The following is a 57,671-nucleotide window of genomic DNA, read 5'->3' as shown; positions in this document are numbered from 1 at the left end:
CCCTTCAGCCACGATGCTAACGCAGCGGCCATTGCAGTTGTGTGACAGCCCTACAATGGGCGCATGAATGACCTGCCCGTCGTGCGCCTGAAGAACGCGTGGAAATCCACGCATCCGTGGATCTTTCAGCGGCTGGTCGACAAGCCCGCCGTGCGACCCAAGCCCGGCGCACTCGTCGACGTGGTCGGCGTGGACGGCGAATGGATCGGCCGCGGCTTCTACAACGGCCATTCGCGCATCGCGGTGCGCATCCTCGAAACCGATCCGGACGTGGTCGTCGACGAGGCCTGGTTCCGCCGCAAGATCGCCGCAGCCGTCGAGCTGCGCCGCGACTTCCTCAAGCTCGAGGCGGTGGGCGATGCCTGGCGCGTGGTGCACAGCGAGGGCGATGGGCTGTCGGGGCTGGTGGTCGACCGCTACGCCGACCTGATCGTCGTCGAGTTCTTCTCGGCCGGCATGTTCCGCCATCGCGAGTGGATCTATGCGGCGCTCTCCGAGCAGTTCCCCGGCTGCCGCTTCTTCTCGTTTGCCGACGAGCACGTGCAGAAGCAGGAGAGCTTCGACTACCGCGTGCAGTCCGCCGTGCCGCCGGCGATCATCACCGAGTACGGCATCCGCTTCCGCGCCGACCCGAGCGGCGCGCACAAGACGGGCTTCTTCGCCGACCAGCGCGAGAACCGCCAGTGGCTGAGCGAGCGCGTCGAGGGCAAGACCGTGCTCGACCTGTGCTGCAACACCGGCGGCTTCGGCGTGTACGCGGCGGTGCGCGGTGCGTCCGAGGTCACCGGCATCGACATCGACAACGACGTGCTCGACATCGCCCGCGGCAATGCCAAGCTCAACAATGCACGCATCAGGTTCGTGCAGGCCGACATCTTCCCGTGGCTGCGCGACGCGGGAAACCGTGGCGAGCAGTTTGATGTGGTGATCCTCGACCCCGCGAAGATGACGCGCGACCGCGAGCAGGTGATTCCCGCGCTCAAGAAGTACCTGGACATGAACAAGCTCGCGCTGGGCGTGACCAAGCCCGGCGGCCTGCTCGCCACGTTCTCGTGCACCGGGCTGGTGAGCGAGGAGCAGTTCCTCGACATGCTGCGCCGCGCGGCGTTCTACGCGAACCGCACGGTGCAGGTGCTGCGCGTGTCCGGTGCGGGCGCCGACCATCCGGTGCTCGCCAGCGTGCCCGAATCGCGCTACCTCAAGGCGGTGTTCTGCCGCGTGCTCGACTGAGGCGCGCGCTCAGCGCGGGATGAAGGCGGCGCCCAGCGCGACGACGAGCGCGAGCGACGCCACCGCCAGGGCGAGCCGGGCCATGCGCCGCGCCTGTCGTGCGGCCGCGTCGGGCGCCGGCGCGCCCATCGGAGGCGGCTCCGCGACCGCGACGTCCGAGCCTTCGCGCAGCAGCGCGAGCACGCGCGAGACCGTCGCCGCATCAAAGCGGTAGGGATCGAACGACGCGAGCCCGCGCTCGTGCAGCAGGGCCTTCATCGGCGCGTCCAGCGGCACGTACTTCATGGTCCAGGCGGCGAAGCCGGTGCGCGCGATGGGCTCGCGCGACAGCACCTTGAGGTCGGTGTGGCGTGGGTCGGCGAGCAGCGCGGCGTACAGGCGGTCGACGTCGGCCGCAGGGCCTTCCAGGCACTGGAAGAAGCAGCCGTCGCCGAAGTAGAGCGCGCCCACCAGCCGGCGGCGTGCATTGTTGATGCGCGACTGCACGAGGATGCGCGCCACGTTCGGTTCGATGCCCTGCTCGGCCGGCAGCGGCGGGAACGTCGAGCGGCTGACATAGACGATGCGGATCAGGTCGGACACGGGCTTCCTCGGAGGCGGTCGCGGGCGCAGGCGACGCCGGCCGCCGCCGCGTCGCCTCGCGCAGTACGGGGCTACGGCCGCTTCGGATGCGGACCGCCCTCACGTCCACCTCCACGTACGCCCCTCTCGGCGGGCGCGTTCCGGGCGACGAGGCCACGGCGGCTCTCAATCGCGCTCGCGACGCTCGTACCAGAGCGCGAGGTGCTCGCGCGAGCGCAGCACGCCGCGCCCGCGCAGCGCCACCCGGAGCATCAGGGCGACGTGCTCGCGCACGCTGAACGTGTCCAGCTTGCGCGACGACGTGCACACCGGCTCGCGCAGCAGCACGAAGCGCCCGGCCTTGGCGAGCGCACGGCTCATGGCGACGTCCTCGCCGGCATACCAGCGCTCGTCGAAGCCGCCGGTCGCCGCGAAGGCGGCGCGCGTGCAGAAGATGAAGCAACCCGGCGCGATGCGCAGCATGCGCACGAGGGTCGTGCCCAGCGCGAGCGCGGTGCGCTGATCCCATCGCAGTGTGCCGTCGAAATGCAGGCGTGCGCCGCCGCCGGCCGCACCGCCGTCCAGCGCTCCCAAGGCCGCGGCGAGGGTCGCCGCCGGCACCTGCGTATCCGCATCGACGAACACCAGCACATCGCCTAAGGCGGCAAGCGCACCCGCATTGCGCGTCGCCGCGATCTGCCGGTGCTCCACGCGCACGACCCGCGCACCCGCCGCGGCGGCGACCTCGCCGGTGCCGTCGGTCGACGCATCGTCGACCACCACGATCTCGTACGGCCGCTTCGTGGCGTGCGCAGCCGCGTGCAGCGCCGCGAGCGTCGCCGGCAACCGGCGTGCCTCGTCATGCGCGGGAATCACGAAGGAGAGCATCCGGGCATGCTGGCAGAATGCGGGCACCGCGCGCGTCGATGCCTGCGTCGCAGACCCGCGTGAACCGCGGTCTCAGCCCGTGAGACCCGAACCCATCTACTGTGGCGCCGCAGACCGCGCCGGCCGCAGGAGGCTGCCGTCATGACTCCACTCGCTCTCGCCGTCGTCGCCTTCGCCGGGCTCGCCCTCGCCTTCGTCGGCTTCGCGCTGTACCGGCTGCAGGCCCGCGGCAGCGACGCCGATCCGCGCCTCGCGCCGCTCCAGGCCGAGCGCGATCGGCTCGCCGGCGAGCTCGCGCAGGCACTCGAGCGGGCGCGCGCCGATGCAGAGGAGCTCGGCGGCCTGCGCGCGACCGCCGCCGCGCACCTGCGGGCGCAGGACGAGCATGCACGCCTGCAGGCGCAGCTCGAGGCGCTGCGCGCGACGCTCGAGGACGAGCGCGTCGCACGCGCCTCGGTCGCGGCGGAGCTGGAGGACCGTTCCGTGCAGCTCGAGGCCGTGCGCTCCCGCGTGGTGCAGCTCGACGCCGAACTCGCCACGTTGCGCGCCGAGCACGCGCAGGCGACGGCGCACCTGGAGCATTCGCGCCGGCAGAACGACGAGATGCGCGCCTTCGTCGAGCAGGCGCAGGTCAAGCTCTCCGATGCCTTCGCCGCGATGGCCGGCAAGGTGTTCGCCGAGCGCGGCGAGCAGTTCGAGAAGAACGTGCGCCATGCCACCGTGCAGTCCAAGGCCGACATCGAGACGCTGCTGAAACCATTCGCCGAGCAGCTCAACCAGTTCCGCCAGCGCGTGGACACCGTCTACGGCGAGGAAGCGCGCGAGCGCGCCACGCTGGTCGGCGCGGTCAACGAGCTGCGCACGCTCAACCAGGACATGGCCGCGCAGGCCGCCGCGCTGACGCGCGCGCTGAAGGGCAATGCCAAGGTGCGCGGTGACTGGGGCGAACTGATGCTCGAGAACGTGCTGCGCGGCTCGGGCCTGGAGGAAGGCCAGCACTACGACCGGCAGAAGTCGGGCAGCGACGACGAGGGCCGCGTGCTGCGTCCCGACGTGGTGGTGCGCCTGCCCGGCGAGCGTTGCGTGGTGGTCGACAGCAAGGTCAACCTGGTCGCGTGGGAGGAGGCGATGAACGCCGAAACGCCCGACGCGCAGACCGACGCGATGCGCCGCCACGCCGTGGGGCTGCGCCAGCACGTGCGCGACCTCGCCGATCGCAACTACCCGAAGATGATGGGCGAGACCGCGCTCGAGGTGACGATCGCCTTCGTGCCGATCGAGGGCGCACTGAGCGCCGCGCTCGGCTTCGATGCCTCGCTGCAGTCGGAGGCCTTCGAGAAGGGCGTCGTCTTCGCCTCACCGAACACGCTGATGGCGGTGCTGCGCGTGGTCGAGCGCCTGTGGACGCGCGACCGCATCCAGAAGCAGGCGCGCGAGATCGGCGAGGCCGGCGGCCTCCTGCTCGATGCGCTCACCGGCTTCCTCGCCGAGTTCGACCGCGTGGGCAACCGCCTCGACGATGCGCACAAGGCGTATTCGGACGCACGCAACCGCCTGTCCGAGTCGCGTCAGGCGGTCATTCCGCGGGCGCGACGGCTGGTCGCGCTCGGCGCGCGCGGGAAGCGCAAGCTCGCCGAGGACCTGGTGCCCGACGTCGAGGAGTTTCCCGCGCTGCTCGGCAGCGAGGCGACGCCGCTGCTCACCGAGAACTGAGCGGGCGCCGTCGGCGACGCCGGTCCACTTCGTCGATCCGGACGCCGCGCCGGCTCGCAGAGCCGCGGCGCCGGCGTGCCCGCAGCGCGGGTCGCGTTGCGATGGTCGATCGACAGCAGCCGGGCGCACGTCGCCCGACGCACCGCGGCGAGGATCCCGCGACGTTCGGCAGCCGTGCAGAAGCGGCGCTCGCGTCCGCACCCTGGCTGGCGCGAAGCGGACCCTATCGAAGCGTCATCACCGGTCGACCGGTGCGGGAAAGTCGGCGGTCTCGAACCCGCCCGGAGGGAACGGCACGCCGGGCGTGCGGCGGCCGGGCGACTCAGCCGCCGCCGACCGGCATCGCGTCGACCGGCACCATGCCCGGGTCCTCGCGCAGGTAGTCGGGCAGCGCGCCGTCGTCGGTCTCGCCGTCGATCTGGTAGGCGCGTCGCTGGCTCCAGGCATCGCGCACGAGCACGTAGTCGTCCTCGACGCCTTCGCGCAGCGCGTCGGTCGACATCAGCTGCATGCGCAGGTCGACCAGCTGCAGGCCCTGCAGCGGCACACGCAGCGCATCGGCCTCGAGTTGGCGCAGCGGCGAGAGCGGCGCGTCGCCGGCCATGCCCACCACGTCACGCACGGTGCGCGGGCCGAACAGCGGCAGCTCGACGTAGCGCGAGCGCTTCCAGCCCCAGACGCCGAGCGTCTGGCCGAAGTCCTCGCTGCGGTTCTGCAGCTTCGCATCGGTCGCCGGGTCGAAGATGCCGGCGATGCCGACGGTGCTGTTCATCACGAAGCGGCCGAGCGAATGGGCCGCCTGCTTCGGCTTGCCCTGCAGCAGCGCATTGATCGCCGAGAGCGGCTGGCCGAGGTTGTTGAAGAAGTTGCTGACGCCCGTGCGTACGGGGCGCGGCACCGCTTTCACGTAGGCCCGCGCGAGCGGGGTCGCGACGCGGCGGTCGACCGCATTGTTGAAGCGGTGCATCTGCCGGTTGTAGCGCTCCCACGGGTCGTAGACGGTGGCCGGCGTGGCGCCGGCGGCGGCCTCGCCGTAGAGCGCCTGGAAGTCGTCTTCGGCGGCGGTCGCCTCGCCGGCGTCGTCCGCTGCGGGCAGGGCGCTTTCCGCCTGCGCCGTCTCGGGCGTGGTCGCCGCCTCGCCTGGGATGGACGACGGGAGGGCATCGGCGGAGGGCTCGGCCGTGGTGTCGTCCGGCGGCGTGCCGACCGGGGCCGCCTCGGTCGTGGTGCCCTCGGCGGCTGCGGGCGCGTACGGGACCTCACCCGCTGCGGTCGCAGGTGCCGCGGGCTCGTCCACGGGCGCAGGTGCTGCGGCACTCGCGGCCTGCGCCGTTGACGCGGGCTCGGTCGCAGGTGGCACGGCCGCCTGCGCGCCGGCCGTGCCGGCGGCAAGGAGGAGCGCGAGCGCGAGGGCCGGCCGCGCCTGCACGGGCAGGGCGGCCGCGACGGGGGCGGCGGAACGGATCATGGCGCTAGTGTAGCCGGCGTGATGAGCGCCGACCCGCTCAGGTCCTGAAACCGAGCGATCCGTCCAGCCGGTAGGCGGCGGTCAGCTCGGCGAGTCCCGACGGGGCCCCGTCGATGCGCAGCCCGCCGGCGGCGAGCTCGGCGAGCAGCGCGAGGCCCGCGCTGTCCACGGAGTCCACGGCGTGCAGGTCGATCGCCCGCACGCCGCCGAGCTGCGGCTGCAGTTGCCGCCACAGGCCCGACACGGCCGCCCGGTCCAGGCGGCCTTCGATGCGCAGCACGTCGCCGTCGGCGCGTGCCTGCGCGGGGCCGATCATCGGGCGTCGGCCTTGAGCTTGCCGGCCTTGAGGTCGGCCGCGACCTGCGCGATCGAGGCGCGCTTGAGGGGCGCGTCGAACTGGCTGCGGAAGGTCTGCACGAAGCTCACGCCCTCGACCATCACGTCGAAGACCTTCCACTGGCCGCCCACGTTGCGCATCAGGTAGTCGACCGGGATCGGCTCGCCGCCCGCGCGCAGCATCTCGGTCGACACCTTCACCGCCTTGCCGCCGGCGAGCGGGGTCTCGGACTTCACGCGCACCGAGAGCTTGGTGTTGAAGTCGAGCAGCGAGGAGCCGTAGCGCTGCATCAGGTTCTCGCTGAGCGCATCGGCGAACTTCGCGACATCCGCCTCGGACGCGCCGCGGCCGTGCGTGCCGAGCACCAGGCGCGCCGCGTAGTTGCGGTCGAACATCTGGTTGAACTCGGTGGACACGAAGGCCTTCAGCGCGCCGCGGTTCCTGGCGAACTCCGCGCGACGCGCGTCCAGCGTGCCGAGGATGCGCGTGCTGTTCTCGAAGACCAGGCGGCCGGGCTGGCCGAGCTGCTTCGCCGACGCGGCGGGCGGTGCCTTCGCGACGGCGGCGACGGCGGGCACGACGGCCGCGAGGGCGGCGGACAGGACGACGGTCAGGGTGGTGCGCTTCATGGGTCTCACTCCGTGGGTGCGGCGGCTTCGCCTTCGCTGGCGGGCGCGTCCTCGTCGGACTTGCCCGCGCCGCTGAACATGTATTTGCCGACGAGCTGGAGCAGGTCCACCGCCGGCTGCGTCAGGTAGATCTCGTCGCCGGGCTTCAGCGGCTCCGGGTCGCCGCCCGGGGTCAGGCCGATGAAGCTCTCCCCGAGCAGGCCGGCGGTGAAGATGCCGGCGGCCGTGTCGGACGGCAGGTCGCGGTAATTCCCCTCGATCTCGATCTGGACGAGCGCATCCAGTTTCTTCGGGTCGAGCTGAATGTCGGCCACCCGGCCGATCGCGACGCCGCCGATCTTGACCGGCGCGTTCGGGCGGAGGCCGCCGATGTTGGAGAAGCGTGCCTTCACGACATAGCCGTCGCCGCCCTGGCCCCAGCGGCCGTTGGTGGAGGCGATCGCGAGCACCAGCAGCGTGGCAAGCGCGAGCAGGAGGAAGGCGCCGACGGCGAATTCGATTCGGGGACTACGCATCGGAAGGGTTCCCGTGGACAGACGTGGCGCAAGGCGCGCCGGATTCGAGCGGAGTGGCGGCGCAGCTGCATGCCATGGCGCGGGACGCCGACGCATGCGGCTCGCGGCGGTGGCGCGACGTGCGCATCAGGCGAAGAACAGCGCCGACAGCACGAAGTTGAACATCAGCACCAGCAGCGAGGCATTGACGACCGCGCGCGTGGTGGCGATCGACGTGCCTTCGATGGTGGGCTCGGCGAAGTAGCCGACGAACGAGGCGACGAGCGCCGCGATCGCGCCGAAGACCGCCGACTTGTAGAGGGCGACGAGGAAGTCGTCCTGGAAGTCGACGACGTCGCGCATCACCTGCCAGAACGGGCCGGCTTCGAGCCCGATGACGTGCACCGCCTCGAAGTAGCTCGCGAGGATGCCGGCGCTGCAGAAGAAGCCCGTCAGCAGCGGCACGCACAGCACCGCCGCCCAGAAGCGCGGCGCCACCGCCTTGCCCACCGGGTCGATGCCCATCAGGCTGAGCGCGGTGATCTGGTCGGTCGCGCGCATGAGCCCGAGCTCGGCGGCGATCGAGCTGCCCGCGCGGCCGATGAACAGGAGGCCCGTCAGCACCGGCGCGAGCTCGCGGTACATGCCCAGGCCGAGCAGCGCACTGACCTGGTTCGCCGCGCCGTAGGTGACCAGCGCCTTGTAGCCGAGCAGCGTGAGCGAGAGCCCCACGAACGCGCCGCCGACCAGGATGATCGGCAGCGAGCGCGCGCCGATCTTGTAGATCTCGCGCACGAGCTCACGGCCGAAGTCCGCGGTCGGCCGGCTCGCGCGCAGCACCGCGAACAGGAACAGCCCGGCGGCGCCGAGGGTGCGGGTGGTCGCGACGAAGGGCATCAGGCGGTCGCTCCGGCGTCGGCCGCGCGCGGCGCGGCGTCGAAAGGAATCGGGCCGTCGGGGGCGCCGCGCAGGAACTGCTGCACGGTCGGGTCCGTGGAGGCGTCGAGCTCGGCCGGGGTGCCCGCGAAGATGATCCGGCCGTCGGCGATCACCACCGCGCGGTCGGCGACGGGCATGGTCTCGTGCACGTGGTGCGTCACCACGATCGAGGTCAGGCCGAGCGTGTCGTTGAGGCGCCGCACGAGCGACATCACCACGCCCGAGGCGATCGGATCGAGGCCGGTCAGCGGCTCGTCGTAGATCATCAGCGGCGGATCGAGCGCGAGCGCACGGGCGAGCGCGACGCGACGCGCCATGCCGCCGGAGAGCTCGCGCGGCATCGCATCAGCCGCGGCGCGCAGGCCGACCGCATGCAGCTTCATCTCCACCAGCCGGCGGATCAGCACCGGCGGCAGGTCGGTATGCGTGCGCAGCGGCAGGCCCACGTTCTCGGCCACAGAGAGGTCGGTGAGCAGGCCATTGCCCTGCAGCAGCACGCCGATGCGGCGGCGCAGCTCGAGCAGCGCGCGGCCGCCGGTCGGCATTGGCGCGCCGAGCACCTCGACGCTGCCCGCGGCGGGTGCGAGTTCGCCGGTGAGCGCGGCGAGCAGCGTCGACTTGCCGCTGCCGGACGGACCGAGCACGGCGACGACCTCGCCCGGTTCGACCACGAGGTCGACGTCGCGCAGGATCGTGCGGCCGCCGCGCGCGAGGCGCAGGCCGCGCAGGGCGACGATGGGCATGGATGAGGACATGGGCGGAGTCGGCGCGCAGACGCGGGCGGCCGCGGAGAATGCCGGCGCGTCGCTGAACAGGGCGGGAGCCGTATTGTCGCAGGGCCATGGGCCCGCGCGCACGTGACGGAAGGCCCGGTGTGCGCCGTCGGTCGGGCCGACGGGCGATCGGTGCCCGTGGCGAACCGCGGGCGCAACGGTCGTGATGCGCCTGCAAGACCGAAGGAGCGGTGTCGTGTCATGCGGAAGAAGACGCCCCGGGCAGGCCTTCCGCAGGCGCGGGACGGTCGGCCCGGCTTAGGCATATGCGAGCGCACCCGGGCTTTGCCGCCGTCGTCGCCACGCTGAATCCACCTTCGAACATGACCGCGACGATCGCTTCGCGGCCGCAAGGCGAATCGCAAGCGCCCTTGCGACGACGCGCAGGACCGCGTCGCAGGAGGACTTCGCGCCATGCGTCGCACGCACCTGTGATCCCGTGATCTCACCGGCTGCGATCGGCTGCGGCATGATGGCGCGATGCCCGCGGCCGCGGATTTCCGCCTCTACCACTCCAACTCGCTGGAGATCCTCGCCGGCCTGATGGCGGAGGAGCTCCGCAAGCCCGTGGACGGCGACGACCTGCTCGCGCCCGACGTGGTGCTGATCCCGCAGCCCTCGATGCGCCGCTGGCTGCAGGCCACGCTCGCGAAGGCGCACGGTATCGCCGCCAACATCGTCTTCCTGACGCCGGGCGAATTCGTCGCGCATGCGCTCGACAGCAATGTCGAGGGCCGCGCCGACGACCTCGACTTCGAGGCGATGCGCTGGCGTCTGTACGGCCTGCTCGCCGACGGGGCCGTACTGCGCGATCCGGCGCTGCGCCCGCTGCGCGCGTATCTGGCCGCCGGGACCGACGAATTCGACGCGCTCAAGGCCTGGTCGCTCGCCGGCGAGCTCGCCGGCACGTACGAGCGCTACGGCGCGTGGCGACGCGACTGGCTGCTCGACTGGGACCGCGGCGGCGCGCCGCGCGATCCGCAGGCCGCGCTGTGGCGGCGCGTCGCGACCGGGCGCCCGCACCGCGCACGACGCATCCAGGCCTACCTCGAACGCTTCGGCGCCGAGGCGCCCGGGTCGCCCGGGTCGCCGCGCGGTCTGCCGCCGCGGCTGTTCGTGTTCGCCACAATGGGCGTCTCGCCCGACGTGCTGCGCGTGATCGCGAGCCAGGCGCGCGTGGGCACGCTGCACTTCTACCTGCCCTCGCCGACGCAGGCCTACTGGGGCGACGTGCGCACGCTGCCCGCGCGCCTCGCGCTCGGCGATGCGGCCGCCTTCGGCGACCTCGCCGACGTCGAGGATGCGCCGCTGCTGCAGGCCTGGGGCGCGGCCGGGCGCGACTTCATGGCGGTGCTCGGCGGCTACGAGACCGTGCACCCCTCGTTCGACCTGCCCGTCTACGACGATCCCGAGGCACGCGACTTCGACGCGTCCACCGAGACGCTGCTGCAGCGGATCAAGCGCGACCTCCTGCATCGCCGCCCGCCGCCCTCGTCGCCATGGCGCGAGGACCTCGACCGCAGCGACCCGAGCCTGCAGGTGCATGCCGCGCCGACGCGCCTGCGCGAGGTGCAGGTGCTGCACGACCAGCTGCGTGCGCTGCTCGAGGATCCGCGTTTCGATCCGCCGCTCGAGCCGCGCGACATCGCCGTGCTCTCGCCCGACATCGATCCGTACGTGCCCTACATCGAGGCGGTGTTCGGCGGGTTGCGCGGGCGCGGTGACTTCATCCCCTACACGATCGCCGACACCAGCCCGCTCGCCAGCGAGCCGCTCGCGGAGGTGTTCTCGCGACTGCTGGCGCTGCCCGTCTCGCGACTCGGCCTCAACGAGGTGCTCGACCTGCTCGCCACGCCGGCGATCGCCGAGCACGCGGGCCTCGAGCCCGGCGCGCTCGAGCGCCTGCGCGACTGGCTCGAGGCGGCCGGCGCGTGCTGGGGGCTCGACGGCGCGCACCGCACCCGCCACGGCGCCCCCGACGACGGCCTCTACACCTGGCAGTTCGCACTTGACCGCCTCGTCCTCGGCCATGCGAGCGGCGCCGATGCCCTCGTCGGCGACGTCGCCGCCTCGCCGGACCTGGAAGGCAGCGACCTCGCCGCGCTCGACACGCTCGTCGGCCTGCTCAACGTACTGCGCCGCTACGAGCGCGTGCTCTCCCATGCGCTCACCCCGGAGCAGTGGCGCGAGCGCCTGCTCGCGCTGCTCGCCGCGGTGTTGCCCGAGCGCCCACGCGAGGTGCGCGACGAGCGCGCGCTCGACCGCCTGCGCGACCTGATCGAGGCGTTCGCCGACGCCGCGCGGCGCGCCGGCGTGCATGCGCCGGTGGAGCCGGAGGTGGTGCGCGCGCATTTCGACGCGTTGCTCGCGCAGCCTGATACGCGTGCACCGCTGATGACCGGCGGCGTGAGCTTCGGGCGCATGGTGCCGATGCGCCTGCTGCCCTTCCGCGCGATCTGCGTGCTGGGCCTGGGCGACGGCGAGTTCCCGCGCAGTGATCCCGCCGGCGGCATCGACCAGCTCGTGCGCGAGGTCGACGGCCCCGCTCGCCGGCGCGGCGACCGCTCCACGCGCGACGACGACCGCTTCCTGTTCCTGCAGCTGTTCGCATCGGCCGGCGACGTCTTCTACCTGAGCTGGCTCGGCCAGGACCCGCGCGACGGCTCGTTGCGCGAGCCCTCGCTGCTGGTGGCCGAACTGCTCGACGTCGCCGCGGCCTATCACGCGCAGCCGGCGCAGGTGCGCCCGCGCTTCGTGGTGCGCCATCCGCTGCAGCCGTTCGCGCCCGAGGCCTACGGCTGCGACGGCGAGGGGCTGGAGCCGCGCCGCTTCAGTTACCGCGGTGAATGGCAGGCGGCCGCGCGCGTGGCGCCCGCGCGCCGCCGCGAGGCGCCGCAATGGGCCGGCGTGCCGCTGCCGGCACCGGAGCCGCCGGTGCGCGAGGTCGGCCTCGGCGAGCTCAATGCCTTCCTGCGCAGCCCGCCCGAGGCCTTCCTGCGCCAGCGCCTGCAGCTGCGCCTGCCGGACGTCGGCGCACCCGCGCTCGACGTCGAGCCGCTCGTGCTCGCCGCGCGCCAGGCCGAGCGCCTGCGCCAGGCGGTCTTCGAGGCGCAGGTCGCCGGGCGCACGCAGCAGCTGCACCGCCTGCTGCGCGCGCGCGGCCTACTGCCCGCCGGCGCGCTCGGCCTGCGCTGGCTCGACGCGGTGGTCGAGGAAGTGCGCCCCTATTCGGAGCTGTTCGCCGGCTGGCGCGGCGACGCCGACGGCGACGAGCTGCCGGTCGAGCTCGTGATCGGCGATGCGTTGCTGCACGGGCGCATCGCCGGGGTGCATCCGCAGGGCCTCGCGCGGCTGCGCTTCGGCGAGCTCAACGGCCCGGCGCAGATCGCGCATGGCCTCGACTGGCTCGCCGCCAACGCCGCCGGCCACCCGCGCCCCCTCCTGCAGTTCGCGGTGCACGACGGCCGCGTCGACGTGCTCGAGCGGGCACCGATCGCAGCGGCGCAGGCGCGGTCGGCGCTCGCCGCGCTGCTCGCGCTGCGCGAGGCCGGCGTGCGCGAGCCGCTGCCGTTCGGCGCCTACGCGGGCTGGGCCTGGTGGCACGACCAGGACGATGCGGGCTGGAAGGCGGCGCGCGAGCGCTGGGCCGGCACGCGGCGCTGGGCGGAGGGGCGCACGCCGGCGATGCGCCTGACGCTGCGCGGGCGCGATCCGTTCGCCGGCGACGACGCGGCCGAGCGATTCCGCGCCACCGCGCGCCGCATCTTCGACGCCGTGGTGCACGCGCGTGCGGAGATCGACACGTGAGCATCGTCGACCTGCCGCCGCCCGACGCCGTCGTCGCGCTCGACGATCCGTTCCTGGACATGCCGCTCACCGGCGTGCACCTGATCGAGGCGAGCGCGGGCACCGGCAAGACCTACACGCTCGCCACGCTGGTCGCGCGCCTGGTCGTCGAGCGCGGGCTGCGCGTCGGGCAGATCCTCGCGGTCACCTTCACCGAGGCCGCCACGCAGGAGCTGCGCGAGCGCCTGCGCCGGCGCCTGCAGCTCGTCGCGCGCGTGGCCGGCGGCCTCGTGCTGCCGGGCGACGACGCGGACGACGAGTTCGCGCTGTGCCGGCATCTCGTCGAGCGCCAGTCGCGCGTCGAGGACCCCGCCGCATTGCGCCAGCGCCTGCAGCAGGCCGTCCGCGAGCTCGACTGCGCCGCCGTGCATACGATCCACGGGTTCTGCACGCGCGTGCTCGGCGAGCATGCGCTCGAGGCCGGCGAGGCCTTCGGCGCCGGGGCCGCGCTCGGCGACGACCGCGAGCTGCGCGAGAACGTCGCCGCCGACCTGTGGCGCACCGCCGCCAGCGATGCCGACGAGGCCGAGCTGCTCACCGCGCTGTGGCCCGGGCCCGACGAGCTCGCACGCGACCTCGGCCTGCTGCTGCGCGCGCCGGTGCTCGAGCCGGCGGCGACCGATCCCGGACCGTCTCCGCTGGAGGCGCTGCAGCGGGCCGCGGACGAGTTGCGCGCGGCGTGGCCCCGGCATGCGGCCGACGCGCGCGCCTGCATCGACCGCGCGCTCGAGCAGGGCGTGCTCAACAAGGGCCGCGTGCGCACGGAGACGCTCGACCGCATCGGCATCGCGATGGACGACTGGTGCGGCGCGCGCCTGCTCGATCCGCCCGACGAGCGCCTCGACCTGTTCACCGTCGCCACGCTCGGTGCCTGCGTGAAGAAGGGCGGCGATGCGTCGACGCTCGCCTCGCCACTGTTCGATGCGGTGGCCGGCTACCTCGACGCGCATGCCCGCTACGCCGACTGGCGGCAGGCACGCTCGGTCGCACTCGTCCATCGCCTGCGTGAGCGCGCACGCACGCGCCTCGCGCAGCTCAAGCGCCAGCGCCGAGTGCGCGGCTTCGACGACCTCATCGACGGCGTCGCCGATGCGCTCGACGGCCCGCGCGGCCGCGCGTTGGTGCGTGCACTGCGCGGTCAGTACCACGCTGCGCTCGTCGACGAGTTCCAGGACACCGATGCCCGCCAATGGGCGATCTTCCGCCGCGTCTTCGGCGAGGACGACGGTGGCGACGCGCCACTGCCCGCACTCGACGACGCGGTGCACGCCGCGCCGGCGCGCTTCCTCGCGCTGATCGGCGATCCCAAGCAGGCGATCTACCGCTTCCGCGGCGGCGACGTGCACACCTACCTGCTCGCCCGCGAAAGCGCACGCGAGGCGCCGCGCCTCACGCGCAACTTCCGTTCGCGACCGTGCGTGCTGCGTGCGGTCGAGCGCCTCTACGCGCCGCTCGGCGCGGAGGCCTTCGTCGATCCGCGCATACGCTTCCAGCCGGTGGCGGCAGGCGGTCGCCGCGTCGACGCGGCCTGCCTGCGTGACGGCATGCCGGCTCCCGCACTCACCGTGCGCCGCCTGCCCCCCACGCCCGACGGCAAGGATCTCGATGCCGACACCTCGCGCGAGCGCACGACCGACGCCTGCGTCGACGCGATCCACGAGACGCTTGCGCTCGCCGCCGCGGGCCGGCTCACCATCGACGGCCGCGCGGTGGTGCCGGGGGACCTCGCGGTGCTCGTGCGCAAGCACGACGAGGCGCTGCGCATCCAACGCGCGCTCGCCGCGCGCGGCATCGCGGCGGTCGCCGCCGGCCGGACGTCGCTGTTCGCCACCGAGCAGGCGCTCGAGCTGCTCGCGCTGTTCGAGGCGCTGCTCGCGCCGGCCGACCCGCTGCGCCTGAATGCCGCGCTCGCGACGATGCTCGTCGGCCTCGACGCCGCGCGCATCGATGCGCTCGCCCGCGACGATGCCGCGCGCGGTCGCCAGCTCGAGCGCGCGATCGCCTGGCGCGAGCGCTGGCTGCGAAGCGGCCCGCTCGCGCTGGTCAACGAGCTCTGCGCGCAGGCCGCGCCGCGCCTGCTCGAGCTCGTCGATGGCGAGCGCCGCCTCGCCGACTTCCTGCAGCTCGGCGAAGCCTTGCAGGAGGCCGCACAGGCCGCCCTCGGCCCCCAAGGGCTGGTCGACTGGCTGCGCGCACGCATCGCCACCGCCGACGCGCACGATCCCGAGCAGCAGCTGCGCCTGGAATCGGACGCGCGTCGCGTACAGATCCTCACCGTGCACAAGAGCAAGGGCCTCGAGTTCCCGTTCGTGTTCCTGCCCTTCGCCGCGATCGGCACGCCGCAGCGGGCGCCGCGCTGGTGCCTGCTGCACGATGCCGGCCGTCGCGTGCTGCACCTGCTGCCGGACGAGGCCTGCAAGGCACTGTGGGCACGCGAGGAGGCCGCGGAGGAAGCGCGCCTGCTCTACGTCGCGCTCACCCGCGCCGAGCAGGCGCTGTGGCTCGCCACCGGGCCGCTGTATGCGAACCGGCAGGCACCCCTGGTGCGCATGCTCGGCGACCTCGCGCTGCTTGCCGATGGCGAGATCGTCGTCGACGACCGCGTCCCGGGCACGCTCGAGCTCCCTCCGCTGCGCCCGCCGCCGCCGGCCCAGCCGCCGCGGGCACGCAGCGCGAAGCGGGCCTTTCATCGCGACTGGTCGATCTACAGCTTCAGCGCGCTCGCACGACAGGCCGCCGGCCCGATCGAGACGCTGCTGCCGCGCGGCGAGCGCGAGGACGATGCGGCGGCGGGCGAGCCGGTCGCGCCCGCCATCGGCGACGACCTGCGCTTTTCCGGCACGCGCTTCGGCGACGTCGTGCACGCCGCGTTCGAGACCGTCGACTTCGCCGCCTGGTGCGACTGGGCGGGTGACGAGGCGCCGCTCACGCAGCGCGACGCGCTGGTCGACGCGTTCCGTGGCGAAGGGTACGCGCAGGTCGAGATCGAGGCCGGCGTCCCGCTGCTCACCGCGCTCGTCGGCCACACGCTCGCCGCGCGCCTGCCCGAAGGCGCGCGCCTGTGCGAATTGCCCACCGCGCAACGACGTGCGGAAATGGAATTCCACTTCACGCTCGAGCAGGTGCCGGTCGACGCGCTGCTCGCGACGGTGCAGGCGCACGGCCTGCTCGGCGAGCGCGAGGGCTTTGGCGCGCGGCGCACGCTCGAAGGCCTGATGACCGGCAAGATCGACCTCGTCTACGTGCACGACGGGCGCTTCCACGTGCTCGACTACAAGACCAACCGCCTGCCGGACTACGCGCCCGCCTCGCTCGCGCGCGCGATGCACGAGGGCGAGTACACGCTGCAGGCGGCGATCTACACGCTCGCGCTGCATCGCTGGCTGCGCTTCCGGCTGGGCGAGGCCTACGACTACGACCGCCACGTCGGCGGCGTGCGCTACGTGTTCTGCCGCGGCGTCGACTATCGCCGCACGCCGGCGCCCGGCATCCACGCGCAGGTGCTGCCGCGCGCGCTCGTCGAATCGCTCGACGCGCTGTTCGCCGGGGCGCCGCGATGAGCCTGCTCGACGGCCTGCAGCGCAGCGGCGCGGTGCGCCCGATCGACCTCGCGCTCGCGCACAGCCTGCAGCGGCTCGATGGCGCGGTCGCCGAGCCGGTGCTGGTCGCCGCGGCGCTCGCCTCCTACGCGATCGCGCAGGGCCATGCGGCCTTCGACCCCGACGGCGTGGACGCGCTCGTCGAGCCCGCGGTCGACTGGCCGGGCGCGGACGCCTGGCGGGCGGTGCTCGCGCAGTGCCCGTGGGTGGCGCAGCCGGACGGGGACGCGGCCAGTGCGGACGATCGCCCGCTGGTGCTCGAGCACGGCCGTCTCTACCTGCGCCGCTACCGCGAGTACGAGCGCCGGCTCGCCTCGGCGCTCGCGCGGTTGTGCACGGCGCCGGCCATGCCGGTCGACGCCACGGTCGACGCGCTGCACGCGCGGCTGTTTCCGCAGCGCGACGCCGCCGATGCGCAGGCGCGCGCCGCTGCGCATGCGCTCGAGCATCCGCTGCTGCTCGTCACCGGCGGTCCCGGCACCGGCAAGACCACCACGGTGGCGCGTGTGCTCGTGCTTCTCGCGGCGCAGGCGCGGGTGCACGGCCAGGCGGCGCCCCGCATCGCGCTGGCCGCGCCGACCGGCCGCGCGGCCGACCGCATGGCCGGCAGCGTGCGCCGCATTGCCGAGTCGCTGCGCGGCGAAGGCATCGATGCCGCGCTGTGCGACGCGCTGCCGCAGCGGGCGTCGACGATCCATCGCCTCATCGGCCTTGCACCGGGCCAGCCGCGCGCGCGGTTCGACGCCCGCCATCCGCTGCCGCTCGACATCGTCGTGGTCGACGAGGCCTCGATGGTCGACCTGCCGCTGATGTGCAAGCTCGTCGAAGCGCTGCCGACCGGCGCACGCCTGCTGCTGCTCGGCGATCGCGACCAGTTGCCGTCGGTCGAGGCCGGCGACGTGCTCGCCGCGCTGTCGGATGCCGCCGACGCGGCGCCATCGCCCCAGGCGCCGCTCGCAGGCCGGCGCGTGCACCTCGATCGCGGCTATCGCCAGACCGACGCACTGGAGCTCGCGCCGCTCGCCGAGGCGGTGCGGCGCGGCGACGCGGCCGCGGCGCTGTCGACGCTGCGCACGGGCGCGCGCGGTCTGCACTGGCATGAGGACGCGCTCGATCCGCTTGCGCCGCCTACTCGCGAGGCCGTGCTGCGGCCGTGGCGCGCGCTGCGCGCGGTACGCGAGCCGGCCGAGGCCCTCGCGCAGCTCGGCCGCTGCCGCGTGCTGACCGCGCTGCGCGACGGCCCGCAGGGCGCGACGCAGCTCAATGCGCGCATCGAGCTCGCACTCGCCGGCCCGCAGCGCGAGCCGTATTTCCACGGGCGCCTGCTGATGGTGACCGAGAACAGCGCCAAGCACGGGCTATTCAACGGCGACGTCGGTGTCTGCCTGCGCGATGTCGACGGCACGCTGCTCGCGTGGTTCGAGGGCGCCGACGGCGTGCGCGGCTTCCATCCCGCGGCATTGCCCGCGCATGCGAGCGCATTCGCCACCACGGTGCACAAGGCACAGGGCTCCGAATTCGATGCGGTCTGGCTGCAGTTGCCGTCGGTGGAGACGCGCGTGCTCTCGCGCGAGCTCGTCTACACCGGGCTGACCCGTGCGCGCAGCGAACTGCACGTGCTCGGGCCAGCGTCGACGCTCGATTTCGCGCTCGCGCGGCACGCGCGTCGCGTCTCCGGGCTTGCACGACGCCTTGGCATTAGCTGAACGCGTTCGTTAAGCAGCCGTATCACCGTCGCAGCGATTTCTTCACTCCGGTTGTACCGGCCGCTGCCTACGTTGGCCGGGAACCCTGGGCAATGTGGCCCACGGCCCCACGACAACGGAGTCCACGATGAGCGACGTCAAGAAAGACCACAGCCTCGGTGCAGGCACGGGTGCGGTTGCAGGCGCGGTGACCGGCGCCGCGATCGGTTCGGCCGCGGGTCCGGTCGGCAGCCTGGTGGGCGCCGTCGCCGGCGGCATCGTCGGCTCGAAGGCCGGCGACTCGATCGCCGAAGCGGTCAACCCGACCGACTACGAAGACCACTTCAAGCAGACCTACTCGACCGCCGACTACTACAAGTCGGATCGCGACTGGAACGACTACCAGCCCGCCTACCGCTATGCGTACGACACGCGCTCGCAGTACAGCGGGCAGAGCTTCGACACCGTCGAGCCGCAGCTCGAGCGCGACTGGGACACCCGTCGCGGCAACTCGCGCCTGGCTTGGGGCGAAGCGCGCGGCGCGGTGAAGGACGGCTGGAACCACATCGAGCGCGCCATCCCGGGCGACGCCGACCGCGATGGGCGATGAGCGATCGCTGCGCGGCACCGCCGCGTGATCGCTGCGCCGGGCCCGAAGCCAGGTCCGGCCGCCCGTACCGACCGGTAGCGACTCGACCGTGACGCGACATCCGGGCTGCCGAGGTCCGGATCGCCACGCCGCCGGGCGACACGCCCGTCGCCGATGATCCAACCGCTGCGACTGCTACCCGCAGCACACAGGGGCCGGGCAACCGGCCCCTGTCCTTTTCGGATGCAGCCGGGCGCGCACCGCTGTGTCCCGCCGCCCGCGCATCGGGCACGACCGGGCGCTGCGCTACGATGCGCTCCCGCCGCTGCCGCGAGCCGCCCGATGGCCGATACCGACAAGCCCACCCGCGACGAGGCCGAGCAGGCGGTGCGCACCCTGCTGCGCTGGGCGGGCGACGATCCGACGCGCGAGGGTCTGCTCGACACGCCGCGCCGCGTCGTCGATGCCTACGGCGACTGGTTCGCCGGCTACGCCACCGATCCCGAGGGTTACCTCAAGCGCACCTTCGAGGAAGTCGCGGGCTACGACGAGATGGTCGTGCTGCGCGACATCGAGTTCGAGAGCCACTGCGAGCACCACATGGCGCCGATCATCGGCCGCGCGCACGTGGGCTACCTGCCCGACGGCAAGGTGGTGGGCATCAGCAAGCTCGCCCGCGTCGTGGATGCCTATGCGCGGCGCTTCCAGGTGCAGGAGAAGATGACCGCGCAGATCGCCGAGGTGATCGCCCGCGTGCTGCAGCCGCGCGGCGTGGGCGTGGTGATCGAGGCGAGCCACGAATGCATGACCACCCGCGGCGTGCACAAGCGCGGCGTATCGATGACCACCTCGACGCTGCTCGGCAGCTTCCGCGAGGACGCGCGCACCCGCGCCGAGTTCCTGCAGTTCATCCGCAGCGGGCGCTGAGCCGCGCCGGCCGTGGGCGCCTCGCGCTTCTGGCGGGAGCATGCCCGGCGGATGCGGCCGGGCAGCGCGGCCGACCACCCGCAGCGCGTGCAGGCCGCCTTCGAGGCGGTGCGTGACCTGTGGATCGCCGAGGGCCGGCATGCCGCCCTCGCGCGCGTGATCCTGGCGAACTGGACGGCGGGCAATTGCGTCGACTTCATGGCACCGCTCACCGCGGTCTTGCTCGATGCACGTGAGCCCGAGCTGCATGCGCACCTGTGGCGACGCACGATCAAGCGCCAGGTCGACGGATTCTTCCACTGGCTCGGGCAGGTCCCCGGCCGGCCCACCTACCTCCGGCTGCGCAACCGGCCGACCACCGGCTTCGTCGAAGGTGATCAGGCGAGCTGCTGCGATGCGGAGCGCGTCGCCGCCGCCCTGCTGCAGCGTCTGAGCGCCGATCTCCACCGCTGGCGCCAGGAGCTGCGCAGTGCAGGCCTGCCCGCGGACGAGCCGGACCGCATCGAGCACCGACTGCTGCTGTTGAAGAAGCCCACGATCAAGCCCGGGCGATTCCCTGTCGGCGAGGCCACGAAGCCTGCGGCAGATGAGGCCACGCACTCCACCTGATGCGGCGGCGTCGTCGGTGCGCAGGCCGGCAGGGCGAGCCGAGCGCGGCACGCGACCGCACGACCCTCCGCCGCGCCGCGCGTACCGACGCCTACGTCGGGCTAGCGTGCCGCCACGAACGCGTCGGCGACGCGGTCGATGTCGGCCTCGTCGACGTGCAGGTGCGGCGCGAGTCGAAAGACGCCGTCGCGTTCCGTGCAGATGACCTGCGCCTGCATAAGCCGTTCACGCACCGCGGTGAGGCGCTCGGGCGGGGGTGCGACGCCGATCAGATGCGGCGACCCCGGTCGCTGCAGCCATGCGCCCACGCCGGCGCCGTCGAGGCGTGCCACGAGCCGCGCGGTCAACGGCGCAAGGCGCGTCGCGATCGCCGCGGGCGTCCACTCGAGCACCTGGCGCAGGCCCGCTTCGAGGACCGCCAGCCGCAGCGGGTCGGCGATCTCGCCGCCGTCGAGGCGCCGCGCGCCGGCGCGGTAGGGCGGCGCGGCATCCATGTCGAAGCGCCATGGCGCTAACGGCGCGCGCTGTTGCCAGTGCTGCTCCAACGGCACCACGCGCTCGCGCCATTCGGGCGCCACCCACAGCGGTACGAGGCCCTTGCCCGCCAGCAGCCACTTGTAGGCCACGCTCGCGACGAAGGCCGGACGCCAGCGTGCGACATCGCAGGGCAGCACGCCGAGGCTCTGGCTGAGGTCGAGCACGAGCGCCACGCCTTGCCGTTGCGCCGCCTCGGCGATCGCGTCGAGGTCGAGCACGCGGCCGTCGCGCCAGTGCACGGCCGACAGCACCAGGACATCGAGGCGCTCGCGGCCGAGGCGCTCGAGCAGGCGGGCGGTCGCGTCCTCGCGCGGCAGCGCGACGAGCCGCGCGCCCGCCTCCGCGCACCGGCGCTGCCACGGCAGCAGCGTCGAGGGGAACTCGCCCTCCAGCATCGCGACGACGTCGCCCGCGCGCAGCGGCGAGGCCGCCGCGGCGATCGCCATGCCGTGTGCGACCGAGGGCAGCAGCGCGACCGCGTCGGCATCGGCCCGTGCATCGGCGTGGAACAGCTGCGAGGCGAGTCCGCGCACGCGCTCGACGTCCGCCTCCCACGCATCCATCGCGGGCCGCCACGGCATGCGCCCGGCCGCCCACGCGGCGCGCCCCGCCGCATCGACCGCGCGCAGGCGCGGCGCATTCGACGCGGTGTCGAGGTAGAGCACGCCGTCGGGCAGGTCGAAGGCATCGCGGGCGGTGGTGAGATCGCGCATCGGCGGCACTGTAGCGGCGTCGATGCGGCGACGCGTGACCGACCCCTCACCCGGCCATCGCGACGCGCGGGCGAGGCTTGTCGCATGTCGATCCTCGATGCCCCGCCTGCCGCCGCGCGGGACGTCCCGATGCGTCCCCGCGCCGCCGACCTCGCCACGCGCCTTGCCGCGGTGCGGGCCCGCACCTGCGCGCTCGCCGCACCGATCGGGCCCGAGGACGCAATGCTGCAGTCGATGCCGGACGCGAGTCCCACCAAGTGGCACCTGGCGCACACCACATGGTTCTTCGAGAAGTTCGTGCTCTGCGAGCTGCCCGGCTATACCGTCCCCGAGCCGGACTGGCACGTGCTGTTCAACAGCTACTACCAGGGCGCCGGGCCGATGCACGAACGGCCGCGGCGCGGCCTGCTGTCGCGGCCGACGCTCGCGCAGGTGCGCGACTACCGTGCGCGCGTCGACGCATCGCTGCAGCAGGCACTCGTCCGCGGCGCGCTCGATCCCGTCCTGACGCAGCGCGTCGAGCTCGGCCTGCAGCACGAGCAGCAGCACCAGGAGCTGCTGCTCACCGACATCAAGCACGCGTTCTCGTGCAGTCCGCTGCTGCCCGCCTACCGCGACGATCTGCCCGCGCCGCGCGCGAGCGCAGGCGCGATGCGATGGCAGCGCTTCGACGAGGCGATCGTGGAGCTCGGCGCGCCATGCTGGCCCGATGCCGGCGACGCCTTCGCCTTCGACCTCGAATCGCCGCGTCACCGGGCACTCGTCGGTGCCTTCGCACTCGCCACGCGCCCGGTCACCTGCGGCGAGTTCCGCGACTTCGTGCGCGACGGCGGCTACCGCACGCCCACGCTGTGGCTGAGCGAAGGCTGGAACCGCCTGCGCAAGCACGGCTGGAAGCGCCCGCTGTACTGGCTCGACGACGAGCGCGAATTCACCCTCGGCGGCGTGCGCGAGTTGGACGCGGAGGCGCCGGTCGCGCACCTGTCCTACTACGAGGCCGATGCCTTCGCACGCTGGGCCGGCGCGCGCCTCCCCACCGAGGCCGAGTGGGAACGCGCGGCGCAGGGCGTCGCGGTCGAGGGCAACTTCGCCGAGCGCGACCTGCTGCAGCCGGCCCCGACGCCCGGCGAGGGCCTGCGCCAGCTGTTCGGCGACGTCTGGGAATGGACGTCGAGCGCATTCACGCCGTATCCGGGCTTCCGCCCCCTCGACGGCACGCTCGGCGAATACAACGGCAAGTTCATGGTGAGCCAGTGGGTGCTGCGCGGCGGCAGCTGCGCGAGTCCGGCGAGCCACCTGCGCGCCAGCTACCGCAACTTCTTTCCGCCGTGGGCGCGCTGGCAATTCGCCGGCCTGCGCCTGGCCCGGGACATCGCATGAGCCTGATCCACGCCCCTTCGCGCCTGCGCGCGCTGCCCTTCCAGCCCGCGCTGCTCGACCTCTGCCCCACGCCCGACGACCTGCGCGGCGACGTGCTCGCCGGCCTCGCGGGCACGCCGAAGACGCTGCCGTCGAAATACTTCTACGACGCGCGTGGCTCGCAGCTGTTCGAGGAGATCACCCGGCAGCCCGAGTACGACCTCACGCGCGTGGAACTCGCACTGCTGCAGCGGGCGATGCCGGCGATCCGCGCCGCCGTCGGCGCCGACGCGCACGTCGTCGAATACGGCAGCGGCAGCGGGCGCAAGACGCAGGTGCTGCTCGGTGGACTGGCTTCGCCCGTTGCCTACACGCCGGTGGAGATCTCGCGCGAGACGCTGCTCGATGCTACGCAACGGCTCGCCTACGCGTTTCCCGAAGTGCAGATGCTGCCCGTCTGCGCCGACTTCACCCGGCCGGTGCCACTGCCGCCCCCGCTCGAGCCCGCCGCGCGCACGCTGGTGTTCTTCCCGGGCTCCACGCTCGGCAACTTCGACGCGATCGCTTCGGTCGAGCTGCTCGATGCGATGCGCGAGACGATGGGCGGGGGCGGCTGCGCGCTGCTCGGCATCGACCTCGTCAAGGACGTCGCGACGATGGAGGCCGCCTACAACGACGCGGCCGGGGTCACCGCGGCGTTCACCCTCAACCTGCTCGCACGCATCAACCGCGAGGTCGGCGCGGATTTCGACCGCCGCCGCTTCGCGCACCGCGCGGTGTACTCAGCCGAGCGCTCGCGCATCGAGACGGCCCTGGTGAGCCGCTGCGCGCAGGTCGTGCACGTCGCCGGCCACGCCGTGCACTTCGAGGCGGGCGAGCCGATCTTTGTTGAGATCTCGCACAAGTACACGGACGCCGACTTCGACACGCTCGTCGCGCGTGCCGGCCTGCGCACCTGCGCGCGCTGGAACGCGCCGGGCGACGGCTTCGGCCTGCGACTTCTGGAGCACGCATGAGCGACCCCGGGATCCTCGACTGCCTGATCGTGGGCGCCGGGCCGGGCGGCCTGACCTGCGCGACGTATCTCGTGCGCTACCACCGGCGCATCCTCGTCGTCGACGCCGGCAAGAGCCGCGCGCGCTGGATCCCCACGTCGCACAACTGCCCCGGCTTCCCCCAGGGGGTGCACGGCACGACGCTGCTCGCCCAGCAGCGCGAGCAGGCGGAGGGCTACGGCGCACGGATCGAGACGGCCTGCATCGCGCAGCTCGCGAAGGACGGCGACCTCTTCGAGGCGACCGCCGCCGACGGCCGGCGCTGGCGCGCGCGCCACGTGATCCTTGCCACCGGCATCGAGGACGTGATGCCGCCGCTCGAGGGGCTCGAGCAGGGCATCGCCGCCGGCGCGGTCCGCCTGTGCCCGGTCTGCGACGGCTACGAGGCGAGCGACTGCCGCGTCGCCGTCTACGGCCCCATCGAGGATACGATCGGCCATGCGCTGTTCCTGCGGACGTTCTCCGAGGACGTCAGCCTGATCACCAGCGACGATGCCCCCGCCTCCGCGGAGACCGCACGCAAGGCGTTCGACGCGGGCATCGCCGTGTATCCCACGCCGGCATCGCTCGCCTTCGAAGCCGACGGCGCGGTCGCGTGCTTCGCCGACGGCACCGACCTGCGCTTCGACACGCTCTATCCGACGCTCGGCAGCCGGCCGCATTCCGCGCTCGCCGGGCAGGTGGGCGCACGACTCGACGCGCAGGGCGAGATCGAGGTCGACCAGCACTGCCAGACGAGCGTCGACGGCCTGTACGCGGTGGGCGACGTGGTCAGTGCGCTCAACCAGATCGCGGTCGCGGTCGGCCACGCGGCGATCGCGTCGACCGCCGTGCACAACCGCCTGCCGCGCAACTGGCGCGAGCGCCGCGACCTGCAGGCCGATACCGCGGCGGCGCTGCCCTCGCCGGACGGCGCGTGAGCCCGCGATCGCGGTCGGCATAATCGGCGTTCCGCCCGGCAAGGACGCCCGATGCCCCTGCGCACCCTCATCACCGCGGTACTCGCGACGGGCCTGCTCGCCGGCTGCGTCGTGCGCATCGCCGAGCACAACATCGTCCGCCCGCGCCCGGGCGCGCCCGTCGAGGCCGGCACGATCGCCGAAGGCGGCTGGACGGTCGAACCGCTCGCCGTCGAGACCGCGAACGGCGTGCTGCGCGGCGCGCGTTTCCATCGGCCCGGCGCGCGGGCGACGGTGCTGTACTTCGGTGGCAACGGCTTCGTGCTCGCGCAGCACCACTCGCATGTGCTGAAGACCTATCGCGACCTGCCCGTCGACGTGATCGCCTTCGACCACCGCGGCTACGGCGCGAGCACGGGCACCGCCACGCTCGATGCGCTGCTCGCCGACGGCGTCGCCCTGTTCGACCGCGCGCACGGCCTGCCGGACGTCGCCGCGCGCCCGCTCGTGATCCACGGCCACTCGCTCGGCAGCTTCGTCGCCGGGCATGTCGCCGAGGTGCGGCGGCTCGATGCGCTGGTGCTCGAGGCCACCGCCACGACGGCCGAGGACTGGATCGGCGGCTTCACCGGCTTGCCGTGGTACGTGCGGCGCGTCGAGCCCGACCGGCGCCTGGCCGGCCGCGGCAATGCCGCGCTGATGCCGGTGCTCGACGAGCCGCTGCTGCTGGTGGCCGGCGAGCGCGACGCCACCACGCGCCCGGCGATGGCGCGGGCGCTGTACGACGCCGCCGCCGTGCCGGCCGCACGGAAGGAACTGCTCGTCGTGCCCGGCGCCGGGCACATGGACGCCACGCGGCAGCCGGCGTACGCGCCGGCCTTCCTGCGCCTGCTCGACCGCGCGGCGGCGCGGTGAAGCCGGCACGGGCCAGCGCCGCCCGCGGGCGCTAGACTCGCCCGCTCGCCGCATCACCCCGGAACCCCGTGGACGCCTCGACCCCGCACGGCACCGCGCGCCGCGCCGCGCTCGCCTTCATCTTCGTCACCGTGCTGATCGACGTGCTGGCGTTCGGCCTGATCATCCCGGTGCTGCCGCACCTGGTCGAATCCTTCGTCGGCGGTGACACCGAGCACGCCGCCTACTGGATCGGCCTGTTCGGTACCGTCTTCGCGGCGATCCAGTTCGTGACCTCGCCGATCCAGGGCGCGCTGAGCGACCGCTTCGGCCGTCGCCCGGTGATCCTGCTGTCCTGCCTGGGCCTCGGGCTCGACTTCATCTTCATGGCGCTCGCGCCGTCGCTGATGTGGCTCATGGTCGGCCGGATCATTTCGGCGATCACCTCGGCGAGCTTCACCACGGCGAATGCCTACATCGCCGACGTCACCGCGCCGGCCGACCGCGCCAAGAGCTTCGGCATGATCGGCGCCGCCTTCGGCCTGGGCTTCATCGTCGGCCCGCTGATGGGCGGCCTGCTCGGCGACATCGACCATCGCCTGCCGTTCTGGGCGGCGGCGGTGCTCGCGCTGGCGAACTTCCTCTACGGCCTGTTCGTGCTGCCGGAGTCGCTGCCGAAGGAGAAGCGCACGCCGAAGTTCGACTGGTCGCATGCCCGGCCGATGGGCTCGGTGCACCTGCTCCGGCGCTATCCGCAGATCTGGGGGCTCGCCGCGGTGGTGCTGCTCGCGAACATGGCGCACTACGTCTACCCGAGCACGTTCGTGCTGTTCGGCGACGAGCGCTACGGCTGGGACGAGAAGCAGGTCGGCTACGTCCTCGCGCTGGTCGGCGTGCTCAGCGTGATCGTCAACGCAGTGCTGGTGGGCCGGATCGTCAAGCGCCTCGGCGAGCGGCGCACGCTGCTGCTGGGACTGGGCTGCGGCGTGTTCGGCTTCGGGGCATATGCGATGGCGACGTCGCCGTGGCTGTTCCTCGCCGCGATGCCGGTCAGCTCGCTGTGGGCGCTCGCGCAGCCGGCCACGCAGGCGCTGATCACGCGCGAGGTCGGCCCCGAGGCGCAGGGCCGCATGCAGGGCGCCATCATGAGCCTGGTGAGCCTGGCCGGCATCGTCGCGCCCGCACTGTTCGCCGGCACGTTCGGCTGGTTCATCGGGAAGAACGCGCCGGTCTACCAGCCCGGCGCCGCCTTCTTCCTCGCCGCGATCGTGCTCGGCAGCGCGCTGCTCATCGCGATGCGCCACGCACCGCGTCCGCAGCCCACCACCGCCTGAACCGGCCCGCGCGCTTGCCGCGCCGTTGACGCGGTGCTGCGGATGCTCGGCCGTCCATGGACGTCGATTCCGCACCCGGCCCGGCCGACAACGTGCAGGCCGCGAAGCAGGCGGGCCTGGTCTACGTCTGTGACACCGCGCCGGGCATCCGCCGCCGCAAGCGGGGCGACGGCTTCGCCTACACCGGTGCCGACGGCCGCCCCGTGCGCGACGCAGCCACGCTCGCGCGGATCCGCGCGCTCGCGATCCCGCCGGCCTATACGGATGTGTGGATCTGCGCCGACCCGCAGGGCCACCTGCAGGCCACCGGCCGCGACGCCCGCGGCCGCAAGCAGTACCGCTACCACCCCGACTGGGCGAGCGTGCGCGGCGACGGCAAGTTCGAGCGGATCGTGGCGTTCGGCGAGGCCCTGCCCAAGCTGCGCCGGCGGCTTTCCCGGGACCTCAAGGCGGCGGGCTTCCCCCGCGAGAAGGTGCTCGCGATCGTGGTCTCGGTGATGGCGCGCACGCTGATCCGCGTGGGCAACGACGCCTACGCGCGCAGCAACAAGTCCTTCGGCCTGACCACCCTGCGCAACCGCCACGTGGGCTTCCTGCGCGGTGGCCGCGCGAAGTTCTCGTTCCGCGGCAAGTCCGGCCTGGAGCACGAGATCGTGCTCGACGACGCGAACCTCGCCCGGCTCGTGCAGCGATGCCAGCAACTGCCGGGGCAGGCCCTGTTCCAATACCAGGACGACGACGGGAACGTGCAGCCCGTGGGCTCGGCGCAGGTCAACGACTACCTGCGCGAGGCGATGGGCGAGGCATTCACCGCCAAGGACTTCCGCACCTGGGGCGGCACGCTCGCCGCGATCGAGCGCTTCGCCGCGATCGAACTGCCCGGGGACGCGAGCGACCGTGCGCTCGCCTCGATCGAGAAGCAGGTCGTCAGTGAGGTCGCGACACTGCTCGGCAACACGCCGTCGGTCTGCCGCAAGGCCTACATCGATCCCGCGGTCTTCGCGGCCTGGCGCGAAGGGCGGCTCCAGCGCGACTGCGCCGGCGTGCGCAACTGGGAGCGGGCGGCGCTTGCCTTCCTGCGCGCCGCGCATCGCGCGCCGAAGGCGGGATCGCGACGCACCCGTGCCCGCGAGGCGCCAGCCGCACGCGTGAGTGCACGCGGACGCACCGCGCCTGCGCGGCGATCGGGCGCAACCCGGACGGTCGCGGTCGCGCCCTGATCGATCCGTAGGCGAAGCGCCCGACCGACGCGATCGGAAGACCGCGCCACTCTGTCAGTGCAACGACGTGGACACCGTGCGGGGACCGAACGCAGCCCCTGTCGATCGCTCCGTCGATGCGTCGCGCCGCCGCTGCGATCGAATGCACCGCGGCCGCGCGACGCCGCCGCGGCTCAGCCGCAGCGGATGTGCGTCATGACATTCTTCTCGTCGACGTCGATGTTCAGGCGGCCCTCGATGTACTCCATCGTGACCATCATCCCCGGCTTGATGATGCGCGCGATGCGCGCACCGGCGAGCGTCCGCGCCTGTTCGACGTTCGCGGCCGTCGCCACCTGCCCGACCATCGTCTGGGCGGGAGCGGCATTGCAGGACGCGGTGCCGTCCGACGGAGGATTGGGATCGCTCATGGGCGGGGCGGCGGTGGTGCTGCAGGCGGCCAGCGCGGCCACGGCGAATGCGATCAGGACGGGTCGGGCGATGGGCATCATGCGGCAGGCGCTCCGGGTCGGGAGCGGGCGACGCTAGCGGCGGGCCGCGTAATGCGGCGTCAACGCTCAGCCGCAGGTCGCGCGCGCGATGATGCTGCGCTCGTCGAGCTCCAGGCTCAGGCGGTCGCTGCGCACGCGGGTGTCGGTCGCATCCCCGGGCATGCGCAGATGCACCGTCTCGCTGCCGCTGGCCTGGCGGGCCTGCTCGACGATCTCGGCGCTCGCCGCGCGGCCGACCCAGCGGTCGGCATTGCCCGGCTGGCAGGCCGAAGGCGTGCCGGCGTCGGCGGGCGGCATCACGCTGCACGCGGCGACGGATGCGATCAGCACGACGACCGGGACGAGCAGGCGGGGAAAGGCGGCATCGTTGGGGTTCGCGTGCAGGGCCATCGGGCGCTCTCCCGGGGAGGAGGCTTCAGACTGGGTTGCACGTTGTCGTCGGGGCGTCAAGACCGTTCAGGCCGTTCATCGCACAGGCACAACATCAGCTCAGCGAGCGTTGCGACGTCCTGACGGTTGTGCTCGGCGACGCGCCGCAGGTTGGTCGAAGCCCCGCCACGGAGGAACGACAGCCAGGCCGCAGGCGCCTGCGAGCCGGGCAGGTCGTCCTCGCGGAGGATGCGCAGCGCCTCGCGCTCGATGGTCGCGAGCCGGCAGTTTTCCCAACGCCCCCGCCAGCGGCGGCGCGAGGGATGCAGCAGGTCGAGGTGGTCGAGCCCGTGCAGGGCGTCGGGCAGTCGCGCAAGGCGATAGCGCGTGCGCAGCAGCGGTGCGTCGTAGCTGCGGCCGTTGTAGCTCGCGAGCACCGTCGACGGCGCGAGCCACGAGGCGAACTCGCGCAGCATCGCGCGCTCGGCGGCCATGTTCGCGATCAGCAGCTGGCGCACGCGCAGCGCGCCGTCGAACCAGTCAGCCGCGCCGATCATGAAGGCGCGCGTGCCGGTGCCGCCGGCGAGCCCGGTGGTCTCCGTGTCGAAGAACAGCAGGTCGTGCGCGTCGACGTGGCCGTCGCGGCGCGCGAAGGCGAGCGGCAGCGGAAGATCGGGCGGCGTGCGCACCACGCGGGATTCGATCAGCCACAGCCCCTCGTCGATCTCCGTACCGGGCAGCGACCGATCGCGCGAACGTGCACGTGCGGGCGCGGGTCCGCGCTCGCGCAGGCCGAGCAGCCGGCGCAGGGCGTCGGTCGCGGCCGGATCGCGCGCAGCGCCGGCGCCGGCGTGGGGCGGGGCGGTCGGCACCGACTTCGCATCCGTCGCGAGCACGGCATCCCACGGTGCGACGGCAGCGGCCGACACGACCGGTGGCTCGCGCAGCGCGGACGGCACCGATGAGGCGGTCGGTGGCGCGGCGTCGGTCGCGCCCGCCTGGCGCTTGAGCGCACGCAGGCGATCGAGGGTGAGCGTCATGCGTCGCGCTCCAGTGCGCGCGCCGACGCCTCGGCCTCGAGCGCTTCGCGGCCGCGCGCGAGCAGCGTGAGCACGCGGCGCGCGAGCGCCTTCGGCGAGGCCGCCGCATCACGCTCCTCGTCGCCGGCGAGCACCGGGCCGACGCACGCCGGGCAGCCCGCACGGCAGTCGCAACGCTCGACGAGTTCCACGGCGCGCTGCACGAGTTCGGCCTGGCGCGTCCACAGCGGCTCGCTGAGCCCGACGCCGCCGGGGAAGTTGTCGTAGAGGTAGATCGTCGGCACGAACTGCTGCAGCTCGAAGGGTGCGAGCTCCTGTCCTTCGCCGCCGCGGACCTGCCCGCGCCCGTTCGCATCGCTCGTGGCGAACCACGCGCCGTCGCCGTTGCCGACCGCCTTCTGCAGGTCGCGCGCATCGGCCATCACCGCGAGCGTGGCGACCACGTGCAGCGCGTAGCCGGCGCCGAGGAAGCCATCCAACGCATCCTGCCGCGAGGCGAACCAGGCCAGCAGTTGCGGCTGGGGCAGTTGCCACCAGGCCGCGGTGGTATGCAGCTCCTGGTCGGGCAGGGTGACCGGGCCGTAGCCGATGTTCTCGTGCGTGTAGTAGCGAATCTTCTTGTAGCCGGCCACGCGCCGGACCACGTGCACCTCGCCGTGGTGCGCGGAGCCGTCGCCGGCGGTGCCGCGGTCGAACTCCGCGAGCACCTTGAGCTTCGTGTAGTCGATGGAGTCGGTGTAGTAATCCACGAACGTGCGCGTCACGTAGGCCTTGCGGCCCTCCCAGTCGAGGCGCTCCACCTGGTAGGGCGTGGACTGCACCATGTGGATCGCGCCTTCGTAGAGCGTGAGCGCGGCGGCGGAGTAGTCGACCTCGGCGATGATCTGCTGGCGGCCGTCGGTGCGGTCGACGACGACGAAGTTGCCGTCCGCGACCGAGCGCAGCGACACCGCGTTCGCGGGATAGCTGTCGGCAATCCACTCCCAGCGGTCGCCCTCGCGATGCACCACCTCGCTCTCGGCGAGCGCTTCGAGGTACAGCTCCGGCTCGATCGGGCCGAAACGCTCGTCCGCCACGAACGGCAGCTCGAACGCCGCGCAGCGGATGTGGTCGAACAGGATCAGCGGCTGGTTCGGCGCGATGCGCGCATGTTCGGGCGATGCCTCGATGAAGAACTCGGGATGGCGCACGACGTACTGGTCGAGCGGCTGCGAGTTGGCCACCATCACGCCGAGCGAAGGCTGCTGCCGGCGGCCCGCGCGACCGAAGCGCTGCCACGTGGCAGCGACCGAGCCGGGATAGCCGTTGAGGATCACCACGTCGAGCGCGCCGATGTCCACGCCGAGCTCGAGCGCAGAGGTGCTGACGATGCCGTCGATGTGGCCGGCGCGCATCGAGCGCTCGACCTCGCGGCGCTCGGTCGGAAGATACCCGCCGCGATACGCGCGGATGCGCGCAGGTTTACGCGGATCGTTGTCGAAGACGTCCTTGAGGTACTTGGTCAGCACCTCGACCATCAGCCGCGTCTGCGCGAACACCAGCGTCTTCAGGCCCGACTTGATGGCGAGCCGCGCGATGCGGTTGCTCTGCGAGCGGGCGCTTGCGCGCAGGCCGAGGTCCGGATTGACCACCGGCGGGTTCCACAGCAGCACGTGCTTGTCGCCGGTGGGCGCGCCCGACTCGGTGATCGCGGTGACGCGCGCCTCGATCAGCCCTTCCGCATGCTGCTGCGGATTGCCGATCGTGGCCGAGCACAGGATGAACTGCGGATTCGCGCCGTAGAACGCGCAGATGCGCTTGAGCCGGCGCAGCACGTTGGTGACGTGGCTGCCGAACACGCCGCGATAGGTATGCACCTCGTCGATCACCACGAACGAAAGGTTCTCGAAGAACTGCGCCCACTTGGTGTGGTGCGGCAGGATCCCCTGGTGGAGCATGTCGGGATTGCTCACCACGATGTCGCCGTGCAGGCGGATCGCCTGCCGCGCATCGCCGGGCGTATCGCCGTCGAAGGTAAAGGCCTTGAGCCCGAGATCACCGGCGCGAGAGAGATCGAGCAGCTCGGCGACCTGGTCCTGCGCGAGCGCCTTGGTGGGAAACAGGTACAGCGCCTTCGCGCCGCGCTCCATGGCCGCGGTCACCACCGGCAGCGTGTAGCAGAGCGACTTGCCCGAGGCGGTGGGGGTGACGACGACGAGATGCTCGCCGCGCCGCGCGGCGGCCCAGGCCTCGGCCTGGTGGCTGTAGAGCCGCTCGATGCCGCGCGACTTCAGCGCACCGGCGAGCGCGGCCGGTACGTCGGCCGGCAGTTCCGCATAGCGGCCGTCGCGGCCGGGAATCGAGAAGTGGCCGGTGATGCGATCGCCGTAGCGGCGCGCCAGCGCCTGGGTGAGGCCGGCGCCGTCGCGGCGCTCGCTTCGCGGCGCGAGTGCGGTCGGGAACATCGATGCGGCATCGCCGTTCGCTGCACCCGCCTCGGGATCCTGCGCCACCAGCCCGTTCGCCATGTCCGCTCCTCGTGTCGACGGAGCGGATTGGGCCGGATCGACGTCGCAGCCTGTGAGACCCAGACCGCGGTGAGACGGGCTACGCCTCCGCGGCGTCGAGCACGCGGCGCGTCCGCGCGCGCAGCAGGCGCGGCGTCGCGAGCCCGATCCCCCTGGCGCGGCCGTGCGTGTACAGCGTGACGTGCGGCGGCGGCACCGCGACCTGGCGACCGAGCAGCTCGCCGAGCCAGCGATGGAAAAAGGGCAGGGCCGGAAGCTCGACGAGCTCGATGATCGAGGCGACCGGGCCGCGCCTGCCGTCGTCGCCGGTGCACGAGGCCTCGATCAGGCGACGCTCGCCGGTGTAGGCGTGCGACCAGTCGAGCGCCTCGAAGGCCGGCCGCGTCGCGGCCTCGAGCCGGCCGCCGAGCGCGCGACGCAGCTCCGCGCCCAAGGCACGCCCGACGAGCGTGACGTGGAGTTCGTCCTTGGGCTGGAAGCGTCGGCCGTCGATCTCGACCGATTGCGCGGGCGGCGCGTCGTCGAGGGCGAGCAGGAGCGTGTCGTCATCGGACCAGCCGGGCCAGCGTGCCATGGCATCGCTCCATCGCATGGGGGTGATCGCAGTGAAGCACGCGTTCGTGGAGGCGACGACAAGGGCCGCTCGACGCATGCGTTCAGCGGCGAGCACGCGACATGCAGCGCGGATCAACGCCCGTGCACATTCGACCGCGTTTTCCACGGTTTCGTTAAGCGCGCGGTCGCCTTGGTCAAGCGCGCCCTGATGCGGCGATCGCTAGCGTCGTGAGCCATGAAGACGACCCTCGCGAAGACCGATCCGTACGCGGCGCTGCGGCGCACCGCGCTCCATCTCGCCGCCGCCACCGCGCTCGCGCTCGGCACCGTCGGCATCGCCCGCGCCGACGACGATGCCCCTGCAGCCGTCGAAGCGGCGCGCGACCTGAGGCCGGGCCAGTACGAATGGACGCCCGAGGTGTCCGCGACCGGGCCCGTCGTGGTCGTCGTCAGCCTGCCCGAGCAGATGGCGCACGTGTACCGCGGCGGCGTGCGCATCGGCCGCTCGACGATCAGCAGCGGAAAGCCGGGGCATGAGACGCCACCCGGCGTCTACCCGATCCTGCAGAAGCGCGAGCGCCATTTCTCCAACAAGTACAACAATGCGCCGATGCCCTACATGCAGCGGCTGACCTGGGACGGCATCGCGTTGCACGCGGGCGCGATCCCGGGGCGTCCCGCCTCGCACGGCTGCGTGCGCCTGCCGCTCGAATTCGCCAAGGCGCTGTTCCAGGTGACCGACCTCGACATGACCGTGGTGGTCGCCGACGAGACGACCCACAGCGCGCGCGTGCTCTCGCCCGGTGACACCGTGCCGGTCGACTGGGTGACCGGCCGCGAGATGGGCGACGATCTGCGCCCCGTGGCCGCAGCGGGCAACGCCGCGGAGGCCGTGGCCGCACACGTCGACGCGCGCTGAAGACTCGGAGCCTCCCGGATCGGGGAGGGTGGAGGGCCCGCCGCGAGGCGGGCCTTTTTTTGCTCAGCGGGCGATCGCGACGCCCGGGCTGAAGTCGAGGCGCCGTCGCTCGACGATGCGGCCGTCGACTTCGCGGCCCTCGACGAGCTCGTAGCCCAGCAGCGCGAAGACGCGATCCCCGATGAAGATCGGGCGCGCATCGCCGTACCAGTCGACGCAGCTCGCACGGCAGCCGTCGTCCGCGTGGCGCGGATCGCGCCGCGCGTCGAGGCGGCCGAGCGGCGACAGTGCAAGGCTGCGATTGCGCAGGTAGAGCACCGAGGCTTCGGATTCGCCGCGCTGGATGGGCAGGCCGAGCACGCCGTCCTCGCTGCTGCGCGGGCGATAGAAAAAACCATGCGTGCGGCTCTCGCCCTGGCGCGCGCCGGGCTGCGTGTAGACATCGGCGAGGCGTGCCGTGGTGCCGAGGTCGACCGAGGTGAAGCGCAGGTCGGCGCCGTCGCCGCCGACCAGCAGCGCATCCTCCCCGAGCGCCTCGATTCTCTCGAGCGCATGCGTGGGCCGCAGCGGCACGACCGGCTCGCGCGTCGCATAGCGCACCGCGTGGGCGCCGCCTTGCCCGCCGTAGATCAGCCAGTCGCCGACGTACCGGTTCTGCGTGCCCCAGCCGAGGTCGCCATCGAGCAGGCGATAGTGGCGGCGCGTGGCCGTCGCGCGCGCATCGCCGAATGTCGCAACCGGCACGCGCAGCAGCGCCGGGCGCCCGTGGTCGGCCTCGGCCGCCCACATGCCCCGGCGGTTCTCGTCGCCGACCAGCACGTGCAGCCAGCCGTCGCGCTCGAGGAAGGCCATCTGGTCGACAGGCGCACCCCAGGCGCGCAGTGCGCGCGGGGCCGTGCCGTCGAGCGGCATGCGGAAGATCGCGGCATCGGGCGCCGCGCCGTCGACGTCCTCGCGTGTGGTCCAGACGTAGACGGCGTCGCCGGCGACGTAGAACTCGCGGCTCGACGGGCCGAGCACTGCGGTCGCGTCGCAGTCGAGCGCCCTCGCCGCGAGGTCGCAAGTCACCACGGTGTGCAGCACGGCGTCGTCCGGATCGAGCGCGAGGCCGCTGCGGTAGATGCGCTGAGCCGGCAGGAGCCGCTCGAATGCGGCGTCGGTGCGGCCGTTCCAACGGCGCAGGCCGGGCAGGCGCACGCCGTCGTCGTCGGCATACAGGTCGACCGGCGTGTAGAACACCAGCGTGTCGCCCACGAGACGGCTCGCGTAGTTGCGCGAGGAGTAGTAGTCATTGCCCTGCAGGTGGTGCGTGGCGCGATGGCGCAGGCCGCCGCGCGCGTCGAGGTCGAACAGGCCGATCTCGGTCCCGCCGCGGTCGTAGCTGTAGCCGATCACCACGACGGTGTCGTCGCTGACCAGCATCTCGTCGTACCAGGCGCCGTCCGGATCGATGCCGGGGCCGAAGGCGTCGACGGTCGCGACCGGCTCGAGGCGGTCACCGCCGATGCGCAGGGTGAACAGGCGGCCGCGGCGCAGCACGACCAGGAAGTCGCCCTGCTTCTTGACGATGCCGCCCTCGTCGACACCCTGGGTCTGGACGTTGGTGATGCCATCGGCGGCGGGACTGCCCGCCACGTCCTCCGCGGTGATCCGCGTGCCGGTCACCTGCACGCGGTCGAGGTTGTCGGCGGACTCCGCCTGCGCGGTGGCCGCGGGTGCGACGGAGGGCGGGGGCGCGGGCGGGGGAACGGCCGCGGTCGGCACCGGGGCGTAGGCGGCACGGCGGCGCTTCGCCTCGCGCTCGGCGCGTGCCTCCGCGTCCGCGATCCAGCCACGGAATTGCGCCTCGCTGCGGAACGGCACGAGCGCGCGCTCGCCGGCCTGCGCCGGAGGTGTGCAGGCGCTCGACGACAGGACGGCGAGTACGGCGCATGCAATGATGGTCGGGATGGTCTTCATGGGCTCTCCTGGGGCCAGGTCAGCCTATCCAACGCACGGCATGGGCACACGGGGTGAGGCACGAAGCACCCAGTGTGCCGTCCGTCGCTGCCGTCAGGTCATGCCGCCCTCGACCGCACGCGTGCGCGCCACAACGGAAAAACCCCGCCGAAGCGGGGCTTTTCGTGGGTGCTCCGATCAGGCGACCTGCAGGATCCGCAGCGGATTCGCCCATTCGCGCAGCAACTCGGCCTCGCGGGCCTTCGCCTTCTCCAGGTGCGCTTCCTTGACGTGTCCGTAGCCCCGGATCTGCTCCGGGATCGACGCGATCTGCGCGGCGAGGTCGACGTTGCCGGCATCGAGCTTCGGCAGCAGCGCCTCGACGGTGCGGAAGTAGTCCTCGATCAGCTGGCGCTCGGTGCGGCGCTCGTGCGTCTTGCCGAACACGTCGAGCGCGGTGCCGCGCAGGAACCGGAGCTTGGCCAGCACGCGGAAGGCCGTGAACACCCACGGGCCATAGGCCTTCTTGACGCCGCGGCCCTGTGCATCCTTCTTCGACAGCATCGGCGGTGCGAGGTGGAAGCGCAGCTTGAAGTCGCCCTCGAACTGCTGCTCGAGCCTGCGCCTGAACTCGCCGCTGGTGTACAGGCGCGCGACTTCGTACTCGTCCTTGTACGCCATCAGCTTGAAGGCATAGCGCGCCACCGCCTCGGTGAGATCGGTGCTGCCCGGCGCCTTCGTTTCCTCGACGCCGCGTACCTTCGCCACGAAGTCCGCGTAGCGCTTGGCGTAGCCGGCGTTCTGGTAGTCGGTGAGGAACTTCACGCGACGCGCGATCACCTCGTCGAGCGAGCGCGACAGGCGCGCATCGTCGAGCGGCATCGCGATCACGCCGTCGTCCGAGTGCGACGGCACATGGCGCAGATCGTCCTGGTCTGCCAGCACGCGCGGCACGGTCGGGCCGCCGGCCTCGTGGCCTTCCCATTCGCCCGGCGCGAGCATCGGGAGCTCGAGCACGCCCTTCGCGGCGGCCTTCGGGGCGAGGCCCGCCGCCTCGGCGACGGCACGCGCATCGATCGCCGCGAGGCGGCCCCAGGCGAACGCGGTCTTGTTCATCTCGATCGCCGCGCCGTTGAGCTCGATCGCGCGCATCAGCGCCTCGAACGAGATCGGCACCAGCCCGCGCTGCCAGGCGTAGCCGAGCATGAAGAGGTTGGTCGCGATCGCGTCGCCGAGCAGTGCGGTGGCGAGCTGCGTCGCGTCGACCACGTACGGTTCGCCGCCATCGAGCGCGCGTCGCACGGCCTCGACGATGCCGTCGGCCGGGAACTGCATGTCCGGGCGGGTGGTGAACGTGCCGGGCATCGCCTCGTAGCTGTTGAGCACCACGGACGTGCGGCCCGCACGCACCTTCGACAGCGCCCAGTAGTCGTTGACGACCACCATGTCGCAACCGAGCACGAGGTCGGCCTCGCCCGCGGCGATGCGCACGGCATGGATGTCGGACGGCTGGTTGGCGATGCGGATGTGCGTGGTGACCGCACCGCCCTTCTGCGCGAGGCCGGTCTGGTCGAGCACGCTCGCGCCGCGGCCTTCCAGGTGCCCGGCCATGCCGAGCAACGCGCCAATGGTGACCACGCCCGTGCCGCCGACGCCGGTGATCAGGATGTTCCAGGGCCGGTCGAGCGCGGGCAGATGCGGCATCGGCAGGTCACTGAGGCGATCCTTCGCGCCGGACGGCTTCTGCTTGCGCAGCTTGCCGCCTTCCACCGTCACGAAGCTCGGGCAGAAGCCTTCGGTGCAGGAGAAGTCCTTGTTGCAGTTGGACTGATCGATGTCGCGCTTACGCCCGAACTCGGTCTCCTTCGGCAGCACGGAGACGCAGAACGACTTCTTGCCGCAGTCGCCGCAGCCTTCGCAGACCAGCGAGTTCACGACCACGCGCTTGGCGGGGTCCACCATCTTCCCGCGCTTGCGGCGACGGCGCTTCTCGGTCGCGCAGGTCTGGTCGTAGATCAGGACCGACACGCCCTTGATCTCGCGCAGGCGGCGCTGCACGGCGTCGAGCTCGCGACGGTCGAGGAACTCGACGCCCGCGGGAAAGATCGACCTGTCGCTCCACTTCTCGATGTCGTCCGAGAGCAGCACGATCGTCTGCACGCCCTCGCTACGCACCTGGTGCGCGATCTGCGGCACCGACAGCGTGCCGTCGACCGGCTGGCCGCCCGTCATCGCGACCGCGTCGTTGTAGAGGATCTTGTAGGTGATGTTGACGCCGGCGGCGATCGCCTGGCGGATCGCGAGCGAGCCGGAGTGGAAGTAGGTGCCGTCGCCGAGGTTCTGGAAGACGTGCTCCGTCTCCGTGAACGGCGCCTGGCCCGCCCACGTCACGCCTTCGCCGCCCATGTGCGTGAACGTGTCGGTGTTGCGGTCCATCCACGTGACCATGTAGTGGCAGCCGATGCCCGCGAGCGCGCGCGACCCTTCGGGCACGACGGTCGACGTGTTGTGCGGGCAGCCCGAGCAGTAGTGGGGCACGCGCGGGAACGCGGCGCGCGGCAGGGCGAGCTCGGACTCCTTCTGCTCCATCCACGCGAGCACGTCGCGGATGTGTGCCGAATCATGGAAGCGCTGGATGCGGCGCGCGATCACGCGGGCGATGCGCGCGGGCGTGAGTTCCGACGTCGACGGCAGGATCCACTCGCCGCTCTCGTCGTACTTGCCGACCACGGACGGGCGCTCCGGCCAGTTGTACATCTGCTCCTTCATCTGGCTCTCGATGAAGGACAGCTTCTCCTCGACCACGAGGATGTCGGACAGGCCGCGCGCGAAGGCGCGCAGGCCGACGGGCTCGAGCGGCCAGGTCATGCCGACCTTGTAGACGCGGATGCCCAGGTCCGCGCAGGCGCGCGCGTCGAGACCGAGGTATTCCAGCGCCTGCAGCACGTCGAGGTAGGACTTGCCCGTCGTGATGATGCCCAGGCGCGCATTCGGCGAATCGATGACGACGCGGTCGAGGCGGTTCGCGCGTGCGAAGGCCTGCGCGGCCTTGACCGCGTACTGGTGCAGGCGCATCTCCTGCTCCAGCGGCGGATCCGGCCAGCGGATGTTGAGGCCGCCGACGGGCATGTCGAAGTCCTCGGGCATGACGATGTCGAGCGCCAGCGGGTTCGCATCGACCGAGGCCGACGACTCGACGGTCTCGGCGATCGTCTTGAAGCCGACCCAGCGGCCCGTGTAACGCGACATCGCCCAGCCGAGCATCCCCATGTCGAGGATGTCCTGCACGCCGGCGGGATTGAGCACCGGCATCAGCGCGGAGACGAACTCGTGCTCCGAGCCGTGCGGCAGCGTGGAGCTGCGGCAGGCATGGTCGTCCGCGGCGAGCGCGAGCACGCCGCCATGCTTCGACGTGCCGGCCGCGTTCGCATGCTTGAAGACGTCGCCGCAGCGGTCCACGCCCGGGCCCTTGCCGTACCACATGCCGAAGACGCCATCGACCTTCGAGCCCGGGAACAGCGTCGTCTGCTGCGTGCCCCAGACCATCGTCGCGCCGAGGTCCTCGTTGAGGCCGGGGGTGAACTTCACGCCCGCCTCGGCGAGGTGCTTCTTCGCCTTCCACAGCTCCAGATCGAAGCCGCCGAGCGGCGAGCCGCGGTAGCCGGAGACGAAGCCGCCCGTGTTGAGGCCGGCGGCCTGGTCGCGCAGGCGCTGCATCAGCGGCAGCCGCACCAGCGCCTGTACGCCGGACAGGTAGATCCGGCCCTGCACGCGCGAGTACTTGTGGTCGAGCGTGTAGTCGGGGTCGGTCACGCCACGGGTGAGCGCGACGTCCGCGGACGCGGGCGAGGTGAGTTCGGCGGTGCTGGACATGCGAGGGGCTCCGTCGCGGCCGGCAGGCCGCGGGGTGGCGGTCGGAGGCTGCAGGCGGGACGATCGGGCGGCGGGGCCCGGAAAACGCCGTGCAGAGCCCCGGAATTGTAGCAGCGCCTGCCATTCGGCCCCGTGCGTTAGCGTATGGACGACCGCCTTGGCATCGCTCTTGCTCCATTCGGCGACGACGGCGGGCTGCGTCCGGCCCGTCCAAGGACGACGAGGTCTCCCCCGATGCACCGCATTCCCCTGCTCGCCGCGCTCCTCGCGGCGTCCGCGCTGTGTTCCGCGACCGCCGTGGCGCTCCCGCGCCAGGTCGAGTTCTATTTCGACGCCGATGCCGCCGTGCACCGCCCGATCCTCGAACTCAAGGACCGCAGTGACGCAGGCGTCGAACGTCTGACGCGCACCGTCGAAAGACGCCCCGATGCGGCGCTCGAGCGCGCCCAGCTCGGCCACTTCGCCATGCGGGGCGGCCGCGTCGAGGTCGGCCGCCAGTTCTACGAATCGGCGCTTGCACAGATCGACGCGAGCCATTCGCTGTGGCGTCCCGTGAAGTGGAACTACGGCTGGGACCTTTACCGCACGGGCGATGCCGCCGCCGCGCTCAAGCACTGGGGCGACCTGGTCGCGCGCGGGGCCCCCGGCTGGGCCCCGACCACGCTCGCGATCGCGCTGTGGTCGACCGGCCAGCGCGAGGAGGCGGTCCGCTGGTACGCCGCCGCCGTGCGCACCGAGCCGGGCCAGTGGTCGACGCCCGCGCGCTATGCCGAGCTCCTGCCGGCGTGGACCGATGCCGAGCGCGCCACCCTCGCCGAGGTGCAGGCCGCCTGGGTCGCGAATCCGCCGCGCTGGCCCTGAGGGACCAGCGCGAGGCGCCTCGACCGACGCGCCTCGCACCGCCGTGCACGCCCGCGCCGCCGGGCACGGTACGACGGCGTGTGGCCCGCGGCCGGCGCGGCGTCGCCCGCGCTGACGCCGGTTTACGGCGCCTGGCTTAGAGTCCGCCCATCGCGCCGGCACCGCGGCGCGTGCGGAGAGACGCCCATGCGCCCGTGCCTGCTGCTCCTGTCCTGCGTGCTCGGCCTGTCCGCCGGCTGCGGCGCCTCCACCAGCGCGTCGCGCACCGAGGCCGTCGACGGGCAGGCGCGCGTGGCGTCCGCCGCCGAGCGTCTCCTGCCGCAGGCCGGCGCGATCGCCGTCGCGCCGTCGACCGGGCGCACGACGCCTGCGTTGCGCCGGGTCGACGAGCCCGCGCCGTTCACTCCGCAGGCGCTCGCCACCTTCGACGAGCCGTGGGCGATGACGTTCCTGCCCGACGGCCGCGCGCTGGTCACGCAGAAGAAGGGCCAGCTCAAGCTGGTGACGCTCGGCGGCGCCGCGGTCGACGTCACCGGCGTGCCGGCGGTCGCCTACGGCGGGCAGGGCGGCCTCGGCGACGTCGTGCTGCATCCGCAGTTCGCGACCAATCGCTACGTCTACCTCAGCCATGTCGAGGCCGGTCCGAACAGCACGCGCGGTGCGGTGGTCGCGCGCTACCGCATCGACTTCAGCGGGAGCGGTGCGAGCCTCGCCGACCGCCGCCTGATCTGGACGCAGACGCCTAAGGTCACCGGCGAAGGCCACTTCTCGCACCGCATCGCCTTCGGCCCGGACGGCATGCTGTGGATCACCTCGGGCGACCGCCAGAAACTCGACCCCGCGCAGGACCTCGCCAGCGGGCTCGGCAAGGTCGTGCGCCTGCTCGACGACGGCCGCACGCCGTCGGACAACCCCTTCGTCGATCGCGGCGGCGTCGCGGCGCAGACGTGGTCCTACGGCCACCGCAACCTGCTCGGCATCGCCTTCGACGCCGCGGGCCAGCTGTGGACGCACGAGATGGGCCCCGAGGGCGGCGACGAGCTCAATCTGATCGAGCGCGGCAGCAACTACGGCTGGCCGCTCGTCTCCAACGGAAGCCATTACGGCGGCGCCGACATCCCCGACCACGTCACGCGGCCGGACCTCAACGCGCCCGAGTCCACGTGGACGCCGGTGATCGCGCCGGCCGGCTTCGTGATCTACACCGGCGGTGCGTTCCCGCAGTGGCGCGGGCATGGCCTGATCGGCGGGCTCGCCTCGCAGGCGCTGGTGCGCATCGAGTTCTACCGCGACACCGGGCGCGAGGCCGCGCGCTATCCGATGGGCCGGCGCATCCGCGAGGTCGAGCAGGGGCCCGACGGGCAGCTCTACGTCCTGGAGGACGGCGCGGGCGGCCGCCTCCTGCGGCTCATGCCGAAGGGCTGAGCGCTGCGGCAGCGCCACGAGCGGCGCGGTGCCCCGACGTCGGCGGACGCGCTGTCCATCGGTGACATGCCCTACACCGCCGCTTGCTAGATTGCGCTCCCCCGTCCGGCGAGCGCGCGTGATCCGAGCCTTCCTGCATCCGTTGGCGATCGGCCTCGCGGGCGTCCTTGCCGCGCCGCAGGCCGCCGCGCAGGTCGCGACCGCGTCCACCGACACCGACGCGGACGCACGCAGTGCAGCGTCGACCGCGGCCGCGCAGGCCCCGGCCCCCGTCCGGCCCGACATCGAATTCGGCGCTACCTTGCACATGGATTCGATCCGCTTCGCCGGGCCGCCGAAGGCCTCGGTGACGATCACCGGCGGGCCGAACGTGGTGCGTCGCCACGAGGTCGGCCGCGGCGGCCTGCCGCTGCCGGTGCCGATCGGGCGCACATTCCGCGACATCACCGTGCACACCACCATCAGCGCGACGCTGCTCGATCCGTCGATCGAGGCCGATGCGCAGCTGCAGGTCGGCACGCCCGCACCCGCCTCTCCCCCGAACGACACCCCCGAGGACGCTCCATGACCGCACCCGTTCGCCGCGCGCTCGCCTGCGCGCTGATGCTCGCCGCCGCGCCCGCGGCCTTCGCCCAGTCGACATCGGCGGCGAGCCCGCAGGTCGCGTCCGTCGACCGCAACGTCGCGCCGGTGAGCCGCACCGCCACGCCGAACCTCGGCTACCGCGGCACGAACGGCGATGCACCGGACGTCTTCCTCGACATCCCGAACCTCTCGGTGGACGAGATCAAGATCGACGTGCAGAACCTCGAGGCGCACATCGCGCTCAATGCGCGGCTCGCCAACCTGCTCTCGCTCAATGCCGGCGCGGATGTCGGCATCGAGCGCGTCAACATCCAGATCAAGGGCGTCAAGGCGCAGGCGCAGCTCATCGTGCGGCTCGACAACGTGCGCGACATCATCGACCGCACGCTCACCACGATCGACCGCAATCCGCAGATCCTCACGCGCCTGCTCGACTCGGTGGACAAGACGGTCGGTACCGTCGGCGGCGTGGCCAACACCGCGATCCGTCCGGGTGGCGTCGTCGACCGCACCGTCGGCACGGTGGGCGGCGTCGCCAACAATGCGGTGAACACGGTCGGCACGGTGGCCGGCCAGGCGCTGCAGCCGGGCAGCGTGCTGTCCTCGACGGTGAACGCCACCGGGCAGACCGTGCAGCGCGTGGTCGACCAGGCGGGCAACGTGGTGGAGCGCACGCTCGATGCGAGCGGCAAGGTGATCGGCTCGCGCATCGTGCAGCCCGCCGCGCAGCGCTGAGCCGGGCGATCGCCTGATCCGGGAACGCCCGGCCCCGTGCCGGGCTTTTTCGTGGCGCCGCCGCCCAGGCCGGGAACGTGGACCGTGACCCGCGCCCTGAATCGTTCCGCGAGCGCGTAGGCACGGCGGGCGTGTCCACGGCAGACTCCGGTCTCGCTCTCCCACGGGTGCCCCCATGCTCCGACCGCTCGCCACCGCCCTGCTCGCGACCGCCCTGATCGGCGCCACGCAGGTCCACGCCGCCGACCGCATCACCGGCAAGCCCTTCGCGACCCGCAGCGAGGTCTATGCCCCGCACGCGATCGCCGCGACCTCGCATCCGCTCACCACGCAGATCGCGCTCGACGTGATGAAGCGCGGCGGCAGCGCCGTCGACGCCGCGATCGCCGCCAATGCGGCGCTCGGGCTCATGGAGCCCACCGGCAACGGCATCGGTGGCGACCTGTTCGCGATCGTCTGGGATCCGAAAACGAAGAAGCTCCACGGCTACAACGGCTCGGGCCGCTCGCCGAAGGCGCTCACGCTCGCCGAGTTCCAGAAGCGCGGGCTCACCGACATTCCGCCCCACGGCCCGTTGCCCGTCACCGTGCCCGGCACCGTCGACGCTTGGTTCGCACTGCACCAGCGCTTCGGCCGGCGCCCGATGGCCGAGAACCTCGCGCCCGCGATCCGCTACGCGCGCGAAGGCCATCCGGTGCACGAGGTCATCGCGCATTACTGGAACGCGTCGGTGCCGCGCCTGGGCAAGTGGCCCGGCTTCCTCGAGCAGTTCACCGTCGACGGCAAGCGCGCCCCGCGCACCGGCGAGATGTGGAAGAACCCGCACCTCGCCAACACGCTCGAGACGATCGCGAAAGGCGGGCGCGACGCCTTCTACAAGGGCGACATCGCGCGCACGATCGATGCCTACTTCAAGGCGAACGACGGCTTCTTGCGCTACGAGGACCTCGCCTCGCACACCGGCGAATGGGTCGAGCCGGTCAGCACCAACTACCGCGGCGTCGACGTCTGGGAGCTGCCGCCCAACGGGCAGGGCATCGCCGCGCTGCAGATCCTCAACATCCTCGAAGGCTTCGACCTGAAGAAGTACGGCTTCGGCAGCCCCGAGCACGTGCACCTGTTCACCGAGGCCAAGAAGCTCGCCTTCGCCGACCGCGCCCGCTACTACGCCGACCCCGCGTTCCATCCCGCGCCGGTCGACAAGCTCATTTCGAAGGGCTACGCGGAAAAGCGCCGCGCCCTGATCTCGATGGACCGCGCCCTGCGCGAGGTACAGCCCGCCACCCCCGAGGAACTCGACGAGGGCGACACGATCTACATGACCGTCGCCGACAGCGACGGGATGATGGTCTCGCTGATCCAGTCGAACTACCGCGGCATGGGCAGCGGCATGGCGCCGCCGGGGCTGGGCTTCATCTTCCAGGACCGTGGCGAGCAGTTCGTGCTGAAGGAAGGCCATCCGAACACCTTCCAGCCCGGCAAGCGCCCGTTCCACACGATCATCCCCGCGTTCGCGACGAAGAACGGCAAGCCGTGGCTGAGCTTCGGCCTGATGGGCGGCGCGATGCAGCCGCAGGGCCATGCGCAGATCATCATGAACCTCGTCGACTTCGGCATGAACCTGCAGGAAGCCGGTGACGCGCCACGCATCCAGCACGACGGCTCCACCGATCCGGCCGGCGCGATGACGGTGATGAGCGACGGCGGCGAGCTCGACCTCGAAACCGGCTTCCCGTACGAGACGGTCCGCGCGCTGATGCGCAAGGGCCACTCCGTGCGCTTCGCCGACGGCCCCTACGGCGGCTACCAGGCGATCATGGTCAATCCGAACGGCGGCTACGTCGGCGCGAGCGAGTCACGCAAGGACGGGCAGGCGGCGGGCTACTGAGGCGGCGCATGCTGGCCCGCGTGGGACGCGCGGGCCGCTGCAGCGCAGCACGCCGCCGAGGTCGGATCGCAGTCGCCGCCGGTCATCGGCGGGGCGCCGGTCAGCCGAACCGCCGCAGTTCCGTCTCGCCGTCGTTGGAAGCGAGCACCACGCAGGCGCCACGCCCCGAGCGCTCGTGGAACTCGAACGCGAGGCTCTCGGCGGCGCGCGTCGCCCAACCCGCGTCGTCGAACCATTCGCCCGGCCAGCCGGGGCGCTTGAGCAGCCAGCCTTCCTCGGTGGACTGGACGATGACGCGGTAGGCGGACATGGCGGGCTCTTGGGGCGGGGAGTCGCCATGGTCACGGGCGGACGAGGTCGGGCCCATCGGGCGCTGCCGGCGACGCCTGTCAGATTTCTCCGAGCAGGCGCGGTGCTCCCCGATGCCTCCGAGACGCCCTTGCCGACGTAAGGCCTTCAGGACCGCGCAGCGCGGCCGATAGATCCGGCGTCGTCGCGCCACGTGCGCGGCGGTACGTCCCGCCCGGCGCGACGTTGCTCCGTCCGGGCCTTTGCCCGACCATGCCGGGTTCCGTGCCGACGGCCCGGGGTTCTCACAGGGGAAATCGATGACGTTCAAGGCGAACGCGGCCATCCGGCCGCTGGCGCGCGGTGTCGCCGCGGCCGTGGCATTCATGCTGGCCGCACCGGCGATCGCGCAGGTGGCACCGCCCGTGCCAGCGCAGGTGCCCGGCCAGACCCCGCAGGACATCGATCCCGCGCGCCGCACGCCGGCGCTGCAGTCCGCCACGATCGACCCGGCCACGCTCGCGGTCGACGCCAGTTGCCCGTTCGCCGGCACCGGCGAGCTCACGCTCTCGCGCATCGAGGTCACCGGCGCGACGCTCGTGCCGCAGGCCGAGATCCAGCGCGCGGTCGCCGACCTCGTGGGCCGCAAGGCCGATGCCGGCGTGCTGTGCACCGCGCGCGACCGCGTCGCTGCCGTGTATGCCGCGCGCGGCGAGGCGCTCGCCCGCGTCGATCTGCCGCAGCAGACCATCCGCGACGGCGTGCTCACGCTGCAGGTCACCGAAGGCCGCGTGCTCAGCACGGTGATCGGTGGCGCCGAGGCGCAGGGGCCGTCGGCGGAGCTCGCGCGCGCCTACCTCGCGCAGGCGGCCGGCGACGGCGCGACGCGCTGGGCCGACATCGAGCGCGCCTTCGTGCAGATCCGCGAGATCCCCGGCGCCGAGCCGCGCTACGTGCTGCGCCGCGCGGGCGACGGCAGCGCGAACGGGCTCGAGGTCGGCGTCGACTTCGCCCCGCGCCGGACGTTCGATTTCACCTTCAGCGCGCAGAACCTCGGCTCGGAGGAACTCGGGCCGGAGGGCGCGTCGCTGCGCATCGACGCCAACAGCCTGACCCGCTTCGGCGAGCGCACGAGCCTGGTGCTGTTCTCCAGCACCGGCGGCGAGCAGCGCGTCGCGCAGCTCATGGGCGAGGTGCGCCTTGGCGCGAGCGGCTGGCTCGCGATGGGCGACGTCGCATTCGGGCGCTCGGAGCCCGGCGGCGACCTCGCCCCGCTCGAGCTCGAGGGCCGCTCGACGGTCGCGCGGCTCGGTGCGCGCTACGGCTGGATCAAGCAGCGCGACCGCGCGGTCGACCTCGGCGTCCGGCTCGAATCGATCGACCAGCAGAACGACCTCGGTTTCCTCAAGGGTTTCGGCCTCGGCACGATCCCGCTGTCGGACGAGCAGCTCACGGTGCTCGCGCTCGAGGCGACGGGGCGCTGGCAGCCGCACGGCCTGCCGCAGGTCGGCACCGGCTTCGGGATCGAGTTGCGCCAGGGCGTCGACGCCTTCGGCGCGAGCGGGAACGGCGACCCGCTGCTGTCGCGTGCCGAGGGCCGGACCGACTTCACCGCGCTGCGCGCCAATGCGGGCGCCCGCTGGACGCTCGCGACCACGGGTACCGCGCGACCCTACCTGCAGGCCACGGGCCACGCACAGTGGACCGACGACCCGCTGCCGGCCTACGAGGAATTCCAGGTGGGTAACTACACCGTCGGCCGCGGCTTCGATCCGGGCGCGGCGTCCGGCGATCGCGCGCTTGCGCTGCAGCTGGAAACCGGCGTCGACTTCGCGTGGGGCGCGGGCACGTTCGGCGTCTTCGGCTTCGCCGAGGGCGCGCGCCTGTGGAACCTCGACGCCGACGGCTACGACGCCGAGCCGTGGTCCGCCGGCTTCGGCGTTCGCCTGCGCGGTCGTGCCGGGCGCCTCGACGTGATGTACGCGAGCCCGCGCAATGCCGCGATCCCGGGCCTGCCGCGCGCGGACTCGCGCGTACTCGCCACCTACACCTACACCTTCTCGATCCGCTGAGGACGACGACCATGACTTCTTCGAATGCACATCGCGGGCTGCGTGTCGGCATCCTCTTCGCGGCCATGGCGCAGGTGCTGTGGCCGGCGCAGGCCGGGGCGCAGGTCGTCGGGCCGGGCGGCACGACGCCTTTCGGCACGATCAACAACACCGTCTCGAACGGCGCGCCGCCGACGGTGTCCACGACGCCCAGCAGCACGACGCTCACGGTCGGCAGCAACCGCACGATCGTCAACTGGAACAGCTTCAGCATCGGGGTGGGCCAGACCTACAACGTGGTGTTCGCGAATCCGCAGAACCTCGTGGTGAACCGGGTCCTTGGTGGCACCACCCAGATCAACGGCAACGTGGCGAGCTATCTCGGCGCGGTCGGCGGTCCGACGGGCGGGCATGTCTGGGTCCTCAATCCGAACGGTGTCTTCGTCGGAGCAACCGGCCGCTTCGACGTCGGCGGGATGCTGCTGACGACGTCGGGCCTCGCCGATGCCGACATCCTCGATGGGAATGCCAACTTCTTTTTCTCCGGAACGGCCACGATGCCCGTCAGTGTCGCGTCCGGCGCGCAGCTGCTGGCACGCAACGGGTCAGTGACCCTGCTCGGCAATAACGTCAGCGTGAACGGCGGCGTGTTGGACGCAGGCGCGGGTGACGTGTCGCTGCTGGGGATACCCAGCGTGCAGGTCACCTTCGACGCGAGCCTGCAGCAGATGCAGCAGGTGGCCGTCGTGCAGGGCTCCACCGTTTCGGCGGGCGTGACCGTGTCCGGGACCTCTCTGTTCAACGCACGCCGCAGCGTGCTCGCAAGCTCCGGGCGCGGAGACGGGCTCGGCAACGTCCTGCTCGGCGGCAGCGGAGCGAATTCGATCACCTTCCAGAACGGTGATGTCGTGCTCCTCGCGGGCGCGGCGACCGACTTCAGTGGCGGTTACACCGCGATCGACGGCGCAAACACGTCAACGGGCAGCTTCGGCGGACTCGGCGGGAGCGTGACGCTCAACGGCCGGGTGACGGCGCCGGGCAGCCTGCAGGTACTCGGTGCAAAGGGCATCGGCACCGGAGCGGGCGCGCTCGACCTCCGGTCGGGCACGTCGATGCGGGTCATCAGCGATGGTGGTATCGGCGTCAGTGCATCGAGCGTCGACCTGCGCTCCGGGGGCGCGCTGGAGCTCTTCGCTTCGAGCATCGGCAATGGTGCGGGCGACCTCAACCTGCAGTCCGGTGGCGCGTTGTCGATCAGCGGCAATGCCTTCGGCCGCGACATCGCCCTGCAGTCGAACGGTGCGCTGTCCGCCTACGACCTCACGGCGCGCGACGACATCGTCATCCGCTCCAGCGGCAATGTGACCACGCAGGCGATCACCGCCGGAACCACGGTGTCGGGCTTGGGCGCGACCGACGTCACGGGCGCGGGCGATACCCTCGCGGGCGGAACGCTGACGGGCAACGACGTCGACCTCATCGCCGGCACGACGGGGCTCGCCTCGATCGCGTCGGTCACGCCGGGCGCCGGTGGCGATTACCGCATCTCCGCCGGCGACTTCACCGGCGGCGGTGCGCTCACGCCCACGCTCTCCGGGCTCGGCAGTTTCTCGATCACGGACACGCAGGGCGCGTTCACCCTCGGCTTCCTCGTCAACACGCCGGGCAATTTCAGCCTCCGCACGGTCAACGGCGACATCACCGTGCTGTCGAACATCGCCTCGACCAGCGGCAATGTCGTCCTGCAGGCGGGCGGCTCCGGCGCGGTCAACGTCAACGCGGCGGTGACCACCGGCACGTCGGCCGGACGCAGCATCACGCTGGACGGCGCGGGCGGTGTCGTCCAGGGGCCCGCATCGACACTCACCACGAACACGCTCAACGCATCGGCGCTGGGCGGCGGCCTGCTGCTCGATGGATCGAACGCGTTCAGCGTCGCCAGCCTCACCGCGGCTGGCTCGATCATCGCCCGCTCCACCGTCGCCGGTGTCGCGTTCACGAGCGCGACGTCGAACGGCGGCAGCGTCATGCTTACGGCGCAGAACGGCATGCGTCTTTCCGGGGCGACGCTGCTCGCGAACAACGGCAGCGTGACGCTCAATGGCCCGGTCGGCCTGACCGGCGTGAACACGGTCACAGGCAACAACGGCAGCGTCACGTTCAACAGTGCGGTCGACAGCACGGGCAGCAGCGGCGCCGGGACGCTCGTGGTGAACTCCGCGACGGGAACCACGTTCGCCAGCGACGTCGGCAGCGGGTATGCGCTGGGTGCGTTCACGGTCAACGGCGCTTCTGCGTTCGGTGGTGGAACCGTACGCACTACGGGCGGGATCGACCTCGATGCCGTCGGCGTCACCGGTGCAGGGCCGTTCACGTTCAACGCCGATGGTGCATTCAGCGCCGGCGCGATTACGGCACCCGGTTCCACGCTCACGATCAATGCGAACGGCATCCAGGCCACGACCGTCTCCGCCGGCAATCTCGCGGGCGGCGTGTTCCGCAATGTCTTCCTCAACGCCGGCACCGGCGGCATCCAGTTCGCCGGCGGCTCGGCGGGCTCCTACACCGTCAACGGCGCGGGCGCGCTGAACGTCACCGGCGTGCTCGAGACCGTGCGGCTCTCCGGCAACATGGGCGGTGCGGCTACCTTGGTCGCCAACAACCGCATTAACAGCATCGGTCCGTTCACCTCGAATGGCCTGCAGATGCGCGCGGTGGACGGCGTGGTCATCGACGGCGTGGTCAACGCGGGCGGCGGCGACGTGCGCATCGAGAGCACCGCGCCGGGAAGCTCCATCAACATCGCCTCGACCGGCGAAGTCCGCGGGCGTGACGTGGCGCTTTCGTCGGACGTCTTCGCCAACCAGTCGGGCGCCGACGCGGTGGTCGCGAGCGGCCACTGGACGATCTACCAGAATGCGACCACGCCCGGCGGCGTCTACGACGGCCTGAACAGCAATGCCCATGCGATCTGGGGCCAGACGATCAATACGCTGGCGCCGTCGTCGATCACCGGCAACCGCTACGTCTTCGCCTACCGGCCGACGCTCAGCTTCACCACGCTCGACACCACCAAGACCTACGGCACCGTGCTCGGCGGCACGCCGTCGAGCCACTACACGATTTCCGGCTACATGCCGGGCGTGGCCGGCGCGTACCTGGCCGACACCGCGGCGAACGTCTTCAGCGGCGCGCCGACGGTGACCTCCGGCGGCTTCGCCGAGCGCGCGACCGTGGCGGGCGGTCCGTATGCGATCGACATCGCGAACGGCTCGCTGTCGAGCCTGAGCGGCTACCAGTTCGCATTCAATGGCACGGGCCGCGTCACCGTCGATCCGAAGGCCGTCACCGGCACGCCGACCGTCACCACTAAGACCTACGACGGCAACACGAACGCCACCGGCAGCATCGCGCTGGCCGGCGTGGTCAGCGGCGATGTCGTCAACGCGGGCGGTACCTTCACGTTCGTCACCAAGAACGCGGGCACCGGCAAGACGGTGAACCTCACCGGCGCGACGCTCACCGGCGCCGACGCGGGCAACTACACGCTCAGCGTTCCGGCCACGACGATCGGCGACATCCTGCAGAAGGCGATCACCGGCACGCCGACGACCGCCACCAAGACCTACGACGGCACGACCAACGGCAGCGGCACGATCACGCTGTCGGGCGTGGTGGGCGGCGACACGGTCGGCGCGGGCGGCACCTTCACGTTCGTCGACAAGAACGCCGGCACCGGCAAGCAGGTCACGCTGTCGGGCGTCACGCTCAGCGGCGCGGACGCGGGCAACTACACGCTCACCGTGCCGTCGTCGCTGCTGGGCGACATCCTGCAGAAGGCGATCTCCGGCACCGTCACGGTCAACACCAAGACGTACGACGGCACGACCGGGGGCACCGGCACGGTGACGCTCGGCGGCGTGGTGGCCGGCGATGTCGTGAACGGCGCGGCCACCTTCACCTTCGCCGACAAGAACGCCGGCGCGGGCAAGACCGTGACCGTCTCCGGCGCGACGCTCTCGGGCGCGGACGCCGGCAACTACACCGTGACACTGCCGGCCTCCGCGCTCGGCGACATCCTGCGCAAGGCCCTCACCGGCACGCCCACCGTCACCGCGAAGACCTACGACGGCAGCACCGCGGGCACTGGGTCCATCGCGCTCACCGGCGTGGTCGCCGGCGACACCGTGGCCGCCGGCGGCACGTTCACGTATGCCGACAAGAACGCGGGCACGGGCAAGACCGTCACCGTCAGCAGCGCCGCGCTCAGCGGTGCGGACGCGGGCAACTACACGCTTACCATGCCGACCAGTGCCCTCGGCGACATCCTGCAGAAGGCGATCAACGGCACGGTCGCCGTCGACACGAAGACCTACGACGGCACGACGGCGGCGACCGGCACGATCACGCTCGCCGGCGTGGTGGCCGGAGACACGATCGGCGCGGGCGGCACGTTCACTTTCGCCGACAGGAACGCCGGCGCGGGCAAGACGGTCAGCGTCGGCGGCATCGCACTGACCGGTGCGGACGCCGGTAACTACGTCGTCAGCGTGCCCAGCACGGCGGTCGGCGAGATCCTGCGGCGCGCGCTCACCGGCACCGTGACCGTGAACACGAAGACCTACGACGGCAACACCGCCGCGACCGGCGGCATCACGCTCGCCGGCGTCATCGCCGGCGACAGCGTCGGCGCGACGGCGGCACTCACCTTCGCCGACAAGAACACCGGCACCGGCAAGGCCGTCAACGTCGGCGGCGTCGCCCTGACCGGTACGGATGCGGGCAACTACACCCTCGCCGCGCCGGGCACCGCCACCGGCACGATCACCCCGAAGGGGATCACCGGGACGGCCACGGTCGGCACCAAGACCTACGACGGCACGACGGCCGGCACCGGTAGCATCGCGCTCACCGGCGTGGTCGCCGGCGACACGGTCGGCGCGGGCGGCAGCTTCACCTTCGCCGACAAGAACGCCGGCGCCGGCAAGCAGGTGACGATCTCCGGCGTGACGCTCAACGGCGTCGACGCGGGCAACTACACGCTCAGCGTGCCGGGCTCGGCGATCGGCGAGATCCTGCGCCGCTCGATCACCGGCACGGCGACGGTCGGCGCGAAGACGTACGACGGAACCACGGCCGGCACCGGCAGCATCGCGCTCAATGGCGTGGTCGCGGGCGACGCGGTCGGCGCGACCGGCACGTACACCTTCAGCGATGCGAATGCCGGCACCGGCAAGACCGTCACCGTCGGCGGCGTGGCGCTCAGCGGTGCGGACGCCGGCAACTACACGGTGGTGGTGCCCGGCACGACGGTGGCCGACATCCTGCGCCGTGCGATCACCGTCACCGCGAACCCGGCGACGAAGCAGCAGGGCGCGGTGGATCCGGCGCTCGGCTACGGCCTCACGCAGGGCTCGCTGGTTACCGGCGACAGCCTGGCCGGCGCGCTCGCGCGTGCACCGGGCGAGGCCCCCGGCAGCTATGCGATCGGGCAGGGCACGCTGAGCGCCTCGGCGAACTACCAGCTCACGTTCGTCGGCTCCACGCTGACGATCACGGCCGCGCCGGTCGACCCGGTCGATCCGATCGCGGGCATCGGGGTGAGCGACGACCTCGGCCGGCTGGTGCGCTACCTCGACGGCGGCGGCGAGCCGACGGTGTCGCGCGCGCGCGATGCGCTGGAGATCGTCGACGAGCGTTCGCCCTGCGATCCGGCCGATCGTGAGGCACGCGGCTGCGAGACCGGCCGGCCGGACTGACCGGTTACCCGCGGAAACGAAAAAGCCCGGCAATCGCCGGGCTTTTTCTTGCGTACTGCCGGCCGTCAGTCCGCCGGCACCGTGCGCCCGCGCGCCCAGTCGCGCAGGGCCTCCACGCGCTCGGCCATCACCACCGACAGCGGGCGTGTGGCCTTGAGCTCGGCGCGCAGGCCGAAGTCGCCGAGCGGCGCGCCGGTGGCGTGCGCGGCGTACAGGCCGGACACGATCGCCTGCTCGATCTCCGCGCCCGAGAAGCCGTCACTCGCGGCGGCGAGGGCGGGCAGGTCGAACGTCGCGGCATCGAGCCCGCGCTTCTTCAGGTGCAGCGCGAAGAGCTGCTCGCGCGTGGCCGCATCGGGCAGGTCGACGAAGAAGATCTCGTCGAACCGCCCCTTGCGCAGCAGTTCGGGCGGCAGGGCGTCGATCTGGTTCGCGGTGGCCACGAGGAACACGCGGGAACGGCGCTCGGCCATCCACGTCAGCAGGTAGCCGAGCACGCGGCGAGAGACGCCGCCGTCGCTGCCCTCATCCGTGGACAGACCCTTCTCGATCTCGTCGATCCACAGCACGCACGGCTCGAGTTGCTCGACCGACTCCAGCGCAAGCCGCAGGTTCTTTTCGGTCTCGCCGTGGAACTTGTCGTAGAGCGTGCCGAAGTCGAGCCGCACCAGCGGCACGCCGAAGCCCGCGGCCACGGCCTTCGCCAGCATCGACTTGCCGCAGCCCTGCACGCCGAGCAGCAGCACGCCCTTGGGCGGGTCGAGGCCCGGCGGCGGTTCGGCGGCGAGGAAGACCGGCTTGCGATGGCCGACCCAGCGCTTGAGCGATCGCGCGCCGGCGACGTCGTCGAGCACGACGTTGTCGAATTCGTAGTGCAGGTGGCCGGAGCGGTTGAGCAGCTCGAACTTGAGCTTGGCGAGCTCGGGCAGGTCGTCGGGGCCGAGCGCGCCGTCGCGGAAGATGAGCTGCCGCGCGATGCGGCGCACGTCGACCGGATCGAGCCCGCGCAGGTTGCGCACGATCTGCTGCACGGCTTCCGCATCGACTTCGACGCGCTTGCCGCCGTGCTCGCGCGCGTAGTGGTCGGCCTCCTCGCGCACGATCTTCAGGCGTGCGTTCGCGTCCGGCAGCTTCGGGCGGTAGCGCACCGCGAGCGAGTCGAGGTCCGCCGGCAATTCGATGTCGTGGCCCACCAGCACGATGACGTGCGGCTCGCAGTCGCGGCGCTGGGCGAGGTCGCGCAGCATGCGCTGGCTGCTCGCGTAGCCCAGGTAGGGATGCATGTCGAACAGCAGGTAGATGCCGCGCTGCTCTGCGTCGCGGATCGCCTGGAAGGTGTTGGTGGCGTCCGGCGCCACGTGCGGCGGGTCCTCGCGGTCGAGGTCGAGCCGGCGCAGGCCTTCGGTGATCGTCCACCGGTGCAGTTCGCGCCAGCAGTGCATCAGCGCCTGCCGGAACAGCTCGACCACGCGGGCTTCGTCGCGGGTCTCGATGACGATCAACGGCGTGTTCGCGCGGATCAGGGCGACGAGGTCGTGCAGTTCGCTCATGCGCGAGGGTAGGGATCGTCCGTGGAGCGCGAATGATACGGGCCGGCCGCGATCGCCGCCGGGCGTGTAGGCTGGCTGCGACCCCGCTGCGGTCGCCGTTCACCCCGCGCCGACCGCGCCGCGGCAATCTGACCCCTCCGAGGAGACGAGCGACCCATGCGCCAACTCATCCTGCTGCGCCATGCCCATGCCGAATCGCCCCGCGAGGGCCAGGACGACCTCGACCGTCCGCTCGAGGCGGAAGGCCAGGCGGCCGCGGAGGCGGTGGGGCAGTGGCTCGTCGCCGAGGGCCTGGTGCCCGACTGCGTGCTCTGCTCGCCCGCGCGGCGCGCACGGGAAACGCTCGAGGCGGTGGTGCGCGCGACGGGCTACGTCGAGCATTGCGTAGAGGACACGATCTACGAGGCCACGCCGGGCGCGCTGATCGAGCTCGCCGATCGCTACCGCGAGATCGGGCGGGTGATGATCGTCGGCCACAACCCGGGTCTGGAACAGCTCGCCGCGCTGATGAACAGCGGGCAGTCCGGCGACTACCGCGGCATGCCGCCGGCCGGCGTTGCGGTGCTGACGATGCCTGCCGGCGCCCCGCTCGAGCCGGGTGTGGCGGCGCTCACGCGTTTCTGGTGGCCGTGAGGCGCATCGCCGCCTCGCTTTTCCTGCTCGCCGCCCTGGTCGCCGCGCCGGCGGCCGCGCAGTCGATCGATCCCGCCCGCTCGCGCGTCGAATTCGACGTGCGCACCCGCGTGGGCGCGCTGGTCCGCGGGCGGTTCCCGCGCTTCGAAGGCCGCGTCGACACGTTGCCGGACGGTCGACGCCAGGTGCGCTTCCGTCTCGCCGCGTCCGATGTCGCGGTGGACGGCCCGCGCCGCTACACCGATCTCGCGCGCGGCCCGGCGATGTTCGATGCCGCGCGGCACCCGTGGGTGGAGTTCGTCTCCGAGCCGTATCCGGCCGACCTCGCGCAGCGCGGCGGCGTGCTGCACGGGCGCCTGCGCCTGCGCGGCGTCGAGCGCCGCGAGGCCTTCACCCTCACCGCCACCCCGTGCGCGCGCCCCGGCCACGACTGCCCGGTGCTCGCGCAGGGCCGCGTGAGCCGCGATCATTACGGCCTCCACGGCTGGCGCTGGGCGCTGGCCGACCGCGTGCGTTTCCGCCTCCATGTCCGCTTCGAAGAGTCCTGACCGCTACCGCCGCCTGCTTGCGCTGCTCGCGCCGGTGCTGCTCGCCCTGCTCGCCGGTTGCGCCGGGCTGAGCCCGGTCGAGGTGCAGCGCGTGGAGCAGGTGGTGCAGGCCGCGCGCCCGGCCCAGGTCGACTGCGACCGTGCCGACGCCTGCGCGCGTGCCTCCGCGCTGCACGAGCTCGCCGGCCGTGCCTTCGTCGAATCCACGCCCGAATCGCCGCGCCACTACGCATTGCTGCTCGACCGCGGCAGCGATGCGCTGCTCGCGCGCGTCGACCTCATCCGCAGCGCGACCACCTCGATCGACCTGCAGACCTACATCTTCGACGAGGACGATGCCGGGCGTTTCGTGCTCGACGAACTCATCGCCGCCGCGCGCCGCGGCGTGCGCGTGCGCGTGCTGATGGACCAGCTCTCCGCCCTGCGCCGCGTGGAGACGCTCGCCGCGCTCGCCGGCCTGCACGACCGCTTCGAGGTGCGCATCTACAACCCGGTGCTCGGCCGCGCGAAGATCAGCTATCCGCAGTACGTCGCCGCCGGCCTGTGCTGCTGGCGCGCGCTCAACCAGCGCATGCACACCAAGCTGCTGCTCGTCGACGGCGCGGTCGGCATCACCGGCGGGCGCAACTACCAGGACGACTATTACGACTGGGACGACGAATACAACTTCCGCGACCGCGACCTGCTCATCGCCGGGCCGAGCGCGCGAGAGATGGCGGTCTCGTTCGAGCGCTACTGGGGCGACTACCGCGCGATCCCGGTGCAGCGCCTCGCCGACGTCGGCCGGTTGCTGCTCGAGGACGGCGTGCCGGCGCTGCCGCCGGCGGCGTTCGAGCAACCCGCACGCGTGCGGGCCGCGCGCGAGCTCGCCGACGATCCCGCGCTGGTGCGCGAGCGCCTGGTGCCGGGCGTGCTGGCGGTCGGCGCGGTGGACTACGTCGCCGATCCGCCGGGCAAGCACGCCGAAGGCGGCGAGGGCACGTCGCCGGCGACGCGCACGCTGCAGGAGCTGATCCTCGGCGCGAAGGACCGGGTGATGCTGCAGACGCCCTACCTGGTGCTATCCAAGCCCGCCGCGACGCTGTTCAAGACGTTGCACCGCCGCGCCGATCCGCCGCGGGTGATCGTCTCGACGAACAGCCTCGCGTCGACCGACGCCTTCATCGCCTACGCGCTGTCCTACAAGTACAAGCGCCGCTACCTGCGCGAGCTCGGCTTCGACATCTACGAGATGAAGCCGTTTCCGGCCGACGCGCCGATCGACGTCGCGACGACGGGCGCGGTGGATCCGGCGCAGCTCGCGGCCGCGGCGCCCGTGCCGGCGACGCCGGCGCCGGGCGCCGCCGCGCCGCCGCGCA

43 protein-coding genes are annotated in these 57,671 nt (G+C 72.2%); 25 read left to right on the top strand and 18 right to left on the bottom strand.

The window, feature by feature from the left end; translation table 11 throughout:
* The first annotated feature begins 63 nt into the window (after window positions 1-63).
* Window positions 64-1,230, top strand: a complete 1,167-nt coding sequence (locus ACYVJJ_RS10700) for a class I SAM-dependent rRNA methyltransferase (protein ID WP_460833452.1) — start codon at window positions 64-66, stop codon at window positions 1,228-1,230.
* 9 nt (window positions 1,231-1,239) lie between these two features.
* Here ACYVJJ_RS10700 and ACYVJJ_RS10695 read toward each other — a convergent pair whose 3' ends face one another.
* Window positions 1,240-1,812, bottom strand: coding sequence for a BLUF domain-containing protein (locus tag ACYVJJ_RS10695; protein ID WP_460833451.1), 573 nt, complete (start codon window positions 1,810-1,812; stop codon window positions 1,240-1,242).
* A 165-nt stretch (window positions 1,813-1,977) separates the two neighbouring features.
* On the bottom strand, window positions 1,978-2,679 hold the full coding sequence (locus tag ACYVJJ_RS10690) for a glycosyltransferase (RefSeq protein WP_460833449.1): 702 nt from the start codon (window positions 2,677-2,679) through the stop codon (window positions 1,978-1,980).
* A 141-nt stretch (window positions 2,680-2,820) separates the two neighbouring features.
* Here ACYVJJ_RS10690 and ACYVJJ_RS10685 point away from each other — a divergent pair, with 141 nt between their 5' ends.
* Window positions 2,821-4,392 (top strand): DNA recombination protein RmuC, encoded by a 1,572-nt coding sequence (locus ACYVJJ_RS10685; RefSeq protein ID WP_460833447.1) that lies wholly within the window; start codon window positions 2,821-2,823, stop codon window positions 4,390-4,392.
* A 322-nt stretch (window positions 4,393-4,714) separates the two neighbouring features.
* Here ACYVJJ_RS10685 and ACYVJJ_RS10680 read toward each other — a convergent pair whose 3' ends face one another.
* From ACYVJJ_RS10680 to ACYVJJ_RS10655, 6 genes are all read right to left on the bottom strand, one after another.
* Complete coding sequence (locus ACYVJJ_RS10680) at window positions 4,715-5,860, bottom strand: MlaA family lipoprotein (RefSeq protein ID WP_460833446.1); 1,146 nt, start codon at window positions 5,858-5,860, stop codon at window positions 4,715-4,717.
* 37 nt (window positions 5,861-5,897) lie between these two features.
* Entirely contained in the window at window positions 5,898-6,176 is a 279-nt protein-coding gene (locus tag ACYVJJ_RS10675) for an STAS domain-containing protein (RefSeq protein WP_460833444.1), read from the bottom strand.
* Window positions 6,173-6,826: an MlaC/ttg2D family ABC transporter substrate-binding protein gene (locus ACYVJJ_RS10670; protein WP_460833442.1), complete on the bottom strand. Its 654-nt coding sequence runs from the start codon at window positions 6,824-6,826 to the stop codon at window positions 6,173-6,175. The genes ACYVJJ_RS10675 and ACYVJJ_RS10670 overlap by 4 nt, the downstream gene beginning before the upstream one ends.
* 5 nt (window positions 6,827-6,831) lie before the next feature.
* Window positions 6,832-7,341, bottom strand: coding sequence for an outer membrane lipid asymmetry maintenance protein MlaD (gene mlaD / locus ACYVJJ_RS10665; protein WP_460833440.1), 510 nt, complete (start codon window positions 7,339-7,341; stop codon window positions 6,832-6,834).
* A 126-nt stretch (window positions 7,342-7,467) separates the two neighbouring features.
* Complete coding sequence (locus ACYVJJ_RS10660; RefSeq protein ID WP_460833438.1) at window positions 7,468-8,217, bottom strand: MlaE family lipid ABC transporter permease subunit; 750 nt, start codon at window positions 8,215-8,217, stop codon at window positions 7,468-7,470.
* Entirely contained in the window at window positions 8,217-9,014 is a 798-nt protein-coding gene (locus tag ACYVJJ_RS10655) for an ABC transporter ATP-binding protein (protein WP_460833436.1), read from the bottom strand. Before ACYVJJ_RS10655 ends, ACYVJJ_RS10660 begins: the two co-directional genes overlap by 1 nt.
* 498 nt (window positions 9,015-9,512) lie before the next feature.
* On the opposite strand from ACYVJJ_RS10655, the gene recC reads away from it, so the two are divergent.
* The 6 genes from recC (at window position 9,513) to ACYVJJ_RS10625 (ending at window position 20,287) form a co-directional block, all read left to right on the top strand.
* On the top strand, window positions 9,513-12,839 hold the full coding sequence (gene recC, locus ACYVJJ_RS10650) for an exodeoxyribonuclease V subunit gamma (RefSeq protein WP_460833434.1): 3,327 nt from the start codon (window positions 9,513-9,515) through the stop codon (window positions 12,837-12,839).
* Window positions 12,836-16,438, top strand: a complete 3,603-nt coding sequence (locus ACYVJJ_RS10645; RefSeq protein WP_460833432.1) for a UvrD-helicase domain-containing protein — start codon at window positions 12,836-12,838, stop codon at window positions 16,436-16,438. The genes recC and ACYVJJ_RS10645 overlap by 4 nt, the downstream gene beginning before the upstream one ends.
* Window positions 16,435-18,183 (top strand): exodeoxyribonuclease V subunit alpha, encoded by a 1,749-nt coding sequence (recD, locus tag ACYVJJ_RS10640; protein ID WP_460833430.1) that lies wholly within the window; start codon window positions 16,435-16,437, stop codon window positions 18,181-18,183. The genes ACYVJJ_RS10645 and recD overlap by 4 nt, the downstream gene beginning before the upstream one ends.
* A 127-nt stretch (window positions 18,184-18,310) precedes the next feature.
* A complete protein-coding gene (locus ACYVJJ_RS10635; RefSeq protein ID WP_460833428.1) occupies window positions 18,311-18,772 on the top strand; it encodes a glycine zipper domain-containing protein in 462 nt (153 codons plus the stop codon).
* 321 nt (window positions 18,773-19,093) lie between these two features.
* Window positions 19,094-19,678, top strand: coding sequence for a GTP cyclohydrolase I FolE (gene folE / locus ACYVJJ_RS10630; protein WP_460833426.1), 585 nt, complete (start codon window positions 19,094-19,096; stop codon window positions 19,676-19,678).
* Between the two features lie 51 nt (window positions 19,679-19,729).
* Window positions 19,730-20,287 (top strand): hypothetical protein, encoded by a 558-nt coding sequence (locus tag ACYVJJ_RS10625; RefSeq protein WP_460833425.1) that lies wholly within the window; start codon window positions 19,730-19,732, stop codon window positions 20,285-20,287.
* Window positions 20,288-20,388: 101 nt separating this feature from the next.
* Here the strand turns inward: ACYVJJ_RS10625 and ACYVJJ_RS10620 are convergent, their stop codons facing one another.
* Window positions 20,389-21,537, bottom strand: a complete 1,149-nt coding sequence (locus tag ACYVJJ_RS10620; protein WP_460833423.1) for an aminotransferase class V-fold PLP-dependent enzyme — start codon at window positions 21,535-21,537, stop codon at window positions 20,389-20,391.
* A 129-nt stretch (window positions 21,538-21,666) separates the two neighbouring features.
* Here ACYVJJ_RS10620 and egtB point away from each other — a divergent pair, with 129 nt between their 5' ends.
* From egtB to ACYVJJ_RS10590, 6 genes are all read left to right on the top strand, one after another.
* Window positions 21,667-22,917, top strand: a complete 1,251-nt coding sequence (egtB, locus tag ACYVJJ_RS10615) for an ergothioneine biosynthesis protein EgtB (RefSeq protein ID WP_460833552.1) — start codon at window positions 21,667-21,669, stop codon at window positions 22,915-22,917.
* Complete coding sequence (gene egtD / locus ACYVJJ_RS10610) at window positions 22,914-23,912, top strand: L-histidine N(alpha)-methyltransferase (RefSeq protein ID WP_460833422.1); 999 nt, start codon at window positions 22,914-22,916, stop codon at window positions 23,910-23,912. Before egtB ends, egtD begins: the two co-directional genes overlap by 4 nt.
* Window positions 23,909-24,871, top strand: coding sequence for an NAD(P)/FAD-dependent oxidoreductase (locus ACYVJJ_RS10605; RefSeq protein ID WP_460833421.1), 963 nt, complete (start codon window positions 23,909-23,911; stop codon window positions 24,869-24,871). Before egtD ends, ACYVJJ_RS10605 begins: the two co-directional genes overlap by 4 nt.
* 51 nt (window positions 24,872-24,922) lie before the next feature.
* The gene (locus tag ACYVJJ_RS10600) at window positions 24,923-25,765 is read left to right on the top strand and encodes an alpha/beta hydrolase (RefSeq protein WP_460833419.1); all 843 of its coding nucleotides are present in this window, start codon (window positions 24,923-24,925) and stop codon (window positions 25,763-25,765) included.
* A 68-nt stretch (window positions 25,766-25,833) separates the two neighbouring features.
* Window positions 25,834-27,078, top strand: coding sequence for a TCR/Tet family MFS transporter (locus tag ACYVJJ_RS10595; protein WP_460833417.1), 1,245 nt, complete (start codon window positions 25,834-25,836; stop codon window positions 27,076-27,078).
* Window positions 27,079-27,134: 56 nt separating this feature from the next.
* Window positions 27,135-28,298, top strand: coding sequence for a DNA topoisomerase IB (locus ACYVJJ_RS10590; protein WP_460833416.1), 1,164 nt, complete (start codon window positions 27,135-27,137; stop codon window positions 28,296-28,298).
* 173 nt (window positions 28,299-28,471) lie between these two features.
* On the opposite strand, the gene ACYVJJ_RS10585 is transcribed toward ACYVJJ_RS10590, so the two are convergent.
* The 5 genes from ACYVJJ_RS10585 to ACYVJJ_RS10565 form a co-directional block, all read right to left on the bottom strand.
* On the bottom strand, window positions 28,472-28,789 hold the full coding sequence (locus ACYVJJ_RS10585) for an I78 family peptidase inhibitor (protein ID WP_460833414.1): 318 nt from the start codon (window positions 28,787-28,789) through the stop codon (window positions 28,472-28,474).
* Window positions 28,790-28,855: 66 nt separating this feature from the next.
* On the bottom strand, window positions 28,856-29,179 hold the full coding sequence (locus tag ACYVJJ_RS10580) for an I78 family peptidase inhibitor (RefSeq protein WP_460833412.1): 324 nt from the start codon (window positions 29,177-29,179) through the stop codon (window positions 28,856-28,858).
* A 56-nt stretch (window positions 29,180-29,235) separates the two neighbouring features.
* The gene (locus tag ACYVJJ_RS10575; protein ID WP_460833410.1) at window positions 29,236-30,198 is read right to left on the bottom strand and encodes a ribonuclease H-like domain-containing protein; all 963 of its coding nucleotides are present in this window, start codon (window positions 30,196-30,198) and stop codon (window positions 29,236-29,238) included.
* The gene (locus ACYVJJ_RS10570; protein ID WP_460833551.1) at window positions 30,195-32,642 is read right to left on the bottom strand and encodes a DEAD/DEAH box helicase; all 2,448 of its coding nucleotides are present in this window, start codon (window positions 32,640-32,642) and stop codon (window positions 30,195-30,197) included. Before ACYVJJ_RS10570 ends, ACYVJJ_RS10575 begins: the two co-directional genes overlap by 4 nt.
* A gap of 142 nt (window positions 32,643-32,784) precedes the next feature.
* A complete protein-coding gene (locus ACYVJJ_RS10565; protein WP_460833408.1) occupies window positions 32,785-33,279 on the bottom strand; it encodes a hypothetical protein in 495 nt (164 codons plus the stop codon).
* A 216-nt stretch (window positions 33,280-33,495) separates the two neighbouring features.
* Between ACYVJJ_RS10565 and ACYVJJ_RS10560 the strand changes: the two genes are divergently transcribed.
* Window positions 33,496-34,179, top strand: coding sequence for a L,D-transpeptidase family protein (locus ACYVJJ_RS10560; protein WP_460833406.1), 684 nt, complete (start codon window positions 33,496-33,498; stop codon window positions 34,177-34,179).
* Between the two features lie 63 nt (window positions 34,180-34,242).
* Here ACYVJJ_RS10560 and ACYVJJ_RS10555 read toward each other — a convergent pair whose 3' ends face one another.
* Window positions 34,243-36,138 (bottom strand): beta-propeller domain-containing protein, encoded by a 1,896-nt coding sequence (locus ACYVJJ_RS10555; RefSeq protein WP_460833404.1) that lies wholly within the window; start codon window positions 36,136-36,138, stop codon window positions 34,243-34,245.
* A 177-nt stretch (window positions 36,139-36,315) separates the two neighbouring features.
* Window positions 36,316-39,990 carry an indolepyruvate ferredoxin oxidoreductase family protein gene (locus ACYVJJ_RS10550; RefSeq protein WP_460833402.1) on the bottom strand — a complete coding sequence of 1,225 codons (3,675 nt, stop codon included), beginning with the start codon at window positions 39,988-39,990 and terminating at the stop codon, window positions 36,316-36,318.
* 234 nt (window positions 39,991-40,224) lie between these two features.
* Between ACYVJJ_RS10550 and ACYVJJ_RS10545 the strand changes: the two genes are divergently transcribed.
* The 5 genes from ACYVJJ_RS10545 to ggt all read left to right on the top strand — a co-directional run bounded on the left by ACYVJJ_RS10545 (window position 40,225) and on the right by ggt (window position 45,484).
* The gene (locus ACYVJJ_RS10545) at window positions 40,225-40,851 is read left to right on the top strand and encodes a tetratricopeptide repeat protein (protein ID WP_460833401.1); all 627 of its coding nucleotides are present in this window, start codon (window positions 40,225-40,227) and stop codon (window positions 40,849-40,851) included.
* 186 nt (window positions 40,852-41,037) lie between these two features.
* Window positions 41,038-42,276 carry a PQQ-dependent sugar dehydrogenase gene (locus ACYVJJ_RS10540; RefSeq protein ID WP_460833399.1) on the top strand — a complete coding sequence of 413 codons (1,239 nt, stop codon included), beginning with the start codon at window positions 41,038-41,040 and terminating at the stop codon, window positions 42,274-42,276.
* Between the two features lie 118 nt (window positions 42,277-42,394).
* A complete protein-coding gene (locus ACYVJJ_RS10535; protein ID WP_460833398.1) occupies window positions 42,395-42,844 on the top strand; it encodes a hypothetical protein in 450 nt (149 codons plus the stop codon).
* Window positions 42,841-43,596: a hypothetical protein gene (locus ACYVJJ_RS10530; RefSeq protein ID WP_460833396.1), complete on the top strand. Its 756-nt coding sequence runs from the start codon at window positions 42,841-42,843 to the stop codon at window positions 43,594-43,596. The genes ACYVJJ_RS10535 and ACYVJJ_RS10530 overlap by 4 nt, the downstream gene beginning before the upstream one ends.
* Window positions 43,597-43,771: 175 nt before the next feature.
* Complete coding sequence (ggt, locus tag ACYVJJ_RS10525) at window positions 43,772-45,484, top strand: gamma-glutamyltransferase (protein ID WP_460833394.1); 1,713 nt, start codon at window positions 43,772-43,774, stop codon at window positions 45,482-45,484.
* A gap of 100 nt (window positions 45,485-45,584) precedes the next feature.
* Here the strand turns inward: ggt and ACYVJJ_RS10520 are convergent, their stop codons facing one another.
* Complete coding sequence (locus tag ACYVJJ_RS10520; protein ID WP_460833392.1) at window positions 45,585-45,794, bottom strand: hypothetical protein; 210 nt, start codon at window positions 45,792-45,794, stop codon at window positions 45,585-45,587.
* 298 nt (window positions 45,795-46,092) lie between these two features.
* Between ACYVJJ_RS10520 and ACYVJJ_RS10515 the strand changes: the two genes are divergently transcribed.
* Window positions 46,093-47,844: a ShlB/FhaC/HecB family hemolysin secretion/activation protein gene (locus ACYVJJ_RS10515; protein WP_460833390.1), complete on the top strand. Its 1,752-nt coding sequence runs from the start codon at window positions 46,093-46,095 to the stop codon at window positions 47,842-47,844.
* A gap of 11 nt (window positions 47,845-47,855) precedes the next feature.
* Window positions 47,856-53,582, top strand: coding sequence for a YDG domain-containing protein (locus ACYVJJ_RS10510; RefSeq protein WP_460833388.1), 5,727 nt, complete (start codon window positions 47,856-47,858; stop codon window positions 53,580-53,582).
* A gap of 65 nt (window positions 53,583-53,647) precedes the next feature.
* Here the strand turns inward: ACYVJJ_RS10510 and ACYVJJ_RS10505 are convergent, their stop codons facing one another.
* The gene (locus tag ACYVJJ_RS10505; protein ID WP_460833386.1) at window positions 53,648-55,132 is read right to left on the bottom strand and encodes an AAA family ATPase; all 1,485 of its coding nucleotides are present in this window, start codon (window positions 55,130-55,132) and stop codon (window positions 53,648-53,650) included.
* 156 nt (window positions 55,133-55,288) lie between these two features.
* On the opposite strand from ACYVJJ_RS10505, the gene ACYVJJ_RS10500 reads away from it, so the two are divergent.
* The 3 genes from ACYVJJ_RS10500 to ACYVJJ_RS10490 form a co-directional block, all read left to right on the top strand.
* Window positions 55,289-55,765, top strand: a complete 477-nt coding sequence (locus ACYVJJ_RS10500; RefSeq protein WP_460833384.1) for a SixA phosphatase family protein — start codon at window positions 55,289-55,291, stop codon at window positions 55,763-55,765.
* Window positions 55,756-56,313 (top strand): YceI family protein, encoded by a 558-nt coding sequence (locus tag ACYVJJ_RS10495; RefSeq protein ID WP_460833383.1) that lies wholly within the window; start codon window positions 55,756-55,758, stop codon window positions 56,311-56,313. The genes ACYVJJ_RS10500 and ACYVJJ_RS10495 overlap by 10 nt, the downstream gene beginning before the upstream one ends.
* Window positions 56,291-57,671: phospholipase D family protein (locus ACYVJJ_RS10490; RefSeq protein WP_460833381.1), on the top strand; the 1,381-nt coding region annotated here is incomplete at its 3' end. The genes ACYVJJ_RS10495 and ACYVJJ_RS10490, both read left to right, overlap by 23 nt.

The sequence above is a fragment of the Lysobacter humi (ex Lee et al. 2017) genome, assembly GCF_054781815.1.
Note: the sequence above shows the minus strand (reverse complement) of the source record. Positions and strands in the feature narration are given on the sequence as shown.

What these genes read in the sequence shown, in the direction of transcription:
- ACYVJJ_RS10700 (WP_460833452.1), top strand. Translation starts at nt 64, where the DNA reads ATGAATGACCTGCCCGTCGTGCGCCTGAAGAACGCGTGGAAATCCACG.
- ACYVJJ_RS10690 (WP_460833449.1), bottom strand. Translation starts at nt 2,679, where the DNA reads ATGCTCTCCTTCGTGATTCCCGCGCATGACGAGGCACGCCGGTTGCCG.
- ACYVJJ_RS10685 (WP_460833447.1), top strand. Translation starts at nt 2,821, where the DNA reads ATGACTCCACTCGCTCTCGCCGTCGTCGCCTTCGCCGGGCTCGCCCTC.
- ACYVJJ_RS10680 (WP_460833446.1), bottom strand. Translation starts at nt 5,860, where the DNA reads ATGATCCGTTCCGCCGCCCCCGTCGCGGCCGCCCTGCCCGTGCAGGCG.
- ACYVJJ_RS10675 (WP_460833444.1), bottom strand. Translation starts at nt 6,176, where the DNA reads ATGATCGGCCCCGCGCAGGCACGCGCCGACGGCGACGTGCTGCGCATC.
- ACYVJJ_RS10670 (WP_460833442.1), bottom strand. Translation starts at nt 6,826, where the DNA reads ATGAAGCGCACCACCCTGACCGTCGTCCTGTCCGCCGCCCTCGCGGCC.
- mlaD (WP_460833440.1), bottom strand. Translation starts at nt 7,341, where the DNA reads ATGCGTAGTCCCCGAATCGAATTCGCCGTCGGCGCCTTCCTCCTGCTC.
- ACYVJJ_RS10660 (WP_460833438.1), bottom strand. Translation starts at nt 8,217, where the DNA reads ATGCCCTTCGTCGCGACCACCCGCACCCTCGGCGCCGCCGGGCTGTTC.
- ACYVJJ_RS10655 (WP_460833436.1), bottom strand. Translation starts at nt 9,014, where the DNA reads ATGTCCTCATCCATGCCCATCGTCGCCCTGCGCGGCCTGCGCCTCGCG.
- recC (WP_460833434.1), top strand. Translation starts at nt 9,513, where the DNA reads ATGCCCGCGGCCGCGGATTTCCGCCTCTACCACTCCAACTCGCTGGAG.
- recD (WP_460833430.1), top strand. Translation starts at nt 16,435, where the DNA reads ATGAGCCTGCTCGACGGCCTGCAGCGCAGCGGCGCGGTGCGCCCGATC.
- ACYVJJ_RS10635 (WP_460833428.1), top strand. Translation starts at nt 18,311, where the DNA reads ATGAGCGACGTCAAGAAAGACCACAGCCTCGGTGCAGGCACGGGTGCG.
- folE (WP_460833426.1), top strand. Translation starts at nt 19,094, where the DNA reads ATGGCCGATACCGACAAGCCCACCCGCGACGAGGCCGAGCAGGCGGTG.
- ACYVJJ_RS10625 (WP_460833425.1), top strand. Translation starts at nt 19,730, where the DNA reads ATGCGGCCGGGCAGCGCGGCCGACCACCCGCAGCGCGTGCAGGCCGCC.
- ACYVJJ_RS10620 (WP_460833423.1), bottom strand. Translation starts at nt 21,537, where the DNA reads ATGCGCGATCTCACCACCGCCCGCGATGCCTTCGACCTGCCCGACGGC.
- egtB (WP_460833552.1), top strand. Translation starts at nt 21,667, where the DNA reads ATGCGTCCCCGCGCCGCCGACCTCGCCACGCGCCTTGCCGCGGTGCGG.
- egtD (WP_460833422.1), top strand. Translation starts at nt 22,914, where the DNA reads ATGAGCCTGATCCACGCCCCTTCGCGCCTGCGCGCGCTGCCCTTCCAG.
- ACYVJJ_RS10605 (WP_460833421.1), top strand. Translation starts at nt 23,909, where the DNA reads ATGAGCGACCCCGGGATCCTCGACTGCCTGATCGTGGGCGCCGGGCCG.
- ACYVJJ_RS10600 (WP_460833419.1), top strand. Translation starts at nt 24,923, where the DNA reads ATGCCCCTGCGCACCCTCATCACCGCGGTACTCGCGACGGGCCTGCTC.
- ACYVJJ_RS10590 (WP_460833416.1), top strand. Translation starts at nt 27,135, where the DNA reads ATGGACGTCGATTCCGCACCCGGCCCGGCCGACAACGTGCAGGCCGCG.
- ACYVJJ_RS10585 (WP_460833414.1), bottom strand. Translation starts at nt 28,789, where the DNA reads ATGATGCCCATCGCCCGACCCGTCCTGATCGCATTCGCCGTGGCCGCG.
- ACYVJJ_RS10580 (WP_460833412.1), bottom strand. Translation starts at nt 29,179, where the DNA reads ATGGCCCTGCACGCGAACCCCAACGATGCCGCCTTTCCCCGCCTGCTC.
- ACYVJJ_RS10575 (WP_460833410.1), bottom strand. Translation starts at nt 30,198, where the DNA reads ATGACGCTCACCCTCGATCGCCTGCGTGCGCTCAAGCGCCAGGCGGGC.
- ACYVJJ_RS10570 (WP_460833551.1), bottom strand. Translation starts at nt 32,642, where the DNA reads ATGTTCCCGACCGCACTCGCGCCGCGAAGCGAGCGCCGCGACGGCGCC.
- ACYVJJ_RS10565 (WP_460833408.1), bottom strand. Translation starts at nt 33,279, where the DNA reads ATGGCACGCTGGCCCGGCTGGTCCGATGACGACACGCTCCTGCTCGCC.
- ACYVJJ_RS10560 (WP_460833406.1), top strand. Translation starts at nt 33,496, where the DNA reads ATGAAGACGACCCTCGCGAAGACCGATCCGTACGCGGCGCTGCGGCGC.
- ACYVJJ_RS10555 (WP_460833404.1), bottom strand. Translation starts at nt 36,138, where the DNA reads ATGAAGACCATCCCGACCATCATTGCATGCGCCGTACTCGCCGTCCTG.
- ACYVJJ_RS10550 (WP_460833402.1), bottom strand. Translation starts at nt 39,990, where the DNA reads ATGTCCAGCACCGCCGAACTCACCTCGCCCGCGTCCGCGGACGTCGCG.
- ACYVJJ_RS10545 (WP_460833401.1), top strand. Translation starts at nt 40,225, where the DNA reads ATGCACCGCATTCCCCTGCTCGCCGCGCTCCTCGCGGCGTCCGCGCTG.
- ACYVJJ_RS10540 (WP_460833399.1), top strand. Translation starts at nt 41,038, where the DNA reads ATGCGCCCGTGCCTGCTGCTCCTGTCCTGCGTGCTCGGCCTGTCCGCC.
- ACYVJJ_RS10530 (WP_460833396.1), top strand. Translation starts at nt 42,841, where the DNA reads ATGACCGCACCCGTTCGCCGCGCGCTCGCCTGCGCGCTGATGCTCGCC.
- ggt (WP_460833394.1), top strand. Translation starts at nt 43,772, where the DNA reads ATGCTCCGACCGCTCGCCACCGCCCTGCTCGCGACCGCCCTGATCGGC.
- ACYVJJ_RS10520 (WP_460833392.1), bottom strand. Translation starts at nt 45,794, where the DNA reads ATGTCCGCCTACCGCGTCATCGTCCAGTCCACCGAGGAAGGCTGGCTG.
- ACYVJJ_RS10515 (WP_460833390.1), top strand. Translation starts at nt 46,093, where the DNA reads ATGACGTTCAAGGCGAACGCGGCCATCCGGCCGCTGGCGCGCGGTGTC.
- ACYVJJ_RS10510 (WP_460833388.1), top strand. Translation starts at nt 47,856, where the DNA reads ATGACTTCTTCGAATGCACATCGCGGGCTGCGTGTCGGCATCCTCTTC.
- ACYVJJ_RS10505 (WP_460833386.1), bottom strand. Translation starts at nt 55,132, where the DNA reads ATGAGCGAACTGCACGACCTCGTCGCCCTGATCCGCGCGAACACGCCG.
- ACYVJJ_RS10500 (WP_460833384.1), top strand. Translation starts at nt 55,289, where the DNA reads ATGCGCCAACTCATCCTGCTGCGCCATGCCCATGCCGAATCGCCCCGC.